This is a genomic window from Bacillus sp. JJ1521 (assembly GCF_036965165.1).
Taxonomy (GTDB): Bacteria; Bacillota; Bacilli; order Bacillales; family Bacillaceae_L; genus Ferdinandcohnia.
On sequence record NZ_JBALOX010000072.1, the window covers coordinates 1 to 57,671 of the forward strand.

At 37.7% G+C, this 57,671-nt stretch carries 54 protein-coding genes and 1 riboswitch; of the genes, 11 read left to right on the plus strand and 43 right to left on the minus strand.

Annotated features, from left to right (window positions below; all coding sequences use genetic code 11):
* Nucleotides 1-59: 59 nt before the first annotated feature.
* Complete coding sequence (locus V7147_RS11660; RefSeq protein WP_335368030.1) at nucleotides 60-3,143, minus strand: efflux RND transporter permease subunit; 3,084 nt, start codon at nucleotides 3,141-3,143, stop codon at nucleotides 60-62.
* A 98-nt stretch (nucleotides 3,144-3,241) separates the two neighbouring features.
* Between V7147_RS11660 and V7147_RS11665 the strand changes: the two genes are divergently transcribed.
* The 3 genes from V7147_RS11665 to V7147_RS11675 all read left to right on the plus strand — a co-directional run bounded on the left by V7147_RS11665 (nucleotide 3,242) and on the right by V7147_RS11675 (nucleotide 6,496).
* A complete protein-coding gene (locus tag V7147_RS11665) occupies nucleotides 3,242-4,075 on the plus strand; it encodes a TetR/AcrR family transcriptional regulator (RefSeq protein WP_335368031.1) in 834 nt (277 codons plus the stop codon).
* Nucleotides 4,076-4,119: 44 nt separating this feature from the next.
* Nucleotides 4,120-4,830 (plus strand): MOSC domain-containing protein, encoded by a 711-nt coding sequence (locus V7147_RS11670; protein WP_335368032.1) that lies wholly within the window; start codon nucleotides 4,120-4,122, stop codon nucleotides 4,828-4,830.
* A 249-nt stretch (nucleotides 4,831-5,079) separates the two neighbouring features.
* A riboswitch (ZMP/ZTP riboswitch) is annotated at nucleotides 5,080-5,157 on the plus strand.
* 139 nt (nucleotides 5,158-5,296) lie between these two features.
* The gene (locus tag V7147_RS11675; protein ID WP_335368033.1) at nucleotides 5,297-6,496 is read left to right on the plus strand and encodes a phosphoglycerate dehydrogenase; all 1,200 of its coding nucleotides are present in this window, start codon (nucleotides 5,297-5,299) and stop codon (nucleotides 6,494-6,496) included.
* A 246-nt stretch (nucleotides 6,497-6,742) separates the two neighbouring features.
* Here V7147_RS11675 and V7147_RS11680 read toward each other — a convergent pair whose 3' ends face one another.
* From V7147_RS11680 to V7147_RS11745, 14 genes are all read right to left on the minus strand, one after another.
* Nucleotides 6,743-7,237: a carbonic anhydrase gene (locus V7147_RS11680; RefSeq protein WP_335368034.1), complete on the minus strand. Its 495-nt coding sequence runs from the start codon at nucleotides 7,235-7,237 to the stop codon at nucleotides 6,743-6,745.
* 13 nt (nucleotides 7,238-7,250) lie between these two features.
* On the minus strand, nucleotides 7,251-7,616 hold the full coding sequence (locus V7147_RS11685; RefSeq protein ID WP_335368035.1) for a DUF2294 domain-containing protein: 366 nt from the start codon (nucleotides 7,614-7,616) through the stop codon (nucleotides 7,251-7,253).
* A 43-nt stretch (nucleotides 7,617-7,659) separates the two neighbouring features.
* A complete protein-coding gene (locus V7147_RS11690; protein WP_335368036.1) occupies nucleotides 7,660-10,275 on the minus strand; it encodes a DUF2309 domain-containing protein in 2,616 nt (871 codons plus the stop codon).
* Nucleotides 10,275-11,795 (minus strand): NADH dehydrogenase subunit 5, encoded by a 1,521-nt coding sequence (locus V7147_RS11695; protein WP_335368037.1) that lies wholly within the window; start codon nucleotides 11,793-11,795, stop codon nucleotides 10,275-10,277. Before V7147_RS11695 ends, V7147_RS11690 begins: the two co-directional genes overlap by 1 nt.
* Before the next feature lie 369 nt (nucleotides 11,796-12,164).
* Nucleotides 12,165-12,776: an NAD(P)H:quinone oxidoreductase gene (wrbA, locus tag V7147_RS11700; protein WP_335368038.1), complete on the minus strand. Its 612-nt coding sequence runs from the start codon at nucleotides 12,774-12,776 to the stop codon at nucleotides 12,165-12,167.
* A 132-nt stretch (nucleotides 12,777-12,908) separates the two neighbouring features.
* Nucleotides 12,909-13,388, minus strand: coding sequence for a CBO0543 family protein (locus tag V7147_RS11705; RefSeq protein WP_335368039.1), 480 nt, complete (start codon nucleotides 13,386-13,388; stop codon nucleotides 12,909-12,911).
* A 158-nt stretch (nucleotides 13,389-13,546) separates the two neighbouring features.
* On the minus strand, nucleotides 13,547-14,818 hold the full coding sequence (locus V7147_RS11710) for a diguanylate cyclase domain-containing protein (protein ID WP_335368040.1): 1,272 nt from the start codon (nucleotides 14,816-14,818) through the stop codon (nucleotides 13,547-13,549).
* A 43-nt stretch (nucleotides 14,819-14,861) separates the two neighbouring features.
* Nucleotides 14,862-15,578 carry an EAL domain-containing protein gene (locus tag V7147_RS11715; RefSeq protein WP_335368041.1) on the minus strand — a complete coding sequence of 239 codons (717 nt, stop codon included), beginning with the start codon at nucleotides 15,576-15,578 and terminating at the stop codon, nucleotides 14,862-14,864.
* A 222-nt stretch (nucleotides 15,579-15,800) separates the two neighbouring features.
* Nucleotides 15,801-16,226 carry a DoxX family protein gene (locus V7147_RS11720; protein WP_335368042.1) on the minus strand — a complete coding sequence of 142 codons (426 nt, stop codon included), beginning with the start codon at nucleotides 16,224-16,226 and terminating at the stop codon, nucleotides 15,801-15,803.
* 33 nt (nucleotides 16,227-16,259) lie between these two features.
* Nucleotides 16,260-16,862: an alpha/beta hydrolase gene (locus V7147_RS11725; protein WP_335368043.1), complete on the minus strand. Its 603-nt coding sequence runs from the start codon at nucleotides 16,860-16,862 to the stop codon at nucleotides 16,260-16,262.
* A gap of 2 nt (nucleotides 16,863-16,864) precedes the next feature.
* A complete protein-coding gene (locus V7147_RS11730; RefSeq protein ID WP_335368044.1) occupies nucleotides 16,865-17,806 on the minus strand; it encodes a ring-cleaving dioxygenase in 942 nt (313 codons plus the stop codon).
* Between the two features lie 93 nt (nucleotides 17,807-17,899).
* Nucleotides 17,900-18,508 carry a flavin reductase family protein gene (locus tag V7147_RS11735; RefSeq protein ID WP_335368045.1) on the minus strand — a complete coding sequence of 203 codons (609 nt, stop codon included), beginning with the start codon at nucleotides 18,506-18,508 and terminating at the stop codon, nucleotides 17,900-17,902.
* A 12-nt stretch (nucleotides 18,509-18,520) separates the two neighbouring features.
* Nucleotides 18,521-19,459 (minus strand): ring-cleaving dioxygenase, encoded by a 939-nt coding sequence (locus V7147_RS11740; RefSeq protein ID WP_335368046.1) that lies wholly within the window; start codon nucleotides 19,457-19,459, stop codon nucleotides 18,521-18,523.
* 112 nt (nucleotides 19,460-19,571) lie between these two features.
* Entirely contained in the window at nucleotides 19,572-20,003 is a 432-nt protein-coding gene (locus V7147_RS11745; RefSeq protein WP_335368047.1) for a MarR family winged helix-turn-helix transcriptional regulator, read from the minus strand.
* Nucleotides 20,004-20,250: 247 nt separating this feature from the next.
* Between V7147_RS11745 and V7147_RS11750 the strand changes: the two genes are divergently transcribed.
* Together V7147_RS11750 and cdaS are read left to right on the plus strand one after the other, a co-directional pair.
* The gene (locus V7147_RS11750) at nucleotides 20,251-21,585 is read left to right on the plus strand and encodes a glycosyl hydrolase family 18 protein (protein ID WP_335368048.1); all 1,335 of its coding nucleotides are present in this window, start codon (nucleotides 20,251-20,253) and stop codon (nucleotides 21,583-21,585) included.
* A gap of 73 nt (nucleotides 21,586-21,658) precedes the next feature.
* A complete protein-coding gene (gene cdaS, locus V7147_RS11755; RefSeq protein ID WP_335368049.1) occupies nucleotides 21,659-22,282 on the plus strand; it encodes a sporulation-specific diadenylate cyclase CdaS in 624 nt (207 codons plus the stop codon).
* A 69-nt stretch (nucleotides 22,283-22,351) separates the two neighbouring features.
* Here the strand turns inward: cdaS and V7147_RS11760 are convergent, their stop codons facing one another.
* Nucleotides 22,352-22,843 carry a hypothetical protein gene (locus V7147_RS11760; protein WP_335368050.1) on the minus strand — a complete coding sequence of 164 codons (492 nt, stop codon included), beginning with the start codon at nucleotides 22,841-22,843 and terminating at the stop codon, nucleotides 22,352-22,354.
* 224 nt (nucleotides 22,844-23,067) lie between these two features.
* On the opposite strand from V7147_RS11760, the gene V7147_RS11765 reads away from it, so the two are divergent.
* Nucleotides 23,068-23,388, plus strand: a complete 321-nt coding sequence (locus tag V7147_RS11765) for a winged helix-turn-helix transcriptional regulator (protein ID WP_335368051.1) — start codon at nucleotides 23,068-23,070, stop codon at nucleotides 23,386-23,388.
* 87 nt (nucleotides 23,389-23,475) lie between these two features.
* Here the strand turns inward: V7147_RS11765 and V7147_RS11770 are convergent, their stop codons facing one another.
* From V7147_RS11770 to V7147_RS11875, 22 genes are all read right to left on the minus strand, one after another.
* Nucleotides 23,476-24,813, minus strand: coding sequence for a glucose-6-phosphate isomerase (locus tag V7147_RS11770; RefSeq protein ID WP_335368052.1), 1,338 nt, complete (start codon nucleotides 24,811-24,813; stop codon nucleotides 23,476-23,478).
* Between the two features lie 75 nt (nucleotides 24,814-24,888).
* The gene (fsa, locus tag V7147_RS11775; protein WP_335368053.1) at nucleotides 24,889-25,551 is read right to left on the minus strand and encodes a fructose-6-phosphate aldolase; all 663 of its coding nucleotides are present in this window, start codon (nucleotides 25,549-25,551) and stop codon (nucleotides 24,889-24,891) included.
* Nucleotides 25,552-25,572: 21 nt separating this feature from the next.
* Nucleotides 25,573-26,466: a phosphogluconate dehydrogenase (NAD(+)-dependent, decarboxylating) gene (gnd, locus tag V7147_RS11780; protein WP_335368054.1), complete on the minus strand. Its 894-nt coding sequence runs from the start codon at nucleotides 26,464-26,466 to the stop codon at nucleotides 25,573-25,575.
* A 29-nt stretch (nucleotides 26,467-26,495) separates the two neighbouring features.
* Nucleotides 26,496-28,487 (minus strand): transketolase, encoded by a 1,992-nt coding sequence (tkt, locus tag V7147_RS11785; RefSeq protein WP_335368055.1) that lies wholly within the window; start codon nucleotides 28,485-28,487, stop codon nucleotides 26,496-26,498.
* A gap of 20 nt (nucleotides 28,488-28,507) precedes the next feature.
* The gene (gene zwf, locus V7147_RS11790; RefSeq protein ID WP_335368056.1) at nucleotides 28,508-30,022 is read right to left on the minus strand and encodes a glucose-6-phosphate dehydrogenase; all 1,515 of its coding nucleotides are present in this window, start codon (nucleotides 30,020-30,022) and stop codon (nucleotides 28,508-28,510) included.
* Between the two features lie 39 nt (nucleotides 30,023-30,061).
* A complete protein-coding gene (rpiA, locus tag V7147_RS11795; RefSeq protein WP_335368057.1) occupies nucleotides 30,062-30,736 on the minus strand; it encodes a ribose-5-phosphate isomerase RpiA in 675 nt (224 codons plus the stop codon).
* Nucleotides 30,737-30,768: 32 nt separating this feature from the next.
* Nucleotides 30,769-30,903, minus strand: coding sequence for a BA3454 family stress response protein (locus tag V7147_RS11800; RefSeq protein WP_335368058.1), 135 nt, complete (start codon nucleotides 30,901-30,903; stop codon nucleotides 30,769-30,771).
* A gap of 341 nt (nucleotides 30,904-31,244) precedes the next feature.
* Entirely contained in the window at nucleotides 31,245-31,796 is a 552-nt protein-coding gene (locus tag V7147_RS11805) for an NADPH-dependent FMN reductase (protein WP_335368059.1), read from the minus strand.
* A 103-nt stretch (nucleotides 31,797-31,899) separates the two neighbouring features.
* Complete coding sequence (locus tag V7147_RS11810) at nucleotides 31,900-32,178, minus strand: hypothetical protein (RefSeq protein ID WP_335368060.1); 279 nt, start codon at nucleotides 32,176-32,178, stop codon at nucleotides 31,900-31,902.
* Nucleotide 32,179: 1 nt separating this feature from the next.
* Complete coding sequence (locus tag V7147_RS11815; protein ID WP_335368061.1) at nucleotides 32,180-32,887, minus strand: pirin family protein; 708 nt, start codon at nucleotides 32,885-32,887, stop codon at nucleotides 32,180-32,182.
* Between the two features lie 245 nt (nucleotides 32,888-33,132).
* On the minus strand, nucleotides 33,133-34,047 hold the full coding sequence (locus V7147_RS11820) for a chemotaxis protein (protein ID WP_335368062.1): 915 nt from the start codon (nucleotides 34,045-34,047) through the stop codon (nucleotides 33,133-33,135).
* Between the two features lie 59 nt (nucleotides 34,048-34,106).
* Nucleotides 34,107-35,600 (minus strand): methyl-accepting chemotaxis protein, encoded by a 1,494-nt coding sequence (locus V7147_RS11825; protein ID WP_335368063.1) that lies wholly within the window; start codon nucleotides 35,598-35,600, stop codon nucleotides 34,107-34,109.
* A 250-nt stretch (nucleotides 35,601-35,850) separates the two neighbouring features.
* On the minus strand, nucleotides 35,851-36,411 hold the full coding sequence (locus V7147_RS11830) for a sugar O-acetyltransferase (RefSeq protein WP_335368064.1): 561 nt from the start codon (nucleotides 36,409-36,411) through the stop codon (nucleotides 35,851-35,853).
* 26 nt (nucleotides 36,412-36,437) lie between these two features.
* Nucleotides 36,438-37,661, minus strand: a complete 1,224-nt coding sequence (locus V7147_RS11835; RefSeq protein ID WP_335368065.1) for an MFS transporter — start codon at nucleotides 37,659-37,661, stop codon at nucleotides 36,438-36,440.
* A 30-nt stretch (nucleotides 37,662-37,691) separates the two neighbouring features.
* Nucleotides 37,692-38,690 carry an ROK family transcriptional regulator gene (locus V7147_RS11840; RefSeq protein ID WP_335368087.1) on the minus strand — a complete coding sequence of 333 codons (999 nt, stop codon included), beginning with the start codon at nucleotides 38,688-38,690 and terminating at the stop codon, nucleotides 37,692-37,694.
* Nucleotides 38,691-38,972: 282 nt separating this feature from the next.
* Nucleotides 38,973-39,779, minus strand: coding sequence for an HAD family hydrolase (locus V7147_RS11845; protein WP_335368066.1), 807 nt, complete (start codon nucleotides 39,777-39,779; stop codon nucleotides 38,973-38,975).
* 32 nt (nucleotides 39,780-39,811) lie between these two features.
* Nucleotides 39,812-40,810: an ROK family protein gene (locus V7147_RS11850; RefSeq protein WP_335368067.1), complete on the minus strand. Its 999-nt coding sequence runs from the start codon at nucleotides 40,808-40,810 to the stop codon at nucleotides 39,812-39,814.
* A gap of 105 nt (nucleotides 40,811-40,915) precedes the next feature.
* Nucleotides 40,916-42,145, minus strand: a complete 1,230-nt coding sequence (gene dpaL, locus V7147_RS11855; protein WP_335368068.1) for a diaminopropionate ammonia-lyase — start codon at nucleotides 42,143-42,145, stop codon at nucleotides 40,916-40,918.
* 339 nt (nucleotides 42,146-42,484) lie between these two features.
* Nucleotides 42,485-43,993, minus strand: a complete 1,509-nt coding sequence (locus tag V7147_RS11860) for a right-handed parallel beta-helix repeat-containing protein (RefSeq protein ID WP_335368069.1) — start codon at nucleotides 43,991-43,993, stop codon at nucleotides 42,485-42,487.
* Nucleotides 43,994-44,202: 209 nt separating this feature from the next.
* Complete coding sequence (locus tag V7147_RS11865) at nucleotides 44,203-46,719, minus strand: beta-glucosidase (RefSeq protein WP_335368070.1); 2,517 nt, start codon at nucleotides 46,717-46,719, stop codon at nucleotides 44,203-44,205.
* 485 nt (nucleotides 46,720-47,204) lie between these two features.
* Nucleotides 47,205-47,801 (minus strand): sugar O-acetyltransferase, encoded by a 597-nt coding sequence (locus V7147_RS11870; protein ID WP_335368071.1) that lies wholly within the window; start codon nucleotides 47,799-47,801, stop codon nucleotides 47,205-47,207.
* A 46-nt stretch (nucleotides 47,802-47,847) separates the two neighbouring features.
* Nucleotides 47,848-48,294, minus strand: a complete 447-nt coding sequence (locus V7147_RS11875) for a MarR family winged helix-turn-helix transcriptional regulator (protein ID WP_335368072.1) — start codon at nucleotides 48,292-48,294, stop codon at nucleotides 47,848-47,850.
* A 230-nt stretch (nucleotides 48,295-48,524) separates the two neighbouring features.
* Here V7147_RS11875 and V7147_RS11880 point away from each other — a divergent pair, with 230 nt between their 5' ends.
* Nucleotides 48,525-48,971: a MaoC family dehydratase gene (locus V7147_RS11880; RefSeq protein WP_335368073.1), complete on the plus strand. Its 447-nt coding sequence runs from the start codon at nucleotides 48,525-48,527 to the stop codon at nucleotides 48,969-48,971.
* Between the two features lie 165 nt (nucleotides 48,972-49,136).
* On the opposite strand, the gene V7147_RS11885 is transcribed toward V7147_RS11880, so the two are convergent.
* The 3 genes from V7147_RS11885 to V7147_RS11895 form a co-directional block, all read right to left on the minus strand.
* The gene (locus V7147_RS11885) at nucleotides 49,137-50,228 is read right to left on the minus strand and encodes a PQQ-dependent sugar dehydrogenase (protein WP_335368074.1); all 1,092 of its coding nucleotides are present in this window, start codon (nucleotides 50,226-50,228) and stop codon (nucleotides 49,137-49,139) included.
* 196 nt (nucleotides 50,229-50,424) lie between these two features.
* On the minus strand, nucleotides 50,425-50,748 hold the full coding sequence (locus V7147_RS11890; protein WP_335368075.1) for an AzlD domain-containing protein: 324 nt from the start codon (nucleotides 50,746-50,748) through the stop codon (nucleotides 50,425-50,427).
* A complete protein-coding gene (locus V7147_RS11895) occupies nucleotides 50,745-51,470 on the minus strand; it encodes an AzlC family ABC transporter permease (protein WP_335368076.1) in 726 nt (241 codons plus the stop codon). The genes V7147_RS11890 and V7147_RS11895 overlap by 4 nt, the downstream gene beginning before the upstream one ends.
* 99 nt (nucleotides 51,471-51,569) lie before the next feature.
* On the opposite strand from V7147_RS11895, the gene V7147_RS11900 reads away from it, so the two are divergent.
* The 3 genes from V7147_RS11900 to V7147_RS11910 all read left to right on the plus strand — a co-directional run bounded on the left by V7147_RS11900 (nucleotide 51,570) and on the right by V7147_RS11910 (nucleotide 54,453).
* The gene (locus tag V7147_RS11900; RefSeq protein WP_335368077.1) at nucleotides 51,570-52,121 is read left to right on the plus strand and encodes a helix-turn-helix domain-containing protein; all 552 of its coding nucleotides are present in this window, start codon (nucleotides 51,570-51,572) and stop codon (nucleotides 52,119-52,121) included.
* Between the two features lie 679 nt (nucleotides 52,122-52,800).
* Nucleotides 52,801-53,727 (plus strand): FxLYD domain-containing protein, encoded by a 927-nt coding sequence (locus tag V7147_RS11905; RefSeq protein ID WP_335368078.1) that lies wholly within the window; start codon nucleotides 52,801-52,803, stop codon nucleotides 53,725-53,727.
* A gap of 57 nt (nucleotides 53,728-53,784) precedes the next feature.
* Nucleotides 53,785-54,453, plus strand: coding sequence for an HAD family hydrolase (locus V7147_RS11910; RefSeq protein ID WP_335368079.1), 669 nt, complete (start codon nucleotides 53,785-53,787; stop codon nucleotides 54,451-54,453).
* Nucleotides 54,454-54,533: 80 nt separating this feature from the next.
* Here the strand turns inward: V7147_RS11910 and V7147_RS11915 are convergent, their stop codons facing one another.
* Nucleotides 54,534-55,685 (minus strand): acyltransferase family protein, encoded by a 1,152-nt coding sequence (locus tag V7147_RS11915; RefSeq protein ID WP_335368080.1) that lies wholly within the window; start codon nucleotides 55,683-55,685, stop codon nucleotides 54,534-54,536.
* Between the two features lie 405 nt (nucleotides 55,686-56,090).
* Between V7147_RS11915 and V7147_RS11920 the strand changes: the two genes are divergently transcribed.
* Entirely contained in the window at nucleotides 56,091-56,471 is a 381-nt protein-coding gene (locus V7147_RS11920) for a hypothetical protein (protein WP_335368081.1), read from the plus strand.
* Between the two features lie 128 nt (nucleotides 56,472-56,599).
* Here V7147_RS11920 and V7147_RS11925 read toward each other — a convergent pair whose 3' ends face one another.
* Nucleotides 56,600-57,592: an NADP-dependent oxidoreductase gene (locus tag V7147_RS11925; RefSeq protein WP_335368082.1), complete on the minus strand. Its 993-nt coding sequence runs from the start codon at nucleotides 57,590-57,592 to the stop codon at nucleotides 56,600-56,602.
* Nucleotides 57,593-57,671: the final 79 nt, after the last annotated feature.

Consider the following 57,671-nt stretch of genomic DNA (forward strand, 5'->3'; position numbering starts at 1 on the left):
CGACTATATAATGTTAAAAAACCCTACAAGATATGTATAACCTTGTAGGGCTCAAATGATTAGTTCTCTTGAATGTTTTTACGGTCTTTCTTAAACATTTTAGACAATATTTCATAGACAATTGGTACGACTAGAAGTGTTAATAACGTTGAACTTGCTAGACCACCGATAACGGTAATACCAAGCCCTTTCGAAATTAAACCACCGCCGCCTTCGCCAAATAATAACGGAATTAACGCACCGATTGTTGCAATTGCCGTCATTAAAATTGGACGTAAACGGGTTGAACCGGCTTCAAGAACCGCTTCACGCATTGTCATACCATCACGTTCCATATGAATAATCCGGTCTACAAGGACGATTGCATTCGTTACTACGATACCAATCAACATCAAGAGACCCATCATCACAGAAACAGAAATGGTTTCACCTGCAATCAATAATCCGACAAACGAACCGATTATTGCAAATGGAAGGGAGAATAAAATTGCAAATGGCGCGACCCCTTCACCAAATGTTACAACAAGAATGAAGTATACAATTGCTATCGCCGCAAGCATTGCAAGACCAAGCTGAGTAAATGTTTCAACCATATCGGCTTGAACACCAGCAATATCAAGTGTCACACCTTTTGGCAGATCAAGTTCCTCAATTTCTTTGCCCACCTTTGACGTGACCTTTGAAATATCGTCACCGATTATGTTTCCTGAAACGGAAGCATAGTACTCACCTTTACTACGAGCTAGCGTATTTAAAGTTGTTCCTTCTTTAACTGTTACTAAATCAGAAAGAGGCATTGTCGTACCCATTGGTGTTGGCACCTGAGTTGCTAAAAGGTCATCGATTGATTTAGGTGCTGCTACTTTTTCTTGCTTAACAACAACCTCTAATGTATTCCCATCTTTTTCAATCGTTGTTAAAACGTCCTGTGAACGATCTGGGTTTAACATCATCACAATCTGACCTGTTGTAAGTCCATATTGCAATAATTCATCCTGCTCGACATTGAATGTGTACTCTACATACGCATCCTCAGCACTTGATGAAACATCCTCCAAGCCGTCCGCATCGTTCATGACACCTTCAACCATATGAACTGCATCATAAAGTTTATCTAAATCTTCACTGTATAATGTATAGCTAACTTCACTTGAATTCATGGACATTGATGAGAAGTTTTGGCTCTTCCACTCACCAGATTGGCCAATATTGAACACATACTCCTCAACTTCTTCACGGGCTTCAGGGAAATCCTTCATGTCCGGGTCAAAAATGAGGTACATTAATGCACCGTCACCTCCGCCTCCCATCATCGCAGCCATCGGGTCTCCGCTCTCGGTAACAGATACTTGAAGAATATCAATATCATCACGTTTTAATAGTTCTTCTTCAACTGTTGCTACATTTTCAAGTGTTTCATCCTTTAACTCACCAGTACCTGGTGTATAGGTTAAATACATAACCTTATCTTCTTCACTACCCATAAAACTAAAGCCGATTAACGGTGTTAATGCTAAACTTCCGACTAATAGTAAAATTGATAGCACAGACACAATGATTTTATGGTTAAGTGACCAATTTAAAATTCCTTTGTACCAGTTTGCAAACTTCCCTGCTTCCTTATGTTTGGCTTCTGTTTTTTCAACATAAAGTTGTTTCTTAAATAAAGTATGTGATAATGCTGGTACAATTGTAATCGCAACTAATAATGATGCCCCTAAGGCAAAAGTCATTGTTAATGCAAATGGCATGAACAATTCTCCAACCATTCCGCCTACAAAAATAAGTGGTGCAAATACAGCAACCGTAACTAATGTAGATGAAAAAATTGGTTTGAACATTTCAATCGTTGCTTCACGAATTAATGCACGACCATTTAATTTTTCTTCTTTTAAATGGAGGCGTCGATAAATGTTCTCTACAACAACAATGGAGTCATCAATTACCCGCCCAATCGCAACGGTTACGGCTCCAAGCGTCATTAAGTTTAACGTAATATCCATCCATTTTAATAGCAACAATGCCATAAAAATGGAGACTGGAATCGATACAATCGAAATTATTGTGGATCTAAAGTTACGCAAGAAAAGTAAAATAATTAATACTGCAATCAAGCCACCAAAGAGTGCTTTTTCAACCATTGTTGCAACCGATTTTTCGATTGGCTCACCTTGGTCTAGTGATACATCAATGACAAGGCCCTCAATTCGATCCTGTTCATCCTTGATAAGATCCTTTACCTCATTTACAACATCTACTGTGTTTGCTTGTTGTTCCTTAACAATTTGAATCGCAATCGCGTCTTTTCCGTTCGTACGCGAAACGGATTGAACACGTCCAACCTCCTCGATTGTTGCGATATCACCAAGCTTTACGAATGGTACAGGATTGCTTTCAGAAGGTGTGACCGGAATCAACATTTCCTTTAGTTCAGTTGAAGTCATGAATTTCCCGTCAACTGAAACAGCTTGTTCGCCTTCTTCAAATTCAAAAAGACCTAATGATACAGACATATCACTAGCTTGAATCATTTGTTTAACCGTGTCTTCTGTTAAGTCAAGCTCAGCCATTTTTTCTTTATTATAGGTAAGTTGTACTTCCTCAATATGCTGACCTGTGATCGTTGCGGAACCGACTCCATCAAGCTTATCAATTTTAGGAAGTAAAACATCTTCAACTGTTGATGTTAATTCGACAATATCTTCTGTTGTACTACTTACACTAAGTGCCACGACCGGCATCATGTTCATGCTAATTGCTGTAATTACAGGCTTCTGCGCATTTTCTGGTAAAGTAACTGCGTCTAACGCAGACTGCAAGGCGCGCTTAGCCTCATCCATATCCTCACCATAGTTATATTCAACTTGAATATTGGCCATGTTCGAATAGGAATTAGAAAATACGGATTTTACCCCCTCAAGTCCTTCAACCGCTTTTTCAATTGGCATCGAGACATCTTCCATTACCTGTTCAGGAGTTGCTCCAGGATACACATCCATGACCATTAGGAAGGGAATGGATATATCCGGAATCGTTTCTGTCTTCATTTGTGTACCTGAATAAATACCAGATACTGTAATAATTATTGTTAATAACCAAACCGCAAGTTTGTTCTTTAGTACAAAATTGGCTATACCTCTCACACTTACACCTACCCTAGATTGACTTATTTAACCCATTTATTTATAATAATGACCATTCAGTCATTTGTCAATGAAAGACAATAGGAGAGAGAAAACAAATGGTGAAAAAACAACTAATCATGGAAAAAGCGTTAGAGCTATTCGCAAAGCAAGGATTTGAAGCAACTTCCGTTCAACAAATAACCGACCAATGTGGTATTTCAAAGGGAGCCTTCTATCTTTCTTTTAAATCGAAGGATGAATTAATCATTGCCTTGATTGACCAATTTATGGAACAGGTTTTTACTGATATTGACCATTTAGTCAGAACTAATAAAAATGAGAAAAATCTTTTGTATGATTTTTACTATGTAAGCTTTCAATCATTTAAACAGCATACGGACTTTGCCAATATTCTTATGAAGGAATATACACAGTCTCTAAACGAAAAGCTTATCCTTAAAATGCACAATTTTAACAAACTTATCAACACAACTATTCTTTTAATGATTGAGCGGATCTACGGAGAAAAAATAAAGGATACAAAGTACGATCTGCTATATTGCATTAAGGGATTCACAAGAATGTATTCAGAGCTTTTTTTATATCAAGACTTCCCAATAGATGTGGAGGTCCTTTGCAGGTCTCTTGTGGAAAAAACTGAACTATTGGCTCACGGGATGACGATTCCTTTTTTACAAAAAGAGCATATTGAGTGGTCGATATTTCAATCGCAGGGTGACGTAACGAAGGATCAACTGATTTTGATGATTGAGCAGAAGGTAAAAGAAATGGAAGATTCCATCGAGAAAGAGTCATTACTCCTTTTACAGGAACAGGTACATGAACAAACATTTAAACTCGCTATCATCAAAGGACTTCTGGAAAATATCCGAAACAATCCGCATTGCAAGTGGATTGCGTACTTGTTAGGTAGAAATTTTGAACTTTAGGGACTTAAGGTCATTGTAAACTAAAACGAAAGGAGATGGGAAGAATGGATAAACTACCTTACATAGATCAATTGTTTATCGGTAAGCCCAAAACCGTGGGTGACCCGAATGCGAAAAAACTCATGGACAAGGAATGGACGAGTGGGATATTTAAAGACCCTATTCAAACACCACTCTGGCTTGGTAAGGAAAACTTAGATGGGGATGGTCAGGCAGATTTAAAAAATCACGGTGGACCTGAAAAGGCAGTACTCGCCTATGCAGCAACCCATTATGAAAAGTGGCAAAGCGAATTGGAGAATAACTTTGTTCAGGCAGGAGCAATGGGCGAAAATTTCTCTGTCGTTGGGCTGGATGAAACCAATGTGTGTATAGGAGATATATATGAAGTCGGTAAGGCTTTGGTCCAAGTATCCCAACCTCGTCAGCCATGCTGGAAGCCTGCTCGGCGTTATAAAATACTAGATTTTGCATTGCGGATTCAAAAAAGCGGACGAACCGGGTGGTACTTCCGCGTTGTCAAAGAAGGCACGGTTAAAGAGCATGATACCATCAAGTTGGTCGAACGACCTTATCCTGAATGGACAATCGCTCTCTGCAACGAAATTATGCATGTAAAGAAAGATGATATGGAGGCAGCTGCAAACCTAGCCGCGTGTGAATGCCTTGCACTCAATTGGAAGGATACCCTAACGAAACGGCTCAAAGGCGAATCCAAATCAATCGATAGTCGTGTGTATGGACCGAATAAATAAGAGGGCACGATGGACAGGTTCGGAACCACTAAAAAAGGGAACGAGTTCCGTTAACTATCGCAAACATTAAAAATGTAATGCAAAATGAGTGTTGATTTCACGATGTATAGAAAATAAACGGAAAAATTCCTGCTATATTGTGGAATACCCATATTTCCTTAATAATAAGGGTAGTTTTTCCGTTTATATTATAAATTATTTAAAACTTGAAATATATCAAAAAACTTGGTATCATACTTACAAATCAAAATGACTGTATGTGACTGGCGCACGCGGATAACCGCGAGGGAGCATATAGTGTCGGAGCCGTTCGCCTGGGCAGAGGTAAGGGAAAGTCCCTTGCCTCTTTCTGTTTATACATGCGGGTAGGTATTTTTACCAACTCCAAACAGATCCAGACCTCATAAATTCGTATATTGGAAGTTTTCTATACTTTAAATCTATGTTCAAGAAAGAGGTAGACGAGATGAGCACACTTATTGAGAACCAAGTAAAAACAATTAAAACATTAAATAATATTGCGGAAAGCGGACTAAACGTGTTCAAACATGATCACTTTACAATCGATGACCAAAGTGAAAACCCTGATGCAATTGTCCTTCGCAGCTACAATATGCATGATCTTGAGCTTGGTGATAACTTAAAAGCAATTGCGCGCGCAGGTGTAGGTGTGAATAACATTCCCATCCAAAAATGCACGGAGCAAGGGATTGTTGTTTTTAATACGCCAGGGGCCAACGCAAACGCTGTAAAAGAAATGGTTTTAACTGCTTTAATGGCTACATCCCGGAATCTTTTCTCCGGTATTTCTTGGACAAAATCACTAGAAGACAAAGGCGATCAAATTCCAGCACTTGTTGAAAAAGGCAAAAAACAATTTGTCGGAAAAGAAATTAAAGGTAAAACGTTAGGTGTTATTGGTTTAGGTGCAATTGGTGCACTAGTAGCAAACGATGCGCTTGATCTAGATATGGATGTAATCGGATTTGATCCATTCATCTCTGTTGATACAGCTTGGAACTTATCACGTAATGTTCAGCGAGCAATGTCACTTGAACAGCTGTTTGCTGAGTCAGATTATATTACCGTACACGTTCCATTAACCAATGATACAAAAGGAATGTTTAATAAGGAAACATTCAGTATCATGAAGCCCGGCGTCCACATTATCAACTTCTCACGTGGTGAACTCGTGAACGAAATTGACATGGCAGTAGCCTTAGAAGATGGAATCGTTGGAAAGTATTTGACTGATTTCCCTAATGAAAATGTTTTAAAAATGAAAAATACGATTTGTACACCACATCTTGGTGCTTCAACCAATGAATCTGAGGAAAATTGTGCAATCATGGCAGCGCGTCAGACAAAGGAATTCTTGCAAACAGGAAATATTAAAAACTCAGTAAACTTTCCGAATGCTGCACTTCCTTATACAGGAAAAACACGTGTAACAGCTTTCCATAAAAATGTTCCAAACATGGTTGGCCAAATCACTTCAGCTATCTCAAACTATGAGTTAAACATCGCAGATATGGTAAACAGAAGCCGTGGCGAATACGCATATACGATGATTGACATTGAAACACAAGTAAACGGTGAAATTGTTCCTAGTTTACTAGAAAAAATCCAGCAAATTAGCGGAATCATTACAGTAAGAGTGATTTGAGATAAAAATAGAAGCAAGGGCTCATCGCCCTTGCTTCTTTTGTTTACTTATCTAGATTGACATTTCCCATTTTTACCCTGTTGGGTACCTCTTTCTCGACTTTGCCGGTTCGCAATCACCTAATGATATCCAATTAGGTGCCTCTTCCTTAACTTTACAGGTTCTCAATCTCCTAATTATATCCAATAAAGTGCCTCTTTCTTAACTTTACAGGTTCGGAGTCTCCTAGTTTTATCCAACTAGGTGCTAGAAAACAACCTCTTCTGACAACTCTTCGGTTTCCGAGTTAATAAATAATCCGCGAACGATTACATCGGATGGCATAAGCGGATGGTTGCGGATCGTATCGGCACTTTTTTGCACATATTCGGTTACTGTTTTGTATCCTTCTAGCCATTCACGTAAACTCATACCTGGAAATTCCGGCATACAATTTTCGAAAAGATACTCAAGTGTTTCGAGTTTATCCTGTGGGACAGAGGGACAGGTACACCGTACCGGCTGGGACAATGTACCTGTCCCCTCGTCCCCAACGACAATTATGTCTTCAATATTTTCCTGGTATACAGTTATGATGATATCCCTCATCAATTCGCCGAAGGGTTGTAACACTTCCCGTCCATAACTATTCAAGATGATCATATCCTCTGGGTTGATATCATTCACATATTTAGTTAGATATACTGGTTTGTATTCTCTCCCAGCCACAAACAGCACTTTCTTTTTTTCCCCTAAATACATAGCTTTCCCCCCTTTAGTTTAGTTGGCTTTCCAAATCATCTGAGAGCTTAAAGACAATGACCCGTTCTCCAGTATGTGTACTAATATCCGTGTAAAAACTAATTACTTCCTGACCTGTGATTGTGTAAATGATGTTTTTTAAGTCTTCTACTCCAGACTCTACCAAGCTATTTCGATTTTGTTTAACGGCTAGGAGCCCTCGTTGATCCTCACAAAGCGAATACTCAGCAGGAGTTAAAATACCACGCAAGACAACAATAATCATATCCCGTAAAATATCCGATTTAACCGATACTGAGCCACGCCCCAGATAACTTTTTTCCCAATGGGTTAATTCTTTACTTATTTCAGCTTCGATTGCTCCTTTTGACTTCTCCATCATGATTCTTCCTTCTTTCATATGTAGAATTTAGGAAAAGCGGTTATGACCAGCTTTTCCAGTGACCTTCCGGATCAATTGACGCAAGACGAATCCATCCGTTTTGTACTTTTTGACGAAATAGTGGGTCGTTCCCAAGCAGCCTTTCCACATTTTCCTTCGGAGCTTGGATGACAACTAATAATCTTAATGGTTTATGATAGAATTCATTATCTGACTTCATCACTGACTGCCAAGGAAGACCAGTTAATAAGTCACTCGCGTTTCCTTGCATGACCCCTATTCCAGATGTGACGGTTTGGGTTGCTTTATTCCCGCTGCCATAATAATGAGGGGCAACAGTTGACGCATAGTATTGTAAGTTAATCCACTGACTAACGGTTGCCGGACCCGCAATAATGTTTGCAAGTAATTCACCATTTTTATCCTTTTTCCAAGAATAGTTATGAAGAAAAACTTCCCCATTCAAATTACACTCTTTCGTAAGCTCGCGTTCCCCAATAATAAATGCGGCATTACGTGCTAGGCCCCATTCAGGTCGCAACTCACTCCAATCATCTGCATAACGCTTTGCCTCTGTACTTGGATTATTACGCTTTGAGTTGATATTTGGCAATTGCTGCACCCGCTCGGCATTAGCCTCATGACTAACCCTTGGCAGTACTTTATTTACATGCTCAAATGATTCCTTCGCTTCTGCTGAAAGCTCAGGTACATAAACCCAATGAAGCTCATCGAGTGATGTGATATGTTCACTAGCAACAAATACGGTATGATCGGGAATCATAATCCCCTTCGTCACAAGACTTTCTCTTACAGTTGGAAGATTACATAAACTCGCAAGCACCCTCGCGTTAAATTCGCCTGATGCTCCCCCGCACGCCCCACAGTCTAGCGCTGATGCATATGGGTTGTTTACACTTCGGCTGCCGTGACCACAAATTACAACTAAAGGAGCGAAATGCTCGGTGAGCCCCATCATTCTTAATGCCTGCTCGACATAATGCACTTTCTCTTCTTCTGAAAAACCAACTGGTATTTCCGACTCGACATGTTGCGTATTGTCCAATGAAAGTTTAGCAGAAGGTTTGCGCAGCCACTTATTACGAATTTTGCTAACTGCTAAATCCGTACCCCTTGGAATAAAACTACGTACCACCGTTTGCAAACCTAGCCATGGTCCGCTAATTTCTGGTAATACAAGACTTGAAAATAAGTTATGTTTCATCATCTGAAATGTGGACCCAATGGAATGGCCCGCATGAACGAGTTGTTTATATTGCTTCAAGGTTGACTCAGGTAAAGATTCAATTACTTTAAGTTGGGGTTTGTTCATAACCGGCAAGGATCGATGACTATGATTGCTGCAAAGCTTTTGCGTTTCAATCGGCAACCCAAAAAATCCAGCTGTACCAAATGTCTCAAAAGGACCTAATTCTTCAAGTTTACGACGAAAAGGCTCAGAACGCACATCAATACAAAAGACGAATTGTGCTTCTACTGCATTTTCATTTTTTTCAGATTGGTTCGGTTTTGTTGTCACTATGTTCATTAATTGATGCTCATAGGTTTTTTCCCAAGCCTCCAACCAAAGGCGCTGACGGGTCATTTCATCAAAGTGATAACAAAGTGAAATCCGTGCTTTTAATTCCGATAGTCGCAGCCTGTTCCATTCATGGACTGATAGATTGCTATAATAAACACAAGCTGTAATCAAGGATTCTACATGTACTTTATCTTCAGTAGTTTGCTCTTTTAATGGCAAATATGGTTGGATAAAGACCCACTCCATAGAAACTCGGACTGCTAAATATTCCAATAGCAACGTCTGGTCCTTTGCTGATTGCTGTGAACGCCAAAGCATCGTACCCGCCCAACCAGGCAAGGCAAGTAGATGGGCTTCTAAATACTCTTGTATGTCTAAATAAGGAATTTCCAGTCTGTTCAATACTTCTTTTAATGCAAAATCTGCATCACTCGGTAAATGATCTAACTGCTTGCGAACTTTGGCGTTCAGTGCTGGATCCAGCTTCGCAAGTTTCCGCCACGCATGATAAAAACCTTCCTCTCGATTCGGCATAGACCAAGCATCCTGTGATTCATCTAAAAACAATTTACACCACTTAATGAGATGATGGTTAAGCTCTTTAGCCACTTTCCCGTCGCCTAACATTTCCAAGCGCTGACTATACGTACGGACAGAATGGTTTTTTCTCTTTTGAAACTTGAATTGGCCAATTTTTTTAACAAGCCTCTTTAATTCTGACGCCTCCAATTTAGTAGAAGATGCATCATTAAAGAGATTGGCTTTACAGTATTGCTCAGCTGCTTCTCTCGACATTTCTAAAGGCTGTAAGTCAAGCCACTTTTTAAGTCCCATTTCTAAAAAATCAAGGTTAATCTCCCCTTGATTCCAAGCCGTCTGAAACATGATGTCACTAGGAAATATATTCACATTACTTACATTTTTAAGACGGCGCGCAACTTGTTCAAATGTTTGCTGTTCTAAGCCTGCCCAAGGGCTGCGAGCTGCAAACGTATGAACGGGACCAAGCGGTGCAATCACTTTACTTGCTGCTTCCACCAAATCATTCATGTCAAGATGAAAAGCATCGAGTTCCTTTTCTAAGTAAAGATGTTTAGCTAATGTGGTATTCATCATACATTCCCCTCTTTTTGTAGTAGATACGCTGGATGGCTATCAATTGAGTCATGCTGAGGTTCACTCAATTTTATAAGCCATAGATAGATCAAGGCATATAGTTTTGATGATCGATGGCGAATCGACCATGCCCCTAGCACACTTCCAGCCAACAAGATTACAAGAAGTAAAACAGCTGCTAGTATTGGTGGCTGCCCCCCTGTTTGAATCATTTCATGCAACAGATTAATAAAAGCAGAGTGGATGAGGACAAATACTACTCCCACTATTAGAATCAAAATAAATCCAATAACACGCCCGATATGTCCATTCCCTGCGGCTACAAGCTGCTTCCATGCGTAGAACACCGACCACCCTATAATGACGGCACTAATTAACTGATACGTTTCCCCATGAGAAGTAATCCAAAAACAAGCTCCAACAAATAAACCTAGGGCGCCTCCAGTAATCGTCCATAAATAGGACGGTTGCCCGGGTGAACGGGAAACAGACCCATTTTGACGAATTGCACTGCCTGCCTGCAAGAAAAGGGTAGCTTTAAATAATCCATGTAAGATAGCATGAATAATTGCTGCTAGGTAAGCGCCTAGTGCACACTGAATGAGCATAAAAGCCATCTGGGCAATCGTAGAACCAACAAGCTGACGTTTATAATCTACCTGAACTAGCATCATCCCGGTTCCGATTAAGACAGAAAAACTAGCAAAGATAAGAAGGACAATCTGTGCAGGATCACCATTAAAAAGAGGTGAAAAACGCGATAAAATCATTCCCCCGGCATTCACAATACCTGCATGCATGACAGCAGAAATGGGTGTTGGGGCAACAACTGAGTCCAACAACCAACGCTGGAATGGCCACTGTGCTGCCGGAATAATGACGGCGACAATTAGAAGTAGATTTATGGCTGTTTTCTCCCATGAGCCAAGTTGTGCAAGACTGCCTTCTGTCATTGCGAGTGATAGCTGCCAGTGTCCAGTGACATGAGAGACCCAAATAATTGCAACTAACAGGATAAGCCAGCTCATTGCAAATTGTTTACCCGCAATTTTTGCAGCATTTCTTGCCACTTGCCATTCTCTTCTTAATCCGATAAGCAGTGTTAACCCTAGGAGTGTTACGCCCCAGAATATCACCAACAAACGAAGATCATCACTAAGCCAAGCAAGTGAGTCGGCAACGGTTGTAAGTGTTAGTAATAAAAAATATTTTCGATATGAATGATCGCCCAGTAAGTACCGAATAGAAAAGCGTTGTACAATTAATCCAACTGTAAGGACAAACGCCGCCAAGAGCCATGATAAGGTATCAAAGCTCCATGGACCAACAATCGTGCTACCACTGTTTAAAAAAAGCGCGAATATAGCTATGATTGGAGGCAACGCAATAATGCCGATGTGAATCCGAGCATAAGATAATGGAACCCTCGGGTTTAAAAAAATAAACCCACTGATCACTGAAAGTGCAAGCAACACAAAAAATCCCGATTGAAGTAAAAAATGTAATGAACTTAGCATTTCGCCTCTCCTCCTTATCAAGAAAAAATAAAAAAACCGACAATTTCAATATTTAATGGCACTAAGACCACTAAATGCTGAAAATTGTCGGTTTACTTTTAAACGAACCCTATGGTTTTTTTACAGTCTACCGTTTTATATCATTTTATGAACCGTTCATCTTGCTCTAAAATTCCTATATTAAAAGATTCACTTTTTCATATAATCAATATGGAATTATTAACTCTATGCTAAAGAAACCTATAAATTTTATAGAATTAGAACAAACTTTATTTTGTGTAGTAAATTTTACTATTAAATAAATATTTTTGTCAAGAGAATTTTAAAATAAAAAGGCCAACCGCATCATTTCGGTCAGCACTTATTTTATTATTGATTCGCTTTTTTCACCCATTCAGCGACTGTCACTGTACGTTTTGCTTGGTGTTTAACTGCTGCTTGTACTTCTTCTATCATTTTTCCATCTTGACCGACCGTGACGCTTGTTCCATATGGGTTTCCACCTGCTCCAAATAAAACTGGATCTGTGTAACCAGGAGGTACAATAATTGCACCCCAGTGCATCAATGAAGTATATAGGGATAAGATTGTAGCTTCCTGCCCACCATGTGGATTTTGTGCAGAAGTCATTGCACTTACTACTTTGTTAATTGTTTTACCACTTGCCCAAAGACCACCTTGTAAATCTAGGAATTGTTTCATTTGTGATGCCATAGTTCCAAATCTAGTAGGTACACTAAAGATAATCGCGTCTGCCCATTCAAGATCAGCCGATGTTGCAACTGGTACATCTTTCGTTGCATCTACAGTTGCTTTCCACACTTCATTTCCCTGAATGACTGAGTCTGGTGCTAATTCTTGTACTTTTAATACTTTAACCTCAGCACCAGCTTCTTTCGCACCTTCTTCAGCCCACTTCGATAATTGATAGTTTGTACCACCCATGCTGTAGAAAACAACAGCTAATTTAACATTTGACATTGTTTCATTCTCCTTTGTTGTTGAACTTCCAAATAATTTGGAAAGGAAACCCATTTAATAACACCACCTATTATCTCTTGTCTTTAAAATCTTTATTCATTAAATTAGCAACTCTCTTTAGCAGTTTGAATATTAAAGTGGGGCAATAGCTTTAACCTTACCAATCTTCTTTACTAATGAAATAAATCCTCTTATTGTGAATAAGGTAAAGTTCACACTTAAAAAGGTATGAAAAGGTGACCATTTGTTCCATTTAAATAACCTCGTATTACTTTCCAAAAACCATTGGCCAATACTCATTGGAACACTGAATAACAAGCTTTTTAAAAGAATTTTCGGAAATTTATCATTGTAAGTCATTCTTACCCAAACCACACTCAACAATGGAAAAAATAACATATCATACACAATATTTGTTTTAAATATTTTTTTAAAAGGTCGTACAGGGTATCCTATTCTTTTCGTACCCACTACATATGCATCTACTAAAGTTGCCAATACGCCTTTTGAAAAAAACACTACAAGATTTTCTAACATTTTTGATCCCTTAAATAACAATGGTAATGACACAACACACAACAAGGTAAGAAGATTCAACAACTTTCTTTCCATGACAACACCTTTCTCTCCAAAAAGTTTAATAATATAGTGAAAAATCATTTCTAGTATGCGATTTTTAAACATATTTATCCGAGTAAAGGAATACTTTGAGGTGTTTTTTCAAACAAAAAAGCTGATTAAAAATTAACCAGCTTCTTCTTTATCTAATTTTAAACAACACTTCCATAAAACCGGAATTCATTTCTATTTGTTTTAGCCATATATAATGCTTTATCTGCATTTTTAATAAGTACTCTACTAGTATCTCCATCTTGAGGATACAAGGAGATTCCAATACTTGCAGTCGTTTCAAGTGTATGACCATTGATAATATATGGTTCTTGCAATACGTTATATAATCTTTCCGCTATTCGCGAAACGTCATCCAGTTTTTCGATATCATTAATCAGAACAAGAAATTCATCCCCGCCCATACGACAATGAACACTACTGTCTCTCATATTGTCTTCAAGTCTTTTGGCGAATTGCTTCAATAGCTCGTCCCCAATTTCATGGCCAAAGGTATCATTTACTCCTTTAAACTTATCTAAATCCATATACATCAATGCAAGTTTTTCTCCAGTTTTACTTGCAACCGCTATCGATTGCTCCATAATTTCTATAAAGCCTCTCCTATTCTTAAGCCCTGTTAGTGGATCATGAAATGCCATTGATTCAAGTTGTAATTCATACTTTTTCCTTTCAGTTATATCTCGGAATAATATTTGAACTACCGGCTCACCGTTATATACAATAGGAATTGCAGTAATCTCTACATAAAAAATCTTATAGTCATATCTAATGAATTTTTCAATAATTGGAGTCGGCTTGCTAGATTCGTTTCTGTCCATTATTTCAACTAGCTTCTGTACAATCCTTTCCTTTTGTTCGGAAAAGATAAAATTCCATAAGGATCTACCAATAATATCACTAGAATGTTCTTTACCTAATAAATTTACACCCGTAGGGTTAACAAATACGATATGATGTTTATTTTGAACGATAACTGCATCTGGAAGAAAATCAACGAGACTACGATAGCAATCTTCACTTGCCTCGAGTTGTCTTTGGATTTCCATTTGCTCTGTAAAATCCTTATACATGCCAACTGCTAGTACGTCATCTTTATTAATTACACGATAACTCGCTAAAATATCTAATATTTCTCCATCCTTACTTCTTCTTTTCGTCACACTATAATTGATATTTTCCCCGTCTTTTAACTTGTTCAAAAATTCCATGTGCTGTTCTTTCATCATGTTAACAAAAAATGGCGGAGGGGTTATCCCTCCTATTTCTTCTATTTCCCATCCTAAAATATCAGTAAAAGTTGGATTCGCATGTAATATCGATCCATCCTGACCAATTGTAAAAATCGCATCATTTGTATTTTGCCATATTAGTTCAAAAACTTGATCACCAATTTTTTTTATATCAACCATTAGAATGTATTCCCTCCCATAATCGTTGCCTCTATTTCTTTATTTATAAACGATGTGGTTTAGAAAAATAGTATCCTTGTAATACAGGTACTTCTAATTTTTGAGCAATTTCCAAATCCTCTTTTGTCTCAATCCCTTCAAGGATAACAGTCATTTTTGGAAAAGAATAAGATAATAAAAATGCAATTGTTTTTTGGTTGTTTTGTGAGTTTGATAGACCTCTTACATAAGAGCGATCTAGTTTAATAAACTCAGGATGTAACCTCGCAATATTCTTTATAGGATAGGTGGATGGTGGAAGATCATCAAAGGCAATTCCAAATCCTATCGTTTTTAAAAACAGAATACCCTCTATAAAACTCTCTTCTTCCCAAATTGATTCTTCATATTTTGATTCATTTATTTCAAACACAAGTCTTCCCCTTATATCGGGATACGTGATTAACAATTTCGAAATAAATCCCCTAAAATCCGGATGAACTATTGAAGACGGAAAAACATTTACAAATAATTGATATTTTTTTAAATAAGCATTTGGGAACTCTTTAACTGCATTTAAAAGTGATTTTGTATCCAATTCATAAAGTAAACCGTAGCCTCTGGCATTTTCAAAAATAAGCTCTGGGTTTATTTTAGGCTCGGTTCTTATAAATGCCTCAAAAGCAAAGATTGAATCCTTTTTTGAGTTCCATAATGGTTGAAATTCAGTATAAAAAAAACCGTCATCAAGCCACGTTGAAATATCCTCAAATGTAACCATATTAAAAAATCACCCCCCTGTACTAAATGAATTTATATACGCTTTCAAACAGCAAGAAATAAAACGGAAAACACCGGCATCTAGTTAAATTATTGGTTAAAAAAAGAGCTAATCAGCTATAGTAGATTAGCTCTAGAGAATTATTTTACTGATTTACTTTTTTCACCCATACCGCTACATTACAGTACGCTTTTCTTGGTGTTTAATAGCTGTCTGTACATTTTAAGCGGCTCTATTAATCTCATTTGAGTTATCGTTAAATAGCAACTGACTCACTGAAAATGCCTTACTTCCGTTGATTATTAGGTATACAGCAATTACAAGAAATGCTAAATCTAATTCATATCCAGCCATTTGACCATTTCCTAATAAACCAACTGGAAGTTTAGCCATAATAATTGCTCCGACCATTAATAAAGCGGATAAAACAGAAACGAGTCTTGTAGCAAACCCTATAATTAGCGCTATACCTCCAATTATTTCAAATAAAGCAACTCCATATGCCATAAATCCAGGTATATTAATACTCTCAAACCATCCAACAATATTTTCAATTCCACCTTGGAACTTTACTAACCCATGAATAAAAAATAGTACTCCTAATGTAACTCGTAAAATAAGTGCGCCAATTTCGTTTTTTTGTAACATTTTCTTTACCTCATTTAATTATTATTTTTTAGATTATAATTTGCGATACCACTCGGTCGCAGCTTCCACTTCTGTAATTGTTAATTGATGTCCGCGATCTTCCCAATGAATTTCAACATTGGCATTTGCTTTTTCTAGCATAGATTTTAATTCAGCTGATTCCATAGGAGAGCAGATTGGATCATTGGTTCCTGCTGCAATAAATACAGATTTTCCGGTCAAATCTGGAAGGTCAATTCCTTTTCGAGGAACCATTGGATGATGAAGAATTGCACCTTTTATTGCATCTTGATAGTGAAATAATAGACTAGCTGCGATATTTGCTCCATTTGAATATCCAATTGCAATGATGTTATCTCGGTCGAAGACATATTTTTCTGCAGCTTCATCCAGAAACTCATTTAATTCCTTCGTTCTGAAAATCAGATCTTCTATATCAAAAACGCCTTCTGCTAATCTCTTAAAGAAACGTGGCATTCCATTTTCTAAAACATTCCCACGAACACTTAACACATTTGCTTCATCATCAATTCTTCCTGCAAGAGGTAACAAATCTAATTCATTTCCCCCCGTGCCGTGAAGCATTAAAAAAGTAGGTTTTTCGGGGTTTGTACCCTTATTAAATATGTGTTTCATCTTTATTCTCCTTCCAAAACACGAACCCCAACAGGAGGTAAGGTCTCTTCTAATTCTTCTCGTTTTTCCTCTAACCATGAAGGAAGCATAAGTTTCATCCCAAGTTCAGCTTGTGGTTCATCCACTGCAAAGCCCGGCGGGTCAGTTGCTATTTCAAAAAGAATCCCTCCATCTTCGTGAAAATACACAGCCTTAAAATAGTTACGATCACGTATTTCAGTTGGATAATATCCTTTATCAAGTAGAAGATCGCTCCACCTTTGAAGATCTTCTTCATCCTTTGCTCTCCATGCGATATGATGAACTGTTCCGGCTCCCATTAGACCTCTAACAGATGGAGTTAATTTAATATCAATGATATTTCCGAGTGTAGCTTCCGATTTGAATCTAAGAAAACCATTTTCATCGCCAATACAAGTTAACCCTAATACATTCTCTAGAACATCGGCAGTTTTATTAGGTTGTGCGGATAGTAAAGTTGCACCGGCAAATCCCTTTATAGCATGCTCTGCGTTAATCCCCTGGAAACTCCAATTATTTACTGGACCTTCACTTCTCTCTATTAGTTCTAGCTCAAGTCCATCTGGGTCTTGAAATGCTAGATAACTTTCACCAAAGCGGTTGGATTTCTTGAAATCAATACCAAACTTACTCAAACGCTTCTGCCAAAATTCTGACGAACCGGGAGGTATTGAGTAGCTCGTTACCCCAACTTGCCCCATTCCAATTCGACCCTTTAGCTGTTTTGGCCATGGAAAAAAGGTAATAACTGTTCCTGGTTCACCTGCTTCATTCCCGAAATATAAATGATAGACTTCCGGACGATCAAAATTTATCGTTTTTTTAACAAGTCTAAGCCCAAGAACACCAGCATAAAAATCAATATTCCTTTGTGCGTCGTTTACCATTGCTGTTATATGATGAATGCCAGATGTTTTTTGCATCACATTCTCTCCATTCATTCGGGACGGAGGGACAGGTCCCTTATCCCCAATTTTTTCTTAGTGATTGTGGGACAAAGTACCCGTCCCATATCCTTATTTAGGTCGTTCTATGTCAAAGGTTTCGCCAATTTTTGCATAACTGGCACCCGCTAATCGGCTTACAGCAGCGAGTCCTCTTGGGTCAATTCTTCCTTTTTCATAAATATCAGCTTCAATGTGGAATTGAACAACCCTTCCGATGATAAAATCAGACCCTGGAGAATCGGTTCCACCTAATTCTAATGAATGCTCTAGTACACATTCCATTCGAACCTTTGCCTCTTTCACTCCGGGAACTGTGATTTTTACACTTTCAACTGGAGTTAATTTTGCCAATTCAACTTCACTTTGACTCGGTGGTAAACTAGCAGCCGTTTCATTTATCTTTCCAACATTTTGCTCATCAACAATATGAACGACAAATTCCTTTTTACTTAAAATGTTTCTTGCAGTATCCTTCTGTCTTCCTCCGGATCGCTGAATCGCTAATGAGATCATTGGAGGATTTGAAGATACAATATTAAAATAACTAAAGGGTGCACCATTTAAAACGCCATCCTCAGACAAAGTTGTGACGAATGCAATTGGTCTTGGGATAATACTTCCGATTAGAAACTTATAATTTTCTCTTTCCGATAGGGTAGTAGGGTCAATTGAAAGCATGGGAATCACTCCTTAATCAAGTTCTTTTACCTTAATTGGAATTAAGCTACGTTCAAGCTGCTCTCTATATTGCTCATACTGCGCAGGTAACATTAATTGTTCTCCCATAGTCTCATGTGATTCATCATGAGCGAATCCTGGAGGATCTGTTGCAATTTCAAATAAGATTTCTCCATGTTCTCTAAAATAAATGGCATTGAAATAATTTCTATCTTGTACAGGAGTTACCCCATAGCCATTTGCAGCAACATATTTTTGCCAATCTAATTGGTCATTATCATCAATCGCTCTCCATGCTATATGGTGAACAGTTCCAACACCCATTGCTCCTCTTCCGGATTGAACCATCTTTAGGTCAATGATATTTCCAATATCAGCTGTAGATCGATAACGGACAAAATCTCCTTCTTCGGCAACTTTTTCAAGACCCATTACATTTTCTAGTAATTCTGCAGTTTGATCTGGTTTAGAAGAAAATAGGATTGCTCCTCCAAAGCCTTTAATAGCTACTTCAGGGGTTACATCTCCGAATGTCCAAGGATTGAGTGCTCCTTCTTCTCTCTCAACTATTTCAAGGTGTAGGCCATGTGGATCATCGAATTCCAAATAATCTTCACCAAAACGTTTTATTGCGGAGTATGGGATATCAAACTTTTCTAGTCTTGTTTTCCAGAAATTTAAAGCTCCCATTGGAACAGCATACGTAGTAACACCTACTTGACCATCACCAATTTTCCCTTGATAGGCATCAGCCCAAGGGAAAAATGTAATAATTGTCCCTGGATTACCACCTTCATCCCCAAAGTACAAATGATACGTTCCTGGGTCATCAAAATTTACAGTTTGTTTAACTAAGCGCAAGCCTAAAACGCCTGCATAGAAATCAATATTTTCTTGTGGATGTCCTACAATTGCTGTAATGTGGTGAATACCCATTGTTTTTTTACTCATTTTGTTTCACTCCTAGTTATTTTTAATTTATGTTTTGCTTTAAATAAGAAACAAATTCGTTATCTATAATTTAAGAATCTCTAATTCAAGATATCTGTTTAAAAAAAATCAATTACTGCTTTTCAACGTTATCTTTCAATTTCCTAATTAGATTTACGAGCATGTCTTTCTCTTCAGCCTCTAGTGAATCAAAAACACTATCTATGAAATCTTCGTGTTCAGGCATTATTTTTTTCATCAGATCATATCCAGCGTCCGTTAATGTCACGTGTATGGCTCTTCTGTCGTCAGGACAAGCACTTCGTTTCAGGAGCCCTTTTTGTTCTAATTTATCGATTACATATGTCATTGAACCGCTTGAAATTAAAATGCTCTTACCTATTTGTTGAATCGTTTGTTTGCCTTTATGAAAAAGTACCTCTAAAACCGAAAAGTCAGTAATGCTTAGATTATTTTTAATCATATCGTCTCTAATTCTCTCTTGGATTGCTCTGGATGTTTGCATTAATAGTAAAAATGGTTCGTTGGAGCATTTTCGTTCCAAATATAACACCTTCCCACAGTTATCTCAAATTAATTTATCTTGACTTCAAGATAATAATAAAACATAAAAAATCGTTTGTCAATACCTTTTAATTTTCATCTCCTTTTTACTAGCTTATTTGACGAAAAACCTGGAGTGCTTTCTCTCCTTTTACCGCTGATTTTTATTAATTTAATATGCGAATATTTATTTTTGAATAATGGAAAATTATTTTATAACAACTAGAACTTTTACAGGAGGAATTTATGTGCTTAAAAAAGGCATCTTCATTTTGTTTGTTATTACATGCGTAGTACTTCAACCAATTCTTACGCAAGCTCAAGTTATATATGAGGTAAAACCTGGAGATAGTCTTGATAAGATATCTAAACAATATAGCCTACCATTAAGTAATCTAGCAAAACTAAACGGCTTATCGAATACTTCCCAACTTGTGATTGGGCAATCCCTTTTAATTCCTGGTCATTCATATTACGTTCAACCAGGAGAAAGTATTTGGGAGATTGCTTACCGAAATTCATTAAGTGAAAAAGAATTAATGCATTATAACAATATTAAAAGTAAGGTAATTCGCCCAGGTCAAAAGCTTAGTATTCCGGATAAGCCTAAAAAGCAAATTTGGACGGGAACTTATTTCGTTCCTAAAAGTAAAAATGAAAATGCTTGGATTTTACAAAATTATAACTCAACATTATCAAGTATTTTTGTGTTCGAATATAAACCAGATTATGAAGGAAATATAAGTGATCTGGCGGAAAATGAGGCCCATAAAATTGCATGGAAGCAAAACCTCCCACCTTACGCTACCCTTTCAAATTTGAGTGAAAAGGGATTTGATCCAGACTTAGCCCACCATTTAATGAGCAATAAATGGAGACGTAAAAATTTAATAAACAATATATATTCTCTACTCCACAATAACGACTATAAAGGAGTTGTTATAGACTTTGAACAAGTCAGACTAAAAGACCGCTCCCATCTTAATACTTTTATAAAAGAATTAGCCGAGAAACTACATCCTGCAAAAATGGAAGTACTGATGGCAGTTCCTCCTAAACAAGGCGATAAAATACCATCCCATTCGACGGCGTATGACTACAAAACACTTGGAAAATACTTAGATAAAATATTTTTAATGACGTATGATTGGCATTGGCCTGGTGGTCCATCAGGTCCAATAGCTCCAATTAATAAGGTCGAAGAAACAGTTCAATATGCTACTACCGTTATCCCTAGTTCAAAAATTATGTTAGGAATTCCCCAATATGCATATGATTGGACCATGTCTGGTGATGAAAGAAAGGGAAGGGCTTATTCAACTCAACATGCAATTGATTTGTACATTGGGTATAGAAGTCAAATAAATTATGATTTAAAAGCAGCAGCACCGTATTTTCGCTATGTTGACAAGTACGGAGCACTACATGAAGTTTGGTTTGAAGATCCAAGGAGTCTTTTGAGAAAGTTAAAACTTGTTAGAGAATATAATTTAGCAGGAATTGGTTGTTGGCATTTAGGATTAACGATGCCTCAGACAGAAGAATTAATCTTTGGGGAATTTAGCATAAGTAAAATAAAGTAAATCTTCATTCAGTGGGTGATTGTAAACCATTCACCCGCTTTGTTTTATTATATTTGATGGTGAGGGATATCCATTGAAACAAAATGACTGTGACTTTTCACCACTTAAACAACAACTTATTAAAGGACTACAAAACATATCAAAAGAAATTAATAATTTAAACGTAGCATTAGAGAATGAAAACACTTGTCTTTTAGGTAGTATCGAGGAACTTAAACAAAAATTTGAAGAAATAGAAACTGTAGCCTCTACCTTTTATTTAAATTGTTATTTATCACCGTTTACAGATAAGTTTCTAGATTTATCTACTTCAATACAACACCTTTCAAGTCTTAAGCATGGAGCATTAATCGTAATTGAACGTCAAGAACTTGTGGACAACTTTATAAGACCAGGAACCTTTATTGGAGCAAATCTTACATCCTCGTTATTGGAGTCAATCTTTTTTCCAGGAAATCCACTCCATGATGGAGTGGTGCTTGTTCGTTCAAATCAAATTTATTCAGCTGCTAATGTTTTACCTTTATCTGATGTGAATGTTGGCGAAAAAAAACTTGGTACCCGTCACCGCGCAGGGATTGGACTATCAGAACAAAGCGATGCACTTGTGCTAATTGTTTCTGAAGAGACTGGAAAAGTTTCTTTCGCGATTGATGGTAATCTTTATCCAATCATTACTTCTAGTTCCTTAGTTTAATTATTGTTGGGATTTCCAATAAAGTAAAAAAGCTGATGTTCTCAGCTTTTTTCACTTATGGCTTTTTATTTAGGAATATCTTTTAACATCCGCCTTTAATATATCTTCTGTTTTAAGTTCAAGCGTTTTTTCCAATAATTCTATTGTACGCACTGTTTCCCGAATATCTTCTTCTGTGATTACATTTGCAGATTTCTTTTCTTCAATTAAATTTTTGATTGTAGACTTAAAAGAGTTTGTATTAATTAGCCATTCCCCAATTAGTTTCTTAGTTGCTACTCTTTCTTCTACATCCTTCACACTAAAAATGTTTTGGATTGTTGGTTCTAACAAGGTAATTGTATTCATTTCCGGATGAATCCTTAACCAAAAGAAATTTATTTGGCTATCAAAATAGTGTTGATCTATTAAACGATAATATTCAATTCCGATCTTAATATCGAAAAAGGGACTATCTACTGTTGGTATTCGTAAATCGGCTACAAAAATATTTTTTTGGTTATCTAAATATGTTTCTAGTCCATTTTTTATCTGGATTATCTTAGCATCTAATACTTGCATTTTTTGTACCTCTCTCCCGTTAATAATATAATATTTTAAATGGTTACTTTATGTAACCTATATTACATCAACGGTTACTTTTAGTCAACAGATAACAAAAGTATAACTTTCACTTTTTGTTCACATGTTCACTTTTTATAATGGCTTTTATGGGTTATAATAAAATAAAATATAAAATTACCTTGTTACTTTTTATTCACATTATTATTTAGGAGGTGTTTGTCATGTTAGAAAAAGATAATCAGGAAAGAGTATGTTCAAAAGTTGAAGAATCATATCATATTGTGGGTAAAAAGTGGATGTGTCTGATCATCCACACTTTAATGGAAGGACCAAAACGATTCAGTGAAATTCATACGTTTATACCAGATTTAAGTAAACGAATGCTCAATGAACGGATAAAAGAGCTCGAAGATTGCGGAATCGTTTTAAGGAACGTGATTACAGATCGCCCGGTTCGTACTGAGTATTCACTTACAAAAAAGGGACATGAATTAGGAAAGTCATTAAAAACGGTTGAGGCATGGGCTGAAAAATGGTTATAACTTCTTGGTCCTTTTAAAACAAAGCACGAAAAAGGGATACTATTTTTTCTAGTATCCCTAAATTTATATCTAAGAACTATCTAAGAACTATTTTGAAATACGTTCTAACAATTCTGCTCTTTCTTCTTCATACCCAGGTTTACCTAATAACGCAAACATATTCTTCTTATATGCTTCCACTCCAGGCTGATCAAATGGATTTACTCCCATCAATAAACCACTTACCCCACAAGCCTTTTCAAAGAAGTAAACCATTTCTCCAAACGTAAATTCATCTAGTCTGTCTAGCTCGACAGATAGGTTTGGAACTCCGCCATCTACATGGGCCAATACCGTACCTTGTGCTGCATTCTTGTTTACATAGTCCATCGTCTTTCCAGCCAGATAATTTAAGCCATCCAGATTAGATGCTTCCTCTCCAAGCGTAATATCAAGCTTAGGTTCCTTTACACTTACAACTGTTTCAATTAGATCCCGGCGCCCTTCTTGGACATATTGTCCCATCGAATGAAGGTCAGTTGAGAAGTCAACAGAAGCTGGGTAAAGTCCTTTTTGGTCTTTTCCTTCACTCTCACCAAATAATTGTTTCCACCATTCAGAAACATAATGTAAAGCCGGTTCAAAGTTAACTAAAAGTTCAATGGATTTCCCTTTTCGATAAAGCACATTTCTCACTGCTGCATACTGATAGCTTTGGTTTTCAGCAAGGTTAGGATTACTATATTTATCAGCTGCAGCTGCGGCACCAGCCATCATTTTATCAATATCTAGCCCTGCCGTAGCAATCGGTAATAACCCTACTGCTGTTAATACGGAGTAACGACCCCCGACATCATCAGGAATGACAAAGGTCTCATATCCTTCTTCATCTGCAAGAGTTTTTAAAGCACCTTTTGCTCGATCTGTTGTAGCATAAATACGTTTTCTAGCCTCATCTTTTCCGTATTTTTTCTCCATATACTCTCGGAAGATACGAAACGCAATTGCAGGCTCTGTTGTTGTACCTGATTTTGAAATTACGTTCACTGAAATATCCTTGTCCTTAAGCACATCAAATAAATGCGAAACATATGTTGCACTAATATTTTGTCCTACATAATAAATTTCCGTTTTGTCATTCATTTGGTTATGGAAAGTATGTGACAAAGCATCAATTGCGGCTCTTGCACCAAGGTATGAACCACCAATTCCAATTACGACTAACGCGTCTGAATTACTACGAATTCTTTCAGCGGCCGCTTTGATTCTAGAAAATTCTTCTTTGTCGAAGTTATGAGGAAGTTCAACCCATCCTAGATAATCAGAACCTGGTCCTTTTTTCTCGTGGAGCATATCATGTGCTACCTTTACAAATTCACTTAAATATTCAACTTCATGCTGCTGCATAAATGGTAGTGCGTTAGAATAATCAAATGTAATAGACATCTTTTTTCTCCTATTCTTTCTAAAATGTATTTGTATAGAAGGACTACAATACACGTAGTCCTTCTTATCTATTTTTTACAGTGCAGATTTCCAATCAGCGGCAAATTTTGCAAGACCTTGGTCTGTAAGTGGGTGCTTAGTAAGCTGCTCAATTACAGAGTATGGAATCGTTGCGATATGAGCACCAGCCAATGCTACACGAGTAACGTGATCAGGATGTCTTACAGATGCAGCGATGATTTGAGCATCTAAGTTATGAACACGGAATAGCTCAGCAATTTTTGCTACAAGTTGTACACCATCTTCAGAAATGTCGTCAAGACGACCTAGGAATGGAGATACATACGTTGCACCAGCACGAGCTGCTAACAGAGCTTGGTTCACCGTAAAGATTAAAGTAACGTTCGTTTTAACACCTTTTTTAGATAGGTAGCGTGTTGCTTCTAATCCAGCTACAGTCATTGGAACTTTGATTGTAATGTTTTTGTCGCCACCATTGATTTTTAGAAGCTCTTCCGCTTCCGCAATCATTTGTTCAGCAGTTTCAGCGTTTGGAGATACTTCTGCAGATACGCTCTCTACTTCAGGCACAGCTTGAAGGATTTCAGCGATGCGGTCTTCGAATTTAACGCCTTCTTTTACAACAAGTGATGGGTTCGTTGTTACACCAGATAGTACGCCCATTTTATATGCTTTTTTAATATCATCTAGGTTAGCAGTATCTATAAAAAATTTCATTTTTCGTTTCCTCCATTTACATTATTTTTTTACGACAGCATGTCCACCAAATTCATTTCGTAATGCAGCTACTACTTTACCATTAAAGGTATCATTTTCTAATGAGCGATAGCGCATTAATAGTGACATCGCAATAACTGGAGTAGCTGTTTGTAGGTCTAACGCAGTTTCAACTGTCCATTTCCCTTCACCCGAAGAGTGCATGATTCCTTGAATTTCATCCAATTTTGCATCCTTTGAAAAGGCATTCTCTGTTAATTCCATGAGCCAAGAACGAATCACGGAACCATTATTCCATACTCTTGCTACTTTTTCATAATCGTAATCAAATTCACTTTTCTCAAGTACTTCAAAACCTTCTCCGATTGCAGCCATCATTGCATACTCGATGCCATTATGAACCATCTTTAAGAAGTGCCCACTTCCTACTTTCCCTGCATACAAGAATCCATTTTCTACGGCTGTATCTTTGAAAATAGGTTCAACATGTTCCCACGCCTCAGGATCGCCGCCAATCATGTAGCAAGCACCATTTCGTGCCCCTTCCATTCCTCCTGAAGTACCCGCATCCATAAATCGTACGCCAATTTTCTTTAAATCATTATAGCGTTGGATGGATTCCTTATAGTGAGAATTTCCAGCTTCAATCACAATATCGTCTTTGTCTAAAAATGGTGCAATTTCATCAATAACGGAATCCACAACAGAATGGGGAACCATAATCCAAACGATTCTTGGCTTCTCTAAAGACTCAACCAGTTCTTTATAGCTTGCTACCCCAGAAGCTCCATATTTCTTCATTTCATCAACGGCACTTGGGTTCACGTCATATGCGACTACCTCGTGTTTGTTGTCGATAAGGTTTTGTCCTAAGTTTAAGCCCATTTTTCCTAATCCTACTAATCCGACCTTCATGTTGTATTCCTCCAGTAGTTTTGTATTTTTTAGTTTAAAAGATTTTTAGCTATTTTTACTAGGTTGTCTGTAGTAAAACCAAACTGTTTCATAACCGCGGGACCTGTTCCCGAAGCACCGAATGTTTCAATCGATACTATTCTTCCTTCCATTCCAACAAATCGTTCCCAGCCCATTGAAATTCCAGCTTCGATTGCAATTCGTTTTGAAATGGAAGATGGTAAAATAGATTCTTTATAATCAGTTGATTGTTTTTCAAATAGCTCCCAACTTGGCATTGCTACTACTCGAACTGATCTATTTTCTTTTTCAAGCTCTTCTTTTGCACTCACGGCTAACGACACTTCAGAACCTGTTGCAATAAGAACCACTTCTGGTGCAGAATTTGTTTCAGTGAGAACATAAGCCCCTTTTGAAACATTTTCTAGATTTGCTCTTGTTTCGTTATAAACCGGTAAATTTTGACGGCTTAAAATTAATGCAACTGGGCCATCTGTTTGTTGAAGTGCGTATGCCCAAGCACTTGCTGTTTCATTTGCATCTGTTGGTCTTATGACCGTAAGCCCAGGTATTGAACGAAGTGCTGCTAAATGTTCAACTGGCTCATGTGTAGGACCATCTTCACCTACTGCAATTGAATCATGTGTAAATACATAGGTGACTGGAAGCTTTGATAGTGCTGCCAGACGGATAGACGGACGAAGATAATCATTAAATACAAAGAATGTACTTACAAAAGGCTTCACTCCACCGTGATAGGCCATACCGTTTGCAGCTGCACCCATCGCATGCTCTCTTACACCAAAATACACATTTCTAGCACCATAGGATTCTACAGCAAACATTTGTTCTCCTTTAATGTCTGTCATCGTAGATCCAGACAGGTCTGCGCTTCCTCCAAAAATGGCAGGAACTGATTTAACGTAATGGTTGATAGCTTCCCCACTTGCAACACGTGTGGAAACACCTTTTCCTGTTTCAAAGGTTAAAATGTCGTTTGCATCAATTAGAACTTTTCCTTGAATTGCATTGGTTAGTTGATCTGCTAATTCTGGGTAGTCTTGTTGATATGAACGGAATAAACTATTCCATTGTTCTTCAACATCCACCCCCTTACTCTTTAGATCATTGAAGTGAGCTTTCACTTCCTCTGGAACAAAGAAATCCTCTTCATAATCCCAGCCGTAAGCTTGCTTCGTTGCCTTTCCTTCCTCAAGTCCTAGCGGAGCGCCATGTGCTTTATTTGTACCCGCTACTTTTGGACTTCCATACCCAATAATGGTTCTGACCTCAATAACGCTTGGTTGATGAGGATTTTGTTTCGCTAACTCAATTGCCTTTGAAATCTCTTCTAAATCATTTCCATCTTCTACTCTTGCATAATGCCAATTAGCAGATTCTGCTCTTTTCTTGATATCTTCCGAAAAAGATACATTTAAGTCACCATCAAGGGAAATATCATTGGAATCATACAGGGCGATTAATTTACCTAGTTTCATATGACCAGCCATTGACATTGCCTCATAGGAGATACCCTCCATAAGGTCACCGTCTCCTACCAAAGCATACGTATAATGATCAATGACAGGGTAGTTCTTCTTATTAAATTTTGCGGCGAGATGTGCTTCTGCCATTGCCATTCCAACAGCATTGGCAATCCCTTGGCCTAATGGTCCAGTTGTTGCCTCCACACCAGATGTATGACCAAATTCAGGATGTCCAGGCGTCCTGCTATTTAATTTCCTGAAGTTCTTTAAATCGTTAATTGTGACGTCATATCCAGCTAAATGAAGTAGGCTGTATAACAAGCTAGATCCGTGTCCAGCTGATAAAACAAATCGGTCACGATTAAACCATTTTGGATTTTCAGGGTTATGATTCATATGTTTTGACCATAATGCATAAGCCATCGGTGCGGCGCCCATTGGTAATCCCGGATGGCCGGAATTGGCTGCGTTGATGGCATCAATTGATAAAGTTCGTATCGTTGTAACGGCTAGGTTTTCAATATTTTGTGTCATGATGTTCCTCCTGAATGTTCTTATTTCATTCCTACTAATTCTTTGTCTACTTGATTTTGGGTTCTTTCATCTAACCACCATTTAAATCCATTCTCTTCTAATAATGAATCAGATGCCTTTGGACCATTTGAACCAGACTCATATTCGTGTACCGGAACAATGTCTCCTTCAAACGCATCAAGAATAGGTTGTACCCACTCCCATGACAACTCAACTTCCTTCCAATGTGCAAAGAATGTTGAATCACCAATGAAAGCATCGTGAATGATTCTTTCGTAAGCTTCTGGTGCCCCTTTTCCTGTACCTTCATGCGAAATGTTCATTCTAACAGGCTCAATATTCCCATTGTTTGTTGGGTTTTTACTATTTAATTGGAAAGTAATATTTTCATCTGGACCTATTTCAACTATTAATAAATTAGGCTCAATTACTTGATTCGTATTTTCATAAGGTGAATTCATTGTATTTTTAAATTCAATGACAATACGAGTTGATTTTTCCTTCATTCTTTTTCCAGTCCGTATATAAAATGGGACGCCTTTCCAGAATTGATTATCGATCCATATACGAGCTGCAATAAATGTATCTGTTTTGGAAGAAGGATTTACTCCTGGCTCCTCTTTATATCCTAGAACCTGGTTACCATTACTCTCCCCTGAGCCATATTGCCCACGAATGATATTCAAATGAACATCTTCTTTATTCATTGGGCGGATAGCTTCCATTACCCTACGCTTTTCATTGCGGATTTCAGTCGCATTCATCTTTTTAGGCAAGGACATGGCGGTCATCATTAACATTTGAAGCATATGATTCTGAACCATATCACGTATAGCACCGGCCTGATCGTAATAGCCTGCTCTTGTCTCTACACCCACTGTTTCACTCGCTGTAATTTGGACATTCGCAATGTGATCCTTGTTCCAAATGGATTGTAAGATGGGATTTGCAAATTCTAAGGTCTCAAGGTTTTGAACCATTGATTTCCCTAGGTAATGATCAATTCGATAAATCTCTTCCTCTTCAAAAGCACCGCTGAGCTTTTTATTTAATTCACGAGCTGACTCGAGGTCATGACCAAATGGTTTTTCAATCATTAATCGTTTCCAGCCAGTGGTATTTCCAAGTCCACTTTCCTTGATATTTAAAGCAATCACATCGAAAAATTCTGGAGCGACTGAAAGATAAAACACTCGATTTTCCTTGATTTGTAGTTCTGCTTCTCGTTGCTTAACCATTTCGAGTAATGGTTTATATCCTTCTTTATTGGTCACATCAAGGGACTTATAGCGAAACATATCTAGAAAATCTTCCATTTCATCAGAGGCATGTTCAAGACGGCGTGAGAAAGAAAAAATTGAATCTTTCACTCGTTCTTGAAAGTCCTTTTGGGAGAGCTCAGCTCTTCCAAGTCCAATTATTGATATAGGCTTTGGTAATTTTTTATCAACATACAGGTTGTATAGCGCAGGAAAAATCTTTCTTTTTGCTAAATCACCTGTTGAGCCAAATAATACAAAAGTCATTGATTCCAATTTAAGTCCTCCATTTGCTATCTTCTAGTTGTAAATCTCTTACCCTTGTCTAACTACAATAGAGTTATCCTTATCCCTATCCAAGGTAATGTATATATCAGTCATTCCAAGAAACAGCCCATTCTCGATAACGCCAGGTACTAAATTAAGCTCTCTTTCCAATTCTTTAAGATTCGTCCTATCTGTAAAACGACAATCAAGAATGTAGTTACCATTATCCGTACGAAATGGATTTCCATGAGCTTGTCTTAAATGGGGTGAAAGCCCGAGCTCTTGAATCTTTTTCTTTGTCATTTCAACGCCGAAGGGTAACACTTCGACTGGTAATGGGAAAGATCCCAATTTTGAAACGTTTTTATCTGGGTCAGCGACTACGATAAATGTTTTAGCTGCATTCGCGATTATTTTTTCTCGTAAAAGTGCACCACCGCCACCTTTAATGAGATTTAGATTAGGATCTACTTCATCGGCTCCATCAATTGCGACATCAATCTGTTCGACTTCATCAAAAGAAATAAGTGGAATTCCTACTTCATTAGCCAACTTTTCTGTTTCTTTTGAAGTAGGGATCCCTTTAATAGAAAGCCCTTTTTGAACTAATTCTCCAAGTTTCGTAATGGTATAAAAGACTGTGGAACCAGTACCCAGCCCAACTACCATCCCATCTTTTATATAATCTATAGCTTTTTCTCCAACTTCTTTTTTCTCGTTCAAGGGATTCAAACTCCTTTCAAAAAAAACGGAGATTATTTTGACCATTGTTTCATAATTTGTTCTTGTGCAATACAGTAAATATCGCTTTGTGGTGTGCCCCTTTTAACAATGACATTTGTTCGATAGTTCTTTCCTTTATATTCAAGGGTCAAAGTTACTTCAACCATATGTTTCACTCCTAACCGTAAAATATTTCGTAATTTATATAAATACTTTTTTATATTAGGTAACTTTTAATAACCTAATGAACTTTATGTAACCATAATACTCCTCAATTTTGTAAAGGTCAAGAAAAATATCTCGAATTCAAGATACTTCATTAAAAATATTTTTGTAGAATACTAAGATATAAAAAAAACCTCACCAATATCACAGCTTTGATTTAATCCGAATACTTTAAAATTTAATATTGTAAAATCTGTACCAAAATTATTAAAAGGAATTAAAAAAGCAGCAGTTATCCTTAAAAGGGATAACCGCTGCCTATATTTTTCATGTTCAAAAATAATTAGTTTTGATGTCTTCTTATTAATTCAATAAAGCTATTAACGAAGGTTTGTAAGAATTGAGTAGTATCTTCATTCATTTTGCCATTTTCATCAAATATTTGCGCAGAATTTGCTAGGTATGCTTCTGGTTGTTGTAAGGTTGGCATATTTAAAAATACAAGGGATTGACGTAAATGGTGGTTTGCACCAAACCCACTTAAATTCCCAACAGATTGGCTAATTATTGCTGCAGGTTTACCATTCCATGAACTTTGCCCATATGGACGTGAACCAACATCTAACGCATTTTTCAATGCACCAGTTATTGAACGATTATACTCAGGCGTTACAAATAGTACCGCATCACTCTCTTTAATTGCGTTTCGGAATGCAGTATATTCTGCAGGAACATTGCTTTGTGTATCGATATCTTCATTGTACAAAGGAAGATTACCGATTTCTACGAATTGTGTTTCGAATCCTTCAGGAAATAATCCTCCTACACTTTTAGCAATTTTTGTTGAAATTGATTCTTGTCTTAAACTACCACTAATTAGTGCTACTTTTACCATGTTTTTTACCACCTATCTTTGTTTTATTGAATCCAGGAAATCTTTTCATTTCCTCTGTTACTATTTCTTCCATTCATCAGTTTATACACATTACAAAATATGATTAGTTAGTAAATGGATAAACTGTTTTATGGTCTGCAATAATCGTAATTATGCCCTTTTCTTTGTCAAATTCAACATTTGCATCTGATGTATAATACCAAGTCTTTTGGTTTTTCTCCACATCAAATAGATTCAATTCCTCTTTAAATTTGATGATCTTATTGGCAGCATCTTCAGAAGTTTTGATCGAAACAACCCACTTATCTTGTTCTGGAAAAACCTCATATTCTTCCGTTTGATAAAAGAGTCGGCTTCCAATCGAATGACGAATCAATAACATATTAGACACCACCCAAATCAATCAATAAAAAGAAGGTTTCTTTTGTCGATTTTAAAGTAAGTTCATTTAGTTCTGTTATACGTGCACTGTCTCTTTTTCTAACAACAACATCATTGTTTAAAACAAGCTCTCCATCAATCACAAAAACATACATCTTTCTATCTTGTTCTTGTTGATGGAAGATCTCTTTTCCTGCATCTAATTTGGATAAATATAATGTAACATCACTATGAATTTTCGCAGCCCCGTTAATTTGGTTTGAAGAAACGATTGGTAACAACTTATTCCTCATTGAATCGGTATTGTAAGAAATATCCTCATAGGAAGGAGGTAATTGCTTTTTGGCAGGTTTAAACCAAAGCTGTAAAAAGCTTGCTTCGTCTTCTGAAGAAGCATTCATTTCTGAATGGAGTAAACCTGTTCCAGCCGTCATACGCTGAACATTTCCAAATTGTAAATTCCCACTATTTCCGAGACTATCCTCATGTTTTAGTTGCCCATCCAATACTATCGATACAATTTCCGCTTCCCTATGGGGATGAATTCCAAATCCTTTTCCCGCTTGGACCGTATCATCATTAAAAACACGAAGTGGACCGAATTGGATATTTTCTTCATCATAGTATTCACCAAATGAAAAACTAAGATTGCTCTCTAACCAATCATTTTTTACAGAGTAACGTGATTCCGCTGGATATCTTTGAATCATTTATCTCACCCCTAAACATCTTGAATTCGAGATAAATATATATTAAAAAGCCCAAACTGTCAATTTTCTTAACCTCTAACAAGCCACTATTAGTAACCTAAGATACTTTTATGTGACAAATGATAGCCCTGAAATTATTTATAGCCAAGAAAAGCTCCTCAAACTAATAATATTTTCTCAAAAAACTCTAACCGTTTAAATAGTGAGAGTTTTCCCAATTACTTTGATCATAGTATTTACAGTATTTATAAAATATATTTATCTATTTCTTTCACAAGATTAACGAGATTTGGTTTACTTACCTGAGAGTTTGCACCGACCTTCTCTCCCTTATGATACAGGTCATCCGTAATAAGGGAGGAGAAAATGATAACAGGAATACCCTTTAAACGGGAATTATTCTTCACTCGATTGGTGAGATGATGCCCATCCATTTGTGGCATTTCAATATCTGTAAGAATTAACTGCACACTGTCTTCTGGATCAGTGGATCCATCTTCTGAAAGTGAGGATAGATAATCCCACGCTTCTTTCCCATTTTGATAGAACGCAACATTTTCGTAGCCAGCTTCACGTAATGTGTCTTTCAATAAAGCTCGCAATACACCAGAATCTTCTACAACTACAATATGTTTCATCGAGCGTTCACGTATTCCTAGTGTTCTGATACTTTCTACATCTCCTCCAATTTGGGGATTGATTTCGACAATAATTTTTTCAAGATCCAGTAAGATTGATATGGTATTGTTATCAAGCTTTATTATTCCCGTTGCATATGGTTGTTTACCTACTGTAATCTCATTTGGTTTTTCAATTTGTTCCCAAGAAATACGACTAATACGATTTATATCATGTACACGGAATGCAACCTTAATCTGGTTTAATTCAGCAATTATAAATTTATCATTTTGAGGTTGTTCTGACGGAGCAACGTTAAGTATGCTAGCCAGGTTAACGACTGGGATTATATCCCCCCGCAAACTGGTAATGCCTTCAACCGATTGGTGGGAATTAGGAATCACCGTAATGGGCTTCGGTGTTATAATTTCCCTTGTCTTTAGGACATTAATAGCATAACATCCATCCCCAACCTCAAACAAAATAATTTCTAGTTCATTCGTTCCACTTTTTAATAAAATACTCTCATTATACCCATCCATTGCGTAATGCCTCCATCACTTTACTTCTAGTACACCACAAACCTATGGATCCGAGTTCACTAGTCTAACTGCTGAATTAATGTTAATAATCGATTAGACATGCCGTGGATATTCTCTGTTGTATTGTTTATATCTTCGGTTACAGCCGCCTGTGATTGAATTTTATCACTCATATTATTGATACTAATGACGATGCTCTGTACAGAAGAATTTATATCTTCAATGATTTTCTCAATTTGCTCGACTGCTTCTTGAGTACTAGATGATAGTTTTTGAACTTCTGCAGCAACCACACTGAACCCTTTTCCATGTTCACCTGCACGCGCAGCCTCAATAGAAGCATTCAATCCAAGTAAGCGAGTTTGACTTGAGATTTTTTTGATTAATTCTGTTATAGATTTTGTTAATGCAATGCATTCCTTTGCTTGGTCTGCGGCACCTGATGTGACTTCATGTTCATGTGCTATTTCTGTTGCCTGGTTTGTAATGTCATTAATATTTCCGGCAAGTTCCTTTAAGGAATGTGTAAACTCATTCATTTCATTCCCAATGGTCTCGTCATAAGCTTTCCGTTCAATTTCATGATTAATATCGCGTAAAACCCCTGAAACTAGAACTGGCTTTCCACTATTGTCCCGTACTGTTTTTACTAACATGTTAAACCATCTATTTTCTCCATTTTTTGTCTTCATCTGGAATTTCATATTGAAATCCGCTTGATTCTGGTCATGGAACAGATAAGATTGAAAGCTACTTCTTACATGTTCTCTATTTTCCTTCAATACCATTTGCAACCAAGTTTCCATTTCAGGTTTAAATTCATTTTCTTCATATCCAAGTAATTGTCTAAATTGTGGGGAATACCAAACTTCATTATTTTTCAAATCCATTCCCCATGCCCCTTCTATTGTTGTAACACTATAGCTTAGTGATTTTTCAATTAGTTCCAGGTGGGATAATAAGGTTTGGATTTTTAATGAGTTTAGTTTATTTTCATGGATGTTTATTATTGTACCGACATTTCGGTATGGAACGCCAAATTCATCTCGTAATGTTTCTGATTTGGCATGGTACCACTCAATTGAACCATCCTTCTTAATGCTTTTAAACTCAATATCATAAGGTTTTCTTGTCTCGCTTGAATAATGTTCTTCAAAAGCCTTTGTAACTTTGTCCACTTCATCTGGTGCAATGGTGTTTAACCAACTTTCAAATACATTCGGGAAATCCTCTTCATCCTTATACCCCAATGATGCTCGAAAATTTTGATCATACACGTTTCCTGCCGGAATGCCATCATTTATTTCCAAATCCCATGTTCCGATTCCGTTTAATTCTGTGACGATTCGATGTTTCACGGATAGATTTTCATATTTCGTTTGTAAAACGTCTATATAATCATTTATGGATTCGACTAGATCCTGTAGCTCGTTATCATCTGTCTGAATCGAAATCTGGTAAGACGAAAGATCCTCCTTTAGAGATGCTTCCTTTTTTTGCTGAATTTCATTTTTGATGTTTTTAATCGTATTATTTCTTCTTTGCTTAAACAATTGAATTAGGCCTCCTTTGACCAATAAAAACAATAAGAGCTCTCGATTTTTAAAAAAATATCTCGAATTCAAGATAATAGTAGGGCACAATCTTTCATGTGTCAATATTTATTTATATATCCCGCTCCGTTTCCTAGATCTACTTTAATAACGGTTACAGCATATCCTATTTTTCACTGTTTTTATTATCATAGGCTGATATATTCCAAGCTCTATAAAACGAAAATATCGAGCCAGTTGGCTCGATATTTTATATTTCAATTTGTTTAATTATTTTCGCAGGATTACCGCCCACTACGACATTATTTGGTACATCCTTAGTAACAACTGCACCCGATGCAATAATAACATTGTCTCCAACAGTTACTCCTGGGTTTATTATTGCACTTCCTCCAATCCATACATTGTTTCCAAACGTAATCGGTTTTGCATATTCTTTGCCAGAATTACGTTCGATTGGGTTAATTGGGTGTGTTGCAGTATAGATTTGTACTCCAGGCCCAAGCATACAGTTATCCCCAAAACGCACTTCACAAACATCCAAAACGGTACAATCGAAATTCGCAAAAAAGTTTTCTCCTACATGAGTGTTATACCCATAATCAAAACGTATATTTGGCTCCATATATACGTTTTCTCCAGTTGATCCAAGTAAATCCTTTAACAAATTGGTCCGTTTTTCTCCTTCATTCTCCAAAGTTTGATTAAATATTCTAACCTTACGTCTCGCTTCTTCACGTTCCTTTAGTAAAATGGGGTCTGCAGGATCGTACATTTCTCCTGCTAACATTTTTTCTTTTTCAGTCTTCATTTTAAAAAGCTCCTTTACAATAGCAATTACATTATTTTTGAAGTTGTATCGTCAGTCTTTACAAGAATCTTCTGTTTCAGTAGGTTATTTAATTTTTCCGAACTTAGTAGCATGGCAGAAACGAAAATTACGATACAAATAGGGAAGATGCCAATTGTTAAGTAAGACGCCATAAAACCAAGGAGCGGCGGCATGAATGTAGTGCCAGTATAAGCAACCGCCATTTGATAGCCCATTATTGTCTGAGAATGTCTTTTTCCAAAACGAGCAGGTGTTTCATGCAACATACACGGAAATATCGGTGCCAATCCGAGTCCAACAATAATAAAACCTATTAATGAAAAAATGGACGGCAATGGTAAAAATAGAATAACGGCACCAGTTGCAGCGATTATTTGTCCCGTCCGAATAAGAGTACGATTTGTCATTTTAAAGGTTATAAATCCTGTTATAAATCTACCAATTGTGATTCCTCCATAATAAAAGGATACCCACCCGGCAGCAGTTGCTGCACTTAACCCTTTGACATTCACCAAGAAACTGCTTCCCCAAAGACCCACTGTTGCCTCAATCGCACAATAAAATAAGAAGGAGGAAAGAGCCAGTTTAACCCCTTTAATTTGTAAAGGTTTTACATCTTTGGCATCTTCATCAATAGATGCATCTTTCTTAGCTTCCTGATCTTTATTAAAGGTATTTTTATTCACCTTATTCCATAAAGGCAAAGTGAACAGAAGGATGATAACTAACGCAAATTGAATGCTAGAAATAACAAAATAGCCATTTCTCCAGGAGTTTTCCTCTAAAATAAACTGAGCCATTATGATTGGACCTAGAGTAGCCCCAACTCCCCAAAAACAATGTAACCAACTCATATGGTATGCCTTATAATGGGTAGCCACATAATCGTTTAATCCTGCGTCAACAGCCCCCGCTCCTAATCCTAGGGGAACAGCACATACAATTAACCAACCAACCGATGGAGCAAAATGAAATCCTAGCAAAGCAACAGCAGTCATTAAGACACTGACAAATGTAACTTTCCCAGTCCCAAACCTTTTAAGTACCTTTCCACTAAGTAAACTGGAGATAATGGTGCCACCTGCAATCGTCATAAAAAGCAGACCAGCAGTCTCAAGTGGAACTCCAAAATCCGGTTGCATCACGGGCCAAGCCGCTCCTAACAATGAATCAGGTAAACCTAAGCTGATAAAAGCCAAATAAATGATTATTAAAAGGAATATCGTCATATTTATACCTCACATATTTAGTATTCAATTTTACTTGCTTGTTCCACTCATCATAAGATCAACTCCAAGAGACTGTAATCCATCTAAATAATCTTGTTTCCAATCACTTATTGTAAGTTCTGGAAGATGTTCTGAAGGGATGTATTTTGTGCTACCTAATGCAATTTTTGCTAATGTTGCTTTTTCAACCTCGGCTTTACAAAAAATAATGGTATGAGGATTGATGATGGCAACAAATGATGCTATTAATCTACTAAATGCATCAATCCTATTATCCTTATAAAGTTTCAAAGGTTCATTTTTATTTTCCAATGCCTGACCAAAGTTTCGTTCATCATACTGAGGGACGAAAGAAATCTCTCCTGAAAAATTCGTGCTGCCCCTTACAACCAAGCCATTTACCATTATTCCAGCACCAGGACCATTTTGACCGGAATATAGGTAGACTAGTGATTTATTATGATTGGTTCCCAGGCTATGGTGATAACCAAGCACTGCCGCATTCATATCATTCTCGATTACAACAGGGACAGAGAAACGGTTTTCTATGAATCCTTTTAAGTCAAGGTTTTGAAAATGCTCATAACCAGGTATATAAAAAATCCGTCCATTTTCAACAGAACCAGGGACACCGATTGCAATGGAACTAATTTTGGGATATGATATCATCCATTTTTCAATATACTTTGTTAATTCATTAATACCATTATCTATTAATACACTTGGAGCTTTTCCTTGTTCCTTTATTTCTCCTACACAATTATAAATAATATAATGGGCCTCTTCCCTCTCTAAGAAAATAGCGAGGCCAAGCATATACTCAGGATTGTAAGAATATCTTTTTGCTCTTCTTCCACCACTCGATTCATCTAAACCAATAGAAGCAATTTCTCCCTCCTTCTCCATTTGTGCGAGAAACTTACTTATGGTTGGGAAACTAATTTCTAACTTATCGCTAAGTTCAACTTTTGTTGCACTTCCTAGTTCCAAAAGTGCTTTACGTATACCAGAAAGGATTACCTGCTTCATGGATTTTGGAGAAGCATTCACTAGAGTCACCACCTACAAAAATAGGCTTATTAAATCATTTTAATAAGTATGCATCAAAAGACTTATTAAACATCTTTAATAAGTATTGGTAATAATATACCATATGAAATTTATGTAAACAATGAAGATCTAGAAAAACTAAACATTAAGATTTCACACCCCGAATATAAGCCTAGGAGAAACTGTTTTGCAGTTTTCTCTCAGGCTTTTTGTAAAGTGGAAAGAGTCCATCGTAACTGCAGCACCTGATTGGATATTTAATTATCTATTTCCCTGTAAAGATAGCATTTGAATAATGGTCTTCATCACAGCGTCTTCCTCATTTGAGCGGGTAATAAAATTCGCAACATCTTTTAATTCTTGAACTGCATTTCGGACAGCAAAGCTATACGTAGCCCGAACCATAAGCTCTAAATCATTGTAACCATCTCCGAACGCCATTGTTTCTTCTGGGGTAACATTTAATACGCTCTGTAAATGTTCAACTGTCGTGCCTTTATGAACATTCGCATTCGCAATGTCAATCCATGCTGCTTCGGATGCGACGATATAAGCCGATTCGAAAAACTTGGACAACTTTTCCCTCGTTTCAAAACAACGAAGCAAAGGATCGTGTATTGTAATTTTTACAAAGTCATCTGTAATCTCTCTAAAATCAGAAACTTGTCTTACTTGAGCATAGGATCTTCTGACAATCGTTGCCTCTTCAGAGGTTAAATTCTCATTAATCACTGCACCACTTCTTGTACACGCAATTATGGTATGATCAAGGCTGATTTCTTCAAGCAACTGGATAATTTCCAGTCCTAATTTATTGCTAAGCAGAGATTCATAGACAAATTCTCCGTTATGTTTTATTCGAGTTGCACTATCACCCAGAATCCATAAATCATCTGCATCATCACCAAATAACTCTTCTACCCGTTCACATTGTTTGCCCGTAACAGGTGCGAAAACAACTCCTTTTTCTCTCATTAGCTGTTTTACATCCTTGTATAGTTCCCTGTTAAAATCACCATTATTATTCAAAAACGTTCCATCCATATCAGTTAAAACTAATTTAATCATTAAATTTCCTCCTACATTCAAAAATAATCTGCCTATTTTAATATGTCCTCAGTAACTAACCATCTCAAGCCAACTGTCATACTTTGTTGAAAATCTCGATCAAAATAGACGGTTGGGCTATTTGGTTGTCTCGAAAGATTCTTATTGGATTCAATTGCTTGTCTCATTATATTTACATCTACATTTTCAGAGGAAATTACGAAAATACTTGGAGCGATGACAGCATTATAGATAGCCATAATTTCTGAAAGATTCCTTGCTAATTCTATTCCTGTATCTGGAGCAGCCTTATCCATGAGTATCGGTAGATATTTTGCTTCTCCTGCTAACCCTTTTTGTCCTTCTATAAGTGCGCCATTTGAAAATATCGTTATTCCTGGCATGCTTTTTTCTGGATAAAAGATTCCTACAACACTTTCATTTATAAGCAGATTATTTTCAACACAAAATCCAACAGTCATTATATATGCGTCATTCTGAATCTCTATCGGAATATCGGTAATTTTTTTAAGCTCTTGTTCAATATTCCAACCATCAAAAACATTCCCCCAACTTGAGGTAATGACACCTTCAAAGATTTTCCCTGGTATCGCAAGTCCTATTCTCTCAACTTCATATTCTGCATGCATATATTTTTCAATGATCGTCAAAAGGGCATTAATGTTGATTTCTGGAAAATCGAACACTTCCGAAACTTTCTGGGCGCCCTCCATATTTACGATTTTCGCAATAATTTCTAGTTTCCTTTTTCTCTCGGGGCTCTTTTTTTCTTGAATAGAGAGTAGAAGATAGAATGAACGATCATAATTAAAAATATATTCGACAGCTGGGCGTCCTGTCTTTTGTTGAATTAAAGGTCCTTCAAGAAAAATGTTTTCCTTCACTAATTCTTTAACTAATGAATTAATGGTGACTACACTAATACCAGTGTCTTTCGCCATTTCTGCTTTAGTGGCCTTTCTTTTACTAAAGAGCAACGCCCTCAATTTTTGCGAGTTTTTTCGTCTTATAAGATTACCTTCTTCACTCAACAAAAGAACCTCCAATATTAATTAAGTTACTTTATTAATGTCCTTTAATAAATGTAAATTACTTTTTAATAATTGTAAATAAGATTGCTATTTTGTAAAAAATAATTAAACTGATGGATGAGCTCCATCCCACACTACCATACGATAATGATCTGGATCCGTGTCCCCTTCAGTACTGATAATAAGAATTCTCGAATCTTCGTTCAGGTTCAATGTATTTTTCATATCATTAAACATTTTATTGTCAGATAATAGACTTACTAGTCCTATGGCGACGGCTGAACCAGATTCACCTGATACAATATGAGGGTCACCACCTAGTGGGTTTGCCAGAATTCGCATACCTCGTGAAGCCACGTAATCCGGGCAAGAAACAAAAGTTTCCGCATAATCTCTTAAAATATCCCAAGAAGCTTTACTTGGCTCTCCACATGCTAACCCTGCCATAATCGTATTCAAAGCACCCGTTACTGTATGAGGCTTTCCGTCGCCCACCTTCATAGATTTATATAGACAATTGGCTTTATCTGGTTCAACTATTACGGTAGTTGGACGTTCCTCTCCAAATCTCTCTACTAGATATCCGAGCATACTACCTGCGAAAGAACCAACTCCAGCTTGTAAAAATACATGTGTCGGTCGACCGTCACCTATTTCAGCAATCTGCTCTAATGCTTCATCTAAAATTGTTAAATACCCCTGCATAATCCTCACTGGAATCTCTTCATATCCATCCCATGCTGTATCCTGTACTAAGACCCAACCATTTTCTTTAGACTTTTGGCTTACCAACCTAACCGTATCATCATAATTTAAATCAGTGATATAGGCTTCTGCCCCTTCATTGCGAATGTTATTTAATCGTATTTCCGAAGAACCTTTTGGCATAAATACGACAGATCTTTGTCCTAGCTGGTTTGCAGCCCAAGCAATTCCTCTTCCATGATTTCCATCAGTTGCTGTTACAAAAGTAATATCGCCTAATTTCTCTTTCACTTCTTTACTTCTTAATTTTTCAAAAGAAAGCTCCGATATATCAACTTCTAATCGTTCTGCTAAATATTTACCTATAGCGTAGGAACCTCCTAATACTTTAAACGCATTAAGTCCAAATCGATATGATTCATCTTTAACCCAAATATTACTAACCCCAAATTCTTCAGATAACTTAGCTAAACTGTGAAGAGGAGTTACTTTATATTCTGGAAAGCTTCTGTGAAAGTTTCTTACCATTTCAACGATTTTACTATTCATAATTTCTACAGAAGCTTTCTTTGAATCTGTATTTCTTGTATTTTCATTTGCAATATATTGGATTTCCGTTAAATTAGTCATTTCTACTCTCCTAACATGTTTTATTCTAAGATTGCGATGACCCCTGCTTCTACACCTACTTCTTTTGGAAGGCTGGATACCACTACACAACTTCTAGCAGGGTAATTTTCTGTGTCTTCTCAAGGTTTATGCAACTTCAATTTAATATTAATATGAATATTTTGACTTTTCAATATTACTACTATTTATCCAGATATATATTAATTAAAAAATCAAAAATCCACTCTCGAAAATATTCGAAAGTGGATTTTCTATAATTCCCGGTCAATCCCTACATACAACAATTTTTGTATAGCAAAAAAAAATTCCATACTAGCTATTTCTTTTGCAAAGTCGTTTTCAACGCTCGGCCGACCGGCTTACCTTAATCCCGTCGGCCACCTTCAGCTCTGCTCCGTCAATTCCGTCCATGATATTTTCGACCAAGCTGATGTCCTTACCGGCATCAATCCTGATGCCGTTGGTGGTCTGTCGAATGACGTTCCTCTCAATCCTGATGCCTGATGGAATTCCTTTGCCCCGTCCGTCAGCCCCCCGATCCTCACTGAGCCGGATGGCCCAGAACCCGTCAGTCTCTCCAGTGATGTGGTTACGGTGCAACTTCGTGTTCGGCGCATTGCGGACTTCGATGCCGACCTTCGAACCCTCCCCGGCTGTGATCCTGTTGTCCTCGATGAGGGTACCAGGAGTTCCCAGGATGACGAGGACTCCTTGACGGTTTCCAATCAGGTCGTTGGAGTGGACCCAGTTTCCAGGGCCTGAGGCGTCGTGCTTGTTCTTGGAACCGCCGGAATTGCCCAGCGCGATACCAGCCCGCTGCCCGCCGATGACAGTGTTGTCCCGGATTTCGTTCAGGTATTCACCCTCACCGTGCAGATCAATGGCGTCGAGGTGGCTGCCGACAATGGTGTTCTCTGCCACTAGATTGTTGTGCGTGGGGAACTGTAGCAGAATGGCGTGCCGTAGATGCCTGCCATCAAAGGTATTACCGATGACGACATTATGCCGGGAATCGTTCGCGGCATCCGGGTCGTGCTGGTCCGCTGAGCCCTCGATAGCGATGCCGTAGCCTTGTCCTCCGGGGCCAACGGCGGTTGCTTCACTAATATGGTTTCTAGTAAGGGTCACTTCACGGCTTGCCTTGACGGAGATCCCGTGGCGCTCGAACCTACGGATGCCCAAGTTCTCCACAAGTACCCGTGAGCTGGCCTGCCCTTCGTGAGCTCCGAGGTATATCCCGTACATCGGGCCGCCACCCGCGTTGCCGTCGTCGGGATCGTCACCGAGGGGACCCTCATAACGAGAGGTAATGGTGAAGTCAGCGACGATGACATCATGAACGCCGGAGCCGTGGATCACCTGGCTAACATCCTCGCCATCAAGAGAGGTTAGTAGCACGGTGCTCTCCTGGCCCTTGCCGCGCAGGTCAACACCGCTACGCAACACGATGTTCGCCGACTTATCATTCGGGTCAGTGGAGCGCAGGTCATACGTGCCGGCTGGCAACACGACCTCGTCTCCCGGTTTAGCAGCATTCAAAGCTGCACGGATAGCTGCCGCGTCGTCGTGTGAGTCCGGATCCGGATCTGCTCCGAAGTCCGTGACGTCCAGGGTCCTGCCAGTTGCCAGGTCCGGCGTCTGCACCTCAATCGGCGCGCCGGAGCGATCCACTAAGCCGGGGAGCTGCCAGTCGCCGTGCCCAGACGGGGCGGGTTCCACAGCGTCATCACGCTCGACTGACCTATCGGATTCCCCGACGGTGCATGCGGTTAAGAAGAATACAAGGCCAAGGGCAACCCACCACGAATGCGCTGGACCTCGTCGGATGTTCTGAACAGATTCCTTCATTAGACTTCTCACGTCCTTTCTACACTCTTTCCATCCCACTCGTCGGACATGGATGCATTTAGAGAAGCGGAAAGCCCGCGTGCATCGGCTTGATTCTCCGAGTACGCGGGCTCTACCTTCGGGATGCCTGAAGACCCCTACTGGGTCGCCGACGTCATCCCATGGCTAGGGCCTCCTAATTTTAGAGTTCCCCATGCCATTGCTGTTTATCATTGGCTATTGCCATCGTTGTTGCCTTGACCATTACCATTGTTATTGCCATTGCCTTTGTTGCCTTGGCCATTGCCATTGTTGTTACCTTTACCCTTGTTGTTGTCCTTTTTCTTATCATTGTCAAGTTTGAAGTTCAACGGAATTTCCTTTTCCAAAGGAGTGTCTGCAGAGGAACTACCGACATGCACGCGGTATTTTCCGTCTACAGTAGCCCACTTGCCGTCAGCCCAGTTTGCAAGGTTATCCGCCTCTTCCGGAACGAAATAGGAGAACGGGTGGTTAGAGTCTGCATGGTTAATACGTACTGTCACACGCTCGCTCTCACCAGGCTCAAGGTCAACCTTCTTGAAGTTAACAAGTCGCTTAGTCGGTTGCCCTGCCGCGTCTGGTAGAGTCAGATAGACTTGTGCAGCTTCTTTACCGGCAACGTTACCTGTGTTCGTGATCGTGAAGGACACGTCAAGACCGGACAACGAGCCGTTGTTGCCTTTGCCTTCACCACGGACTTGTTTAACTTTAAGATCGTCATACTCGAAAGTCGTGTACGACAAGCCAAACCCGAATGGGAAGACTGGCTTCACGTTATTTGCTTCGTACCAGCGGTAACCCATCTCAAGACCTTCAGTGTATTGAGCGATTAGCTGATCGGACTTACCATCACCGTAAGGGCCTGGGCCACCTACCTTACCTGTATCTTGACGAGTTCCAGGGTACTGTTTTTCAGTCGCGAATGCTGCTTCACGCTCAGTAGCTCCGAACGTCATTGGCAGCTTACCAGATGGATTAACCTTACCGTAGAGTAGGTTAGCAACGGCATTTCCATCCTCCATGCCTGGGTACCATGCTTGAAGAACTGCAGGTACCTTATCCAACCACGGCATAATTGACGTACCGGAAGTCTTCAATACCACCACAGTGTTCTCAGGGTTAGCTTCCATAACTGCGTCGATCACCGGCTCCTGCTCAGCCAAGCCTGTTTCGAGGTTCAATGCTGGGAATCCGAGTGTTTCACGGTCCACTGTCTCATGTGGGTTATCGCCGACCATGAGAAGCACGATATCAGATTCAGCAGCTAACTTAGCAGCAGCTTTCGGATCACTGCCATTGTTGTACGTCACTTTCGTGTTGTAGCCCAGCTCTTTAATAACATTCTCTAAGCCTTCTTGTGGTGTGACCGTATATGGAGTCACTACATAATCATTGTCGTCACGAACAGAACGTGGGGACATCTTTGCCGCACCAGCGAACGTCTCAATGCCGATCAACGCGATCGACTTTGGCTCACCGTCTAATGGCAGGAAGCCGTTGTCGTTCTTCAACAGCACGGAGCCTTCCTCGGCCATCTTCCTTGCGGTAGCGCCGTTAGCCATCGGATCGACGATTTCCGGCATAAATTTGTCGAAAGGCTCATCCATATGGCCAAACTCGATCATCTTGATGTAACGTGGACGAAGTAGATTGTCGATGTCGTCCTCAGTTACCGCTCCTGAGTCGAGAGCCTCTTGGATCTTCTCTTGTGTATAATACTGTGGTGCCCAGTCAAGCTCGACATTCATACCCGCTTTGATAGCAGCCACTGTGTCGTGAATCGCCCGACGGTCACTCATGACGTATCCGTCAAAGCCCCAGTTTTTCCGTAGGGCATCTTGTAGAAGTTCAGAACTGTCACATGCATAAGTACCGTTAACATCCGGGAATGAACACATCACGGAAGCTGGGTCAGCATCTCTGACGGTCATTTCGAATGGCAACATGTACAATTCGTTCATAGCTTGTGAAGGAACTTGGACACCCATTGTCCAACGCTCAGTTTCCTGTTCGTTTCCAGCCATGTGCTTGAGTTGTACCTGGACTCCCTGATCCTGGATACCCTTTGTTTGCTCGATTGCAAGGGTACCTGTCAAATAAGGGTCCTCACTAAAGTATTCATAGTTACGGCCACCGTACGGGTGACGGATGAGGTTCATACCTGGTCCGAGGAACACGTGATGCGCGAAAGCTCGTGTCTCCTCACCAAGGATTCGGCCAGCCTCATAGTTTAGCTCGCGGTCGAATGTCGCAGCCAAACCCGGGGTAGACGGAAGGCCAGTCGCCAATGGGTCATTGTGACACGATCCGCCCTTAACGCCCGTACCACCGTTGGTCATACGTACTGTAGGGATACCGAGTTCCTCGATCCCTTTGATTTGTCGGCCTGTGTCTTGAAACTCACACCCAGGAAGGGTACCTTGTGGTGCGAATTCGCCGTTCATATACTTACTAGTTCCGCCTCTTTTGATGACAACCGGATCACCTTTGTCATTCTCATTGAAGCGCGAGATAGCGATTTGCTGGATCTTCTGTTCCATCGTCATCGCATCGATAAGAAGCTCGGTGCGTTCCTCAGCAGAGAGCTGTGTGTTCATCCAGGGTTTGGTCCCTTCCGTTCCACCGTTCTCCGCATTAGCAGGAATTACTATAGAAGACATGTAGATCATTGCTGTCATAAAAATTAAAGTAATGCGTTTTATCATCTTATTTCTCCCTTACTATTTATTTATCTATTAGTATTTGAATAGTTCATTTGTTCATCTTAATCTCTCCTTTGCTGGTATACTAGTATATTAGTATAGAGAGAAACTATTACACTAGCATGAATGGCTAATTACAATTCAGCAACAAAAATCACGAGATTAGTAATGCTCCTAAAGTCCTGAGTGGTATTCAAATACTCTATAGGTCAATGATTGCAAAACGAACAAAAGTTTTAATGAGCATTATACTCCATTATTCTAAATATACTGAAATTAGTTAGAAGAATTTTTGCTACTATAATATTGGAAATCCAATCGAGCGTTATTTGTTTTAGTTGACTTCTCTTCAATAACATCCTCACCCTGTACATCATTATCTAATAACAGGAAATAAGAAAAGGGCATAATCCATTGGATTTGCCCCGAATGGTGTACTAATTTTTGATAAAAGGTTAATTGCGATATATATTGTTACGATATCCGATTTAATACTCCGTCTCGTTCGTTTTTAGTCCAATTTTATCTTTTTCAGTTATTGGTCTGATAATCTTGGATGGCACACCCGCCACTATAACATTAGCCGGTATATCCTTCGTCACAACACTCCCGGCTCCGATAATTGAATTTTCGCCAATAGTCACTCCAGGAACAATCGTTACAGAACCACCAATCCAAACGTTATCCCCAATAGTAATTGGTAAGGATCGCTCATAACCTGCTTTACGCTCAATTGCATCAATGGCATGATTTGGTGTATACAAACTAACATTCGGACCAATCCACACATTGTTTCCAATCGTAACCTTGGCACAATCTAGTATGGTACAATTTGTGTTCGTATAGAAATTATCCCCTACTGTAATGTTATAGCCATAATCACAATTAAATGGTGATTCAATCCATGCATTTTCACCCACGGAATGAAATAAGTTTTTGATGATTTGGTTTCTTTTGTTACGTTGCGATGGTCGAGTGTTATTAAATTCAAATAACAAATCTTTAGCTCTCTCCCTTTCCTCGGTTAACTCCTTGTCCCAACTTATGTAGTATTCTTGATTTAACAATTTATCTTTTTCGTTCATGATTAAAATTCCCCTTTAGGTTAATAATTGTTTGGATAAGCAGTCTTCATTCAATAGATTCCTGTAAGTTTTTTAGCATTCCTAACAAATCTTTGTATTTTTCCTTACCAATACCATTTTCCGCTTTTTCTTGTATTTGCAACCAAATAGGTGTTGTTTCCTCTAATTTAACAATGCCCAAGTCGGTTATCGAAATAGACTTTGTTCGTAAATCATTTTTATCTTTTATAATGTCAACATAGCCACTTTTCTTAAGGATATTTACATTACGAGTTATTGTAGTCTGATCAAGTAACATTATCTCGCCTAGCCTGCTAATGGAAATCTGCTTATGTCGGGCAATGTTTACTAGCATATAATATTGGGTAACTTTTAATCCGGTAGATTGCATTTGCTTTTCAAAACTTTGCGTAACTGTTCTTGCTGCTTTTCTAAGGTTCGCACAGGCACAAAATTGTATAATATAGTCCATCTCATTGGATTTGTCTTTCATAAGGTAAGGCTCCTTTCGAATCTAATCAAGCCCAGTTGGTAATTATTTCTTGACAGATAATATGGTTATTAATACCATTATATATGTATATACATGGATTATGAAGACGAGAATGAAAAACTGTTCTTTTTTATAATTCTACGCAATATATGTATATACATACAAATCAAGTAATTACATTCAAAAGTTTGTGTTCAATTAACTAAATTTAGGGAATCGGGGGGTTAATGATGGTTAAGCAAGAACTTTATCTTGATGATTTAAAGGTGGGTGATACTTTTATCAGTGAAAAGTATCATTTAAGTGCAGACAAAATAAAAGGATTTGCTCGTGAGTTTGATCCACAGGTTTTCCATTGTGATGAGAACTTAGCGAAAGATACCTTTTTCAAAGGATTAGCTGCTAGTGGTTGGCATACTGCATCGATTACGATGAAATTATTGACAGCTAGTCTGCCTTTTACTCATGGGGTAATTGGAGCTGGTGGAGAGATAACATGGCCACAGCCAACTCGCCCAAATGATATTTTATATGTCAAGAGCACTATAAAGGAGATCAAACCTTCCAAGTCAAAACCTAACCAAGCTCTTTTATTTGTTGAGAGTGAAACGTTAAATCAACACAATGAGGTTTGTCAAATTTTAAAGGCAAAACTCCTAAGCTTTCGAAAAAGTTAAAACAAAAAGCACTCCAAATTTTAGAGTGGGTATCAAAATTTGGAGTGCAGATCGGATCCTGAGAAAAAAATATTCTAAACTACCAATTATCACACAGTCTAGGGTTCGCTAACACTCGGTTCTGGATGGACAGAATCTATTTTTTACTAGATCTTCTTCTGAAAATCATTTTAAATCTGAAAGTTTGATACGGTATAACTTATCGTCATTTGCCTGTGGATATCCGCGCCCATCTGAATTATTACTAATAAAATAAAGATAATTATCCTCAATCCGTACATCTCGAATTCTGCCAAGGCCAGTTATTACTTCACGGTAATCACCTGTTTCAAGGTCGAATTCCAAAACCGCAGTTCCTCTTAATGCGGCAGCATACAATTTTCCATTATGATCGGCCATTCCAGACGGTGCCCATGTTGTTTCTTTACCAGAAGTGAATAGCGGTGAAATCATCCCATCTTGCTCTTCATCCCCTTCAATAATTGGCCATCCGTAATTTTTTCCAACTTCTATTCTATTTATCTCATCATTTGCACTGTTTCCGTGCTCACTAGCAAATAGTGTTCCATCAGGCAACCAAGTCATTCCTTGAGGATTACGATGTCCATAACTATAGACGTATGAATTCGAAAATGGGTTATCAGTTGGAATCGAACCATCTAGATTCATTCTTAAAATTTTTCCACCTAATGAATTGGGATCTTGTGCTATTTCAGGCTCTGAAGCATCACCCGCTGTTGCATAGAGTTTACTATCGGGTCCTATTTTAAGCCTTCCTCCATGATGGTAGTTGCCACTTGGGATTTTATCGAGAAGCAAATTCCCTTCCCTCCAAACATTGCCCTCTAAATGAAGTGATACAATGCGATTAAATTGTCCGGCACTATCTTCATACGTATAATAGGCATAAGCTAGATTCGATTCCTGAAAATCGGGAGAAAGCACAAATCCCAATAATCCTGCTTCTGAGGCTGTTGCAAGGTCTTTCTCAAGTTCTACACTTTGCCTCTCCATTTCTTCGTTTTCTATTTTCACAATGGACCCAATTCTTTCTGTTAGATAGAAAGTATTGTTCATTTTTTCAATTGACCAGGGAACATCGAGATTTTTCGCAATCACTTTTAATTCACCATTCTTTTGCTGACTTGGTGTAGTGTTTTGCTCGTTATTGTTATGTACTGCATCTTGTTGATTATTTGAAGAACATCCAACTAATAAGAAAATAAGCACCATATATATAGTCACAATTTTTTTCAACGCTAATCACACTCCTAAAAAAGGTGTCCCAAAAGCTAGCTTTTATGACACCTTCAATTTATTATTTTTAACATCGATTTACTACTTTTTCACAGAATAGCGAATCCATAATGTACCGTGTTCCAGTCTTAATGGATTCAAGTTGAAAAAATGGTGTAAACCCGTCCCCATTTGTATGGATATTTCAGTGGCCTATTTAAAAGATAAACCTAACAGTAGCCATACTTACAATTCCCACGATAACGGTAACGGACAAACTCTTTGTCCATATGGCCACAATCAATGTTGGTACAATTGCGGTAAGGGCTCTCCAGTCAATTGATAGAAATGATTCATCTTGGATGATAAAACTATCAACGATTAGTGCAGTAAAAATACAAACAGGAATAAATGAAAGCCATTTGATTACAATTTTCGGGAGCATAATATTTCGTATCACGATAAATGGAATGATCCTTGGAACAAAGGTTACAAGGGCACACCCTATAATGATTAATAATATGGTTAGATTAATACTCATTTGTCTTTTACCACTCCAATAGTTGCAACAATTACTGTTGTTAGAATAATGGCAATATAAGAAGGAACAAACATACATAGGACCACCATTAGGATCACGACATAAAGGATTAATGATAGATAAAACTTCAATTTACCCTTTTCAATATTTTGCAATTGCAAAACGAGCAATGCCAAAAACATAGCCGTTAACGAAAAATCCAAACCAAAAACTTCTGGATCAGAAATCCATTTTCCAAAGACGGCACCCAGTATGCAAGATAAAATCCAGAATATATAAGCTGTTACATTCAACCCATTCATCCATTTATCATTAATCGTTTCTTTTTTTGCAATTTTATTAATAGCAACGCCAAACGACTCATCTGTTACAAGAGCCCCAATCCCGACATTCATCATTAAAGGATATTGTGTAAAATGGGGAGCCAGTGTCATACTTAATAAGAAGTTCCTCAAATTCACAATGAAAGTTGTAAAAACAATGACTGAAATCGGACTGCCTGATACTAACAAGGCACAAATAATAAATTGAGATGCTCCTGCGTAAACTAAGGCCGATAAAAGACCAATTTCCAATATACTTAGATTAGACGCTGCTCCAACAATCCCCATGGCAATTCCAATACTAATGTAGCCAATTAAAGTTGGAACGCAATCTTTAACCCCTTGAGAAAATGTAGGGAGACTTTCTTCGAGATTTATTTCCCTCGCTAATTCACTCATCGTTGCACCACCTTTTTCGTACGCTATCTTAAACAAACGTCTGTTATGTTATTTAAATGTATGTTATTATGAATACAAAAAAGAGTCAAGGTGATTTTTATGGAATTCATTCAAGAGGTTATAGCGAATAATCTTGCCACAATAAGAAAGACGCGAGGATTGAGCCTAGATAACGTGTCAGAACTGACTGGAGTTAGTAAAGCGATGCTAGCCCAAATTGAAAATGGAAAGTCAAATCCAACAGTCACCACTCTTTGGAAAATTGCAAATGGACTACAAGTATCTTTTTCAGGTTTTTTAAAGGAAAATGATAAGCCACAAATTGAAAAAATTAATGTAAATGAACTTAATCCAGTCATTGATGATGATGGAAATTATTTTGTGTATTCTATCTTCCCATTTCATCCGGAAAAAAAGTTTGAAATTTTCACTGTAGACTTAAAACCTGGTTTTAGGCATGTAGCTGAAAAGCATACAGGTGAGGAATATGTATTAATGCAAAGAGGAACACTTACACTTGATATTCAAGGGGAGAAATTTGCACTAAATCCTAACGAAGCTATTAAATTTAGTGCAAATACGGAACACATTTATATCAACTCTTCAGAAGAACTGGCAAGATTCTACACTATTATATATTATCCCGATTAATATCTAGATCTATTTGTTATTTAAAGATACGCACCTTACATAAAAGGACTGGATCACTATTGAATCCAGCCCAAACTTGTACTGATTTTTCGGTAATCTATAGGTAATTATTGCTCTCATAAAAACACTAGTCCAAGACACTCTTTTTACTTCACTCGTGGAGCTGGACCACTGCTCACCTTGATCCCATCGGTCATCCTTAGCTCAGCTCCGTCGATGCCGTCGACGACGTTTTCGACCATGCTTAGGTCCTCCCCAGCATCAATCCTAATACCGTTGGTAGCTTGTCGAATGACGTTGCTCTCAAGCCTAATGCCTGAGGGGATTCCTTTGCCTCGCCCGTCAGCACCAAGGTCCTCACTGAGCCGGATGGCCCAGAACCATTTTCAGCTTTTTCAACTGTAATCTGATTAGTCCTACAGCGGTTTAAACTTGTAGGGCTATTTTTACGGATTTTCTCCTCTACAACTATGAAACTTATTTTACCGCATTACTTTAGAACTACTACTTTAGGTAGTTTTTTTATGAAGCGTAACTTTTTTAAGAAGGGAAATTCTTAGACATGTTATGATGGTATAAAATATATATGGTTTTAAACACCTATAAGTGCGTGTACAAAAACTGTGTCATTTTTACAGGATTTTTGAACAAGTACGATAAACGTAAGGGTGGGGAAAATTTGAATAATTTAGAGGAAATTATACAGGAAATAAAGGAATTTCCGCAAGCAGATCGTATATTGGCATTTCGAGAAGTTCAGGACTTACCGACAATCATGTATGACGGTGAACCAATCCACTTTATTACTGTAGGGACACAAAATGGAAATAAGGGATTGTTGATAGCGACAGATAATCGGGTTCTTTTTGTTTATACGGAGCATTACATAACTAGAGCCTTAAAAATTCCATACAAAGATATTGAACATATCTATAAGGATCAAAAGGATATCGAATCAACAATTGAGCTGTTTTTTACTGAGACAAAAGTTGTGATTAACAAGATACCTTCGCTAGATGTTCCATCCTTTGTAGATATTGTTGAGAATTATATAGAGGAAATATTCGTTCTTAATGACCGATTAGCTTCCTCAAATCTTAATAAATCTTATCCACGAAAAGAAAATCGTATTTTTAAGGTATTCGGTTACTTTGGAATCGTTGTTTTTGTTGTTATAGTAATTGGCATTGGTATAAATATTTATGACCACTATGTTGGAACCGAAAAGCTTGGCACGGAAGATAGTAGTACAATAGCGGAAACCGAATATGAAGTAGTTGAAGTAAACCACAATCCCCCTGAGTATGCTTTATCAGTTGAGGATGCTGAAACAGAATATGGGCTTGAAATTTCAGAACTTGAGAAAACAAATGATGAATATTACGAATACATAACTGGTACCATTATAAATAATTCAGACCTAGAATATTCATCTATTTATGTTGATATTCAGCTGTTTGATAAAGACGGTCATGTAATTGATTCTACAATTGATAGCTTGGAAAAATTCAAGCCTGGCCAGACTTGGTCCTTCAAGACGGAATACTATAACAAGTACGCCGTTGACTTCAAAATTTCAGGTATTACCGTGTTTGAATTAAAATGAAAAATGTAAAAAATATGTTTAAATGATTAGGATAATACAAGATTGTAGGAGGGTGCTATGACGTTAAAATACAAGTGTTTAATTTTAGACCATGATGATACAGCAGTAAAAAGTACACCTGAAATACATTACCCTTCATTTATTGAAGCACTTGAAAATCTACGACCAAACGAGAGAACTATTTCTTTTAAAGAGTTTGTTGGATACTGTTTTAGTCCAGGTTTTTCTTCTTTATGTAAAAACATCATTAAATTTACAGACGAAGAACAACAATATCAACAAGAAGTCTGGAAAAAATATACCGAATCAACTGTACCGGACTTCTACGAACTGTTTGCAGAGACAATTCAAGAATATAAAAAACAAGGTGGAATTGTGACGGTTGTTTCTCATTCTGAGAGAAACCGAATTGAAAGAGATTATTCTATTCACTGTGGATTTGTGCCAGACGCAATCTTTGGATGGGAACTTCCTGAACATCAGAGAAAACCATATCCATATCCAATTAAAGAAATCTTAAAACGCTTTAATCTTCAAGAAAATCAAGCACTAATGTTAGATGACCTAAAGCCTGGATTGGAGATGGCAAGAAGTTGTAATGTAGATTTTGCTGCTGCTGGATGGTCTCACAGTATCCCCGAAATTAAAGAACAAATGAGATTAGAATCTAAATATTACTTTGAAACCGTAGAACAATTTAATCAATTTATATTTAAAAAAAATTGAGCAGTAAACAGACTAAATCACTATAGAAAAAACGAAGGCGTGCCGGAAAAGTACCGGAAAGCCTTCCGTTTTGGATCTAGCTACATTTCAATTCTAGTTTTATTTATTTCCCTCTGTTTATCCGCTTTTAAGCCGAACAAAACGCATAATATATTCACTCTTTGAATGATAAAGTGATACAAAAATAGAATGATTAAAAATGATATCGGTACTAAAAGCACTACTTTTACAGGTACTGCCCATTCCAAGTTATAGATAAAAAATCCTAGTATGATAATGACAGGTTGGTGAAGCACATAAAATGGCATGGATGCCTTGCTTGTATACTTTAATAGCTTATTAGAAAAGTTTAAGTATTTGTGACCTAGATAGAGAATAAAAAAGATTAAGTTCCACACTAAAATAACTCGAAGAATCATAAAAATAACCCAATTTATCGAGACATTCATCGGAAATCCACTGTACATTACCCAAGAGATATAACCAACTGAACTAAGTACACTTAAACACCCAGATAAAAATCCGACTTTACGTACATATTCCCTTAAAGATTCTCTCGAAAAAAAGTAGTATCCATAAACATATAATAGTAGATAAAAGATAATTCCCCAGCTTGCTAGATTCACAATCCCATTGACAGTTAAAGCTGCCACCGACAATGGGATTGGCAAGACAAGGTAATGGAAAAATCCAAAGACCCTATTTTTGACATTTTGTCTTACTCTTATAAAAACGGGCAGTGTAACAGCTGAAAAAAGTAATAACATCAAAAGATACCAAAGATGATGTCCGAAAAATGCGAAGTTACCTTCTCCGCCCATTTCTAGATATAATCCATTAAAGTAATGGGGAAAGAACTCCAGAAATGAACCCTCAAATTGATTATTTGTTATTCTCTCAATATAAACTTGAGGTGGTGACAAAAGAAAGATTCCTAGAAGTAACGGTACACCAAGTCGTAAAAACCGTTCTTTCATAAAACGTTGAGAATCTCTTTTTTTCAAGGCGTGAAATGTACCAACTCCAGAAATAACAAAGAATATTGGCATGATCCAATTGCCCACCAAGAGTGAAAAGAACTCGATATATGTATGATTAATGATGTTGTTCTTAATGTGCCAATCGAAAGAGTTAAAAAACATAGAACAATGATATAGGAACACCATAAGCATAGCCAATACCTTTATCCAATCTAAATCATAATGCCTTACAAATTGGTTATTATTTTCCATAAATTCTCCCTTGAAATACTTTTTACTGGATTATGCCTTAGTTTAAATAATTTCATACACCTTCATTTGGTTTTATTATCCAACATATTAGTTAAAAAGAACATATAAATTTATCCTGTAGCGTAAGTAAAATCACAGAGTGATAGATATTTAACTGCTAAAAAGTCGGTATCTCCCCAAGTCTCACTCTCACTCCCCACAAACCCTTGTGGCCCTTCTTTGTCTCTACTTTCCTGTAAAGATAACATTTTAATAATGGTTTTCATGACAGCATCTTCAATACATCGTAAAGTCATCAAAAACGAACAAAAATGTAATCGATATATTAGACTCAAGTATTACTTGAGTTACAAATATTTATTTAATAGTTAAAATGAAATCAACTTAAAACAAGGGGTGATTATATTGTTTGATATGGAAAAAATAGGTGGACAATTTACACAGATGAATTGGGATTCCGCCAACGGCTTTATTTTCTACGGAAAAGGTGGGGAAAATATGGTGACATATCAGCAGACTGAGGTGGTACCACGAAGAATACCGCATAAACAACAACGATTGGATCACGATTGGGACCCCACTGAATTTCACACAAAAAAACCGAAGGTCTACCGGGAAAAGTACCGGAAAAACCTTCGGATTGCCTTAATTTTTTATAGAGACAACAATTGTTGCGTGATAAAAAAGTTGTTTACTGATAAACGTAATACACCATCTTACATCGCTTATAGAAAATTGTTTCGAAAAAGAAAGTTCTTTACTAACCGTAAGGGTTGTAATATTTGAACAAGACTTCATGGAAAAAAAGTTCTTTACTGGTTTCCTTGTTCAACTAACGCACCTGTTAGTTGAAGAACATTTCTATTAGTAAGGTATCTTTTTTGTTGTGCTAGTGCTTATTCAGACACTCAGTATCACCTTAATTTAAGTATTACTTTCCCTTTAGCTTTACCTGTCTCTGTATACGCTAACGCATGTTTAGTATCTTCAAAAGGAAACACTCGGTCAATTGTTGGTTTCACTGTTCCTACTTCTAAAAGTTCTGATAATATTTCTAGCTGTTGACCGCTATGTTTCATAAAAAGAAAGGTGTATTTTATATCATACTTTTTTTCCAATCCAGTTATTTTTGAACTGACTAATGAGAGAAGTGTTTTCTTAATTAGACCAAGTCCCATTTCTTTTGCGAAACGACCATTTGGAGTTCCAGCGATAGAAACAATTTCACCCCCTTTTTTTACTGTCAAAAATGACTTCTCTAATGTTTCACCTCCTACACTATCAATTACTGCATCATAATCTATTATGACGTCTTCGAAATTCACAGATTTATAATTAATGATTTTATCTGCTCCAAGTGATTTGGTTAATTCAGTTCCTTCGCTAGAAGTCGTTGCAACATACGCTCCCATTTCTTTTGCTAGTTGTATAGCAAAAGTTCCTACCCCGCCTGAACCAGCATGAATGAGAACTTTTTGACCGTTTTTCACACTTAATATATCATGAAGAGCTTGGTATGAAGTTAATCCAACTAAAGGGATAGAAGCTGCTTCTTCAAAACTAAGATTTTTAGGTTTTAAAGCAATATCCGCTTCATGAACAGATAAATATTCCGCAAATGTACCCATCTTTTCTGAACGAGGACGACCGTAAACTTCATCACCTACATTGAATTTGGTTACCCCTTTACCAACTTCGATAATGGTTCCACTAAAATCGTTACCTAACGTTAAAGGCATGTCGTATTGCAACAAAAGTTTTAATTCGCCCTTACGTATTTTTGTATCAAGGGGGTTTATACTCGCTGCATGTACTTCCACTAAAACCTCATTATCTCTTATTTTGGGCATTGGTCGTTCAATAAAAGTAGGATCTTTTTTATATCCTTCTATTACAAATGCTCTCAAGCCAAAACGCCTGCCTCTCTACATTAATTACTAGTGAATTCCTGATTTTATTGTAAAACAAGATATCCTGAACTTCATC

Coding starts and splice junctions, on each gene's coding strand:
- V7147_RS11840 (WP_335368087.1), bottom strand. CDS start 38,690: ATGAAGCAGGTAATCCTTTCTGGTATACGTAAAGCACTTTTGGAACTA.
- V7147_RS11845 (WP_335368066.1), bottom strand. CDS start 39,779: ATGATTAAATTAGTTTTAACTGATATGGATGGAACGTTTTTGAATAAT.
- V7147_RS11765 (WP_335368051.1), top strand. CDS start 23,068: ATGTTAGAAAAAGATAATCAGGAAAGAGTATGTTCAAAAGTTGAAGAA.
- V7147_RS11915 (WP_335368080.1), bottom strand. CDS start 55,685: ATGGAAAATAATAACCAATTTGTAAGGCATTATGATTTAGATTGGATA.
- tkt (WP_335368055.1), bottom strand. CDS start 28,487: ATGACACAAAATATTGAAAACCTAGCCGTTACAACGATACGAACTTTA.
- wrbA (WP_335368038.1), bottom strand. CDS start 12,776: ATGTCAAATGTTAAATTAGCTGTTGTTTTCTACAGCATGGGTGGTACA.
- V7147_RS11910 (WP_335368079.1), top strand. CDS start 53,785: ATGACGTTAAAATACAAGTGTTTAATTTTAGACCATGATGATACAGCA.
- fsa (WP_335368053.1), bottom strand. CDS start 25,551: ATGAAATTTTTTATAGATACTGCTAACCTAGATGATATTAAAAAAGCA.
- V7147_RS11900 (WP_335368077.1), top strand. CDS start 51,570: ATGGAATTCATTCAAGAGGTTATAGCGAATAATCTTGCCACAATAAGA.
- V7147_RS11695 (WP_335368037.1), bottom strand. CDS start 11,795: ATGCTAAGTTCATTACATTTTTTACTTCAATCGGGATTTTTTGTGTTG.
- V7147_RS11815 (WP_335368061.1), bottom strand. CDS start 32,887: ATGATTCAAAGATATCCAGCGGAATCACGTTACTCTGTAAAAAATGAT.
- V7147_RS11725 (WP_335368043.1), bottom strand. CDS start 16,862: ATGAAACACATATTTAATAAGGGTACAAACCCCGAAAAACCTACTTTT.
- V7147_RS11720 (WP_335368042.1), bottom strand. CDS start 16,226: ATGTTACAAAAAAACGAAATTGGCGCACTTATTTTACGAGTTACATTA.
- V7147_RS11860 (WP_335368069.1), bottom strand. CDS start 43,993: ATGAAGGAATCTGTTCAGAACATCCGACGAGGTCCAGCGCATTCGTGG.
- V7147_RS11865 (WP_335368070.1), bottom strand. CDS start 46,719: ATGATAAAACGCATTACTTTAATTTTTATGACAGCAATGATCTACATG.
- dpaL (WP_335368068.1), bottom strand. CDS start 42,145: ATGACTAATTTAACGGAAATCCAATATATTGCAAATGAAAATACAAGA.
- V7147_RS11805 (WP_335368059.1), bottom strand. CDS start 31,796: ATGGTAAAAGTAGCACTAATTAGTGGTAGTTTAAGACAAGAATCAATT.
- V7147_RS11675 (WP_335368033.1), top strand. CDS start 5,297: ATGAGCACACTTATTGAGAACCAAGTAAAAACAATTAAAACATTAAAT.
- V7147_RS11715 (WP_335368041.1), bottom strand. CDS start 15,578: ATGGTTACATTTGAGGATATTTCAACGTGGCTTGATGACGGTTTTTTT.
- V7147_RS11740 (WP_335368046.1), bottom strand. CDS start 19,459: ATGAGTAAAAAAACAATGGGTATTCACCACATTACAGCAATTGTAGGA.
- V7147_RS11705 (WP_335368039.1), bottom strand. CDS start 13,388: ATGGAAAGAAAGTTGTTGAATCTTCTTACCTTGTTGTGTGTTGTGTCA.
- V7147_RS11895 (WP_335368076.1), bottom strand. CDS start 51,470: ATGAGTGAATTAGCGAGGGAAATAAATCTCGAAGAAAGTCTCCCTACA.
- V7147_RS11875 (WP_335368072.1), bottom strand. CDS start 48,294: ATGAAAGACAAATCCAATGAGATGGACTATATTATACAATTTTGTGCC.
- V7147_RS11710 (WP_335368040.1), bottom strand. CDS start 14,818: ATGGTTGATATAAAAAAAATTGGTGATCAAGTTTTTGAACTAATATGG.
- V7147_RS11890 (WP_335368075.1), bottom strand. CDS start 50,748: ATGAGTATTAATCTAACCATATTATTAATCATTATAGGGTGTGCCCTT.
- V7147_RS11730 (WP_335368044.1), bottom strand. CDS start 17,806: ATGCAAAAAACATCTGGCATTCATCATATAACAGCAATGGTAAACGAC.
- gnd (WP_335368054.1), bottom strand. CDS start 26,466: ATGAAGGTCGGATTAGTAGGATTAGGAAAAATGGGCTTAAACTTAGGA.
- V7147_RS11690 (WP_335368036.1), bottom strand. CDS start 10,275: ATGAATACCACATTAGCTAAACATCTTTACTTAGAAAAGGAACTCGAT.
- V7147_RS11685 (WP_335368035.1), bottom strand. CDS start 7,616: ATGGAGAAGTCAAAAGGAGCAATCGAAGCTGAAATAAGTAAAGAATTA.
- V7147_RS11680 (WP_335368034.1), bottom strand. CDS start 7,237: ATGTATTTAGGGGAAAAAAAGAAAGTGCTGTTTGTGGCTGGGAGAGAA.
- V7147_RS11760 (WP_335368050.1), bottom strand. CDS start 22,843: ATGCAAGTATTAGATGCTAAGATAATCCAGATAAAAAATGGACTAGAA.
- V7147_RS11870 (WP_335368071.1), bottom strand. CDS start 47,801: ATGAACGAAAAAGATAAATTGTTAAATCAAGAATACTACATAAGTTGG.
- V7147_RS11735 (WP_335368045.1), bottom strand. CDS start 18,508: ATGCTTTCAATTGACCCTACTACCCTATCGGAAAGAGAAAATTATAAG.
- V7147_RS11800 (WP_335368058.1), bottom strand. CDS start 30,903: ATGGTTGAAGTAACTTTGACCCTTGAATATAAAGGAAAGAACTATCGA.
- V7147_RS11830 (WP_335368064.1), bottom strand. CDS start 36,411: ATGAAGACTGAAAAAGAAAAAATGTTAGCAGGAGAAATGTACGATCCT.
- V7147_RS11820 (WP_335368062.1), bottom strand. CDS start 34,047: ATGGATGGGTATAATGAGAGTATTTTATTAAAAAGTGGAACGAATGAA.
- V7147_RS11835 (WP_335368065.1), bottom strand. CDS start 37,661: ATGACGATATTCCTTTTAATAATCATTTATTTGGCTTTTATCAGCTTA.
- V7147_RS11880 (WP_335368073.1), top strand. CDS start 48,525: ATGGTTAAGCAAGAACTTTATCTTGATGATTTAAAGGTGGGTGATACT.
- V7147_RS11670 (WP_335368032.1), top strand. CDS start 4,120: ATGGATAAACTACCTTACATAGATCAATTGTTTATCGGTAAGCCCAAA.
- V7147_RS11770 (WP_335368052.1), bottom strand. CDS start 24,813: ATGTCTATTACATTTGATTATTCTAACGCACTACCATTTATGCAGCAG.
- V7147_RS11810 (WP_335368060.1), bottom strand. CDS start 32,178: ATGTTATTGATTCGTCATTCGATTGGAAGCCGACTCTTTTATCAAACG.
- V7147_RS11665 (WP_335368031.1), top strand. CDS start 3,242: ATGGTGAAAAAACAACTAATCATGGAAAAAGCGTTAGAGCTATTCGCA.